Source organism: Nocardiopsis kunsanensis DSM 44524 (genome assembly GCF_000340965.1).
GTDB classification, from domain to species: Bacteria; Actinomycetota; Actinomycetes; order Streptosporangiales; family Streptosporangiaceae; genus Nocardiopsis; species Nocardiopsis kunsanensis.
On record NZ_ANAY01000039.1, the window covers coordinates 1 to 52,106 of the forward strand.

The 52,106-nt window shown below is 68.8% G+C and carries 50 protein-coding genes and 4 tRNA genes; 24 read left to right on the plus strand and 30 right to left on the minus strand.

Annotated elements, in window-relative coordinates; all coding sequences use genetic code 11:
- Positions 1–109: 109 nt before the first annotated feature.
- From D456_RS0120200 to D456_RS26075, 4 genes are all read right to left on the minus strand, one after another.
- Entirely contained in the window at positions 110–916 is an 807-nt protein-coding gene (locus tag D456_RS0120200) for an MBL fold metallo-hydrolase (RefSeq protein ID WP_017577996.1), read from the minus strand.
- 53 nt (positions 917–969) lie between these two features.
- Positions 970–1,782, minus strand: coding sequence for an NUDIX hydrolase (locus D456_RS0120205; protein ID WP_017577997.1), 813 nt, complete (start codon positions 1,780–1,782; stop codon positions 970–972).
- Between the two features lie 66 nt (positions 1,783–1,848).
- On the minus strand, positions 1,849–2,310 hold the full coding sequence (locus tag D456_RS0120210; protein WP_017577998.1) for a RidA family protein: 462 nt from the start codon (positions 2,308–2,310) through the stop codon (positions 1,849–1,851).
- Complete coding sequence (locus tag D456_RS26075; protein WP_017577999.1) at positions 2,310–2,483, minus strand: DUF4177 domain-containing protein; 174 nt, start codon at positions 2,481–2,483, stop codon at positions 2,310–2,312. The genes D456_RS0120210 and D456_RS26075 overlap by 1 nt, the downstream gene beginning before the upstream one ends.
- A 117-nt stretch (positions 2,484–2,600) precedes the next feature.
- Between D456_RS26075 and D456_RS0120220 the strand changes: the two genes are divergently transcribed.
- Together D456_RS0120220 and D456_RS24635 are read left to right on the plus strand one after the other, a co-directional pair.
- A complete protein-coding gene (locus D456_RS0120220) occupies positions 2,601–3,647 on the plus strand; it encodes an ArsA-related P-loop ATPase (protein ID WP_017578000.1) in 1,047 nt (348 codons plus the stop codon).
- A gap of 23 nt (positions 3,648–3,670) precedes the next feature.
- A complete protein-coding gene (locus tag D456_RS24635) occupies positions 3,671–4,819 on the plus strand; it encodes an ArsA family ATPase (RefSeq protein ID WP_193373857.1) in 1,149 nt (382 codons plus the stop codon).
- Positions 4,820–4,930: 111 nt separating this feature from the next.
- Here D456_RS24635 and D456_RS0120230 read toward each other — a convergent pair whose 3' ends face one another.
- Positions 4,931–5,233: a WhiB family transcriptional regulator gene (locus tag D456_RS0120230; protein ID WP_017578002.1), complete on the minus strand. Its 303-nt coding sequence runs from the start codon at positions 5,231–5,233 to the stop codon at positions 4,931–4,933.
- Between the two features lie 433 nt (positions 5,234–5,666).
- On the opposite strand from D456_RS0120230, the gene D456_RS0120235 reads away from it, so the two are divergent.
- The gene (locus D456_RS0120235) at positions 5,667–8,048 is read left to right on the plus strand and encodes a transglycosylase domain-containing protein (RefSeq protein ID WP_026116058.1); all 2,382 of its coding nucleotides are present in this window, start codon (positions 5,667–5,669) and stop codon (positions 8,046–8,048) included.
- A 66-nt stretch (positions 8,049–8,114) separates the two neighbouring features.
- On the opposite strand, the gene D456_RS0120240 is transcribed toward D456_RS0120235, so the two are convergent.
- Positions 8,115–8,570: a GatB/YqeY domain-containing protein gene (locus tag D456_RS0120240; protein ID WP_017578004.1), complete on the minus strand. Its 456-nt coding sequence runs from the start codon at positions 8,568–8,570 to the stop codon at positions 8,115–8,117.
- Between the two features lie 102 nt (positions 8,571–8,672).
- Here D456_RS0120240 and D456_RS0120245 point away from each other — a divergent pair, with 102 nt between their 5' ends.
- A complete protein-coding gene (locus D456_RS0120245; protein ID WP_017578005.1) occupies positions 8,673–9,590 on the plus strand; it encodes a metallophosphoesterase in 918 nt (305 codons plus the stop codon).
- A 90-nt stretch (positions 9,591–9,680) separates the two neighbouring features.
- Positions 9,681–9,754 (plus strand) — tRNA-Pro (locus D456_RS0120250).
- A 119-nt stretch (positions 9,755–9,873) separates the two neighbouring features.
- Here D456_RS0120250 and D456_RS0120255 read toward each other — a convergent pair.
- From D456_RS0120255 to D456_RS27150, 3 genes are all read right to left on the minus strand, one after another.
- Positions 9,874–10,395: a lytic polysaccharide monooxygenase auxiliary activity family 9 protein gene (locus D456_RS0120255; RefSeq protein ID WP_017578006.1), complete on the minus strand. Its 522-nt coding sequence runs from the start codon at positions 10,393–10,395 to the stop codon at positions 9,874–9,876.
- 425 nt (positions 10,396–10,820) lie between these two features.
- Entirely contained in the window at positions 10,821–13,832 is a 3,012-nt protein-coding gene (locus D456_RS0120260; RefSeq protein WP_193373854.1) for an AfsR/SARP family transcriptional regulator, read from the minus strand.
- 140 nt (positions 13,833–13,972) lie between these two features.
- A complete protein-coding gene (locus D456_RS27150; protein WP_017578008.1) occupies positions 13,973–14,122 on the minus strand; it encodes a hypothetical protein in 150 nt (49 codons plus the stop codon).
- Positions 14,123–14,678: 556 nt separating this feature from the next.
- On the opposite strand from D456_RS27150, the gene D456_RS0120270 reads away from it, so the two are divergent.
- The 3 genes from D456_RS0120270 (at position 14,679) to D456_RS0120280 (ending at position 16,974) form a co-directional block, all read left to right on the plus strand.
- Positions 14,679–15,185 carry an NUDIX hydrolase gene (locus tag D456_RS0120270; RefSeq protein WP_017578009.1) on the plus strand — a complete coding sequence of 169 codons (507 nt, stop codon included), beginning with the start codon at positions 14,679–14,681 and terminating at the stop codon, positions 15,183–15,185.
- Between the two features lie 173 nt (positions 15,186–15,358).
- A complete protein-coding gene (locus D456_RS0120275; protein WP_017578010.1) occupies positions 15,359–15,769 on the plus strand; it encodes a hypothetical protein in 411 nt (136 codons plus the stop codon).
- A gap of 356 nt (positions 15,770–16,125) precedes the next feature.
- On the plus strand, positions 16,126–16,974 hold the full coding sequence (locus D456_RS0120280) for a DUF2786 domain-containing protein (RefSeq protein ID WP_026116059.1): 849 nt from the start codon (positions 16,126–16,128) through the stop codon (positions 16,972–16,974).
- Between the two features lie 229 nt (positions 16,975–17,203).
- Here D456_RS0120280 and dnaN read toward each other — a convergent pair whose 3' ends face one another.
- Together dnaN and D456_RS0120290 are read right to left on the minus strand one after the other, a co-directional pair.
- Complete coding sequence (dnaN, locus tag D456_RS0120285; RefSeq protein WP_017578012.1) at positions 17,204–18,358, minus strand: DNA polymerase III subunit beta; 1,155 nt, start codon at positions 18,356–18,358, stop codon at positions 17,204–17,206.
- Positions 18,359–18,459: 101 nt separating this feature from the next.
- On the minus strand, positions 18,460–18,918 hold the full coding sequence (locus D456_RS0120290) for a DUF4442 domain-containing protein (RefSeq protein ID WP_017578013.1): 459 nt from the start codon (positions 18,916–18,918) through the stop codon (positions 18,460–18,462).
- A gap of 126 nt (positions 18,919–19,044) precedes the next feature.
- Here D456_RS0120290 and D456_RS0120295 point away from each other — a divergent pair.
- Both D456_RS0120295 and D456_RS0120300 read left to right on the plus strand, forming a co-directional pair.
- Positions 19,045–19,133, plus strand: a tRNA-Ser gene (locus tag D456_RS0120295).
- Between the two features lie 280 nt (positions 19,134–19,413).
- Entirely contained in the window at positions 19,414–20,412 is a 999-nt protein-coding gene (locus D456_RS0120300) for an FkbM family methyltransferase (RefSeq protein ID WP_017578014.1), read from the plus strand.
- Positions 20,413–20,416: 4 nt separating this feature from the next.
- Here D456_RS0120300 and D456_RS0120305 read toward each other — a convergent pair whose 3' ends face one another.
- The 3 genes from D456_RS0120305 to D456_RS26080 form a co-directional block, all read right to left on the minus strand.
- Positions 20,417–21,349 (minus strand): universal stress protein, encoded by a 933-nt coding sequence (locus D456_RS0120305; RefSeq protein ID WP_017578015.1) that lies wholly within the window; start codon positions 21,347–21,349, stop codon positions 20,417–20,419.
- A gap of 87 nt (positions 21,350–21,436) precedes the next feature.
- Entirely contained in the window at positions 21,437–22,351 is a 915-nt protein-coding gene (locus tag D456_RS0120310; RefSeq protein WP_017578016.1) for a universal stress protein, read from the minus strand.
- A 95-nt stretch (positions 22,352–22,446) separates the two neighbouring features.
- Positions 22,447–24,060 (minus strand): MinD/ParA family ATP-binding protein, encoded by a 1,614-nt coding sequence (locus tag D456_RS26080; protein ID WP_017578017.1) that lies wholly within the window; start codon positions 24,058–24,060, stop codon positions 22,447–22,449.
- Between the two features lie 192 nt (positions 24,061–24,252).
- On the opposite strand from D456_RS26080, the gene D456_RS0120320 reads away from it, so the two are divergent.
- Positions 24,253–25,227, plus strand: a complete 975-nt coding sequence (locus tag D456_RS0120320; protein ID WP_017578018.1) for an NAD(P)H-quinone oxidoreductase — start codon at positions 24,253–24,255, stop codon at positions 25,225–25,227.
- 25 nt (positions 25,228–25,252) lie between these two features.
- Positions 25,253–25,810 carry a bacterial proteasome activator family protein gene (locus tag D456_RS0120325; RefSeq protein ID WP_017578019.1) on the plus strand — a complete coding sequence of 186 codons (558 nt, stop codon included), beginning with the start codon at positions 25,253–25,255 and terminating at the stop codon, positions 25,808–25,810.
- 80 nt (positions 25,811–25,890) lie between these two features.
- Here D456_RS0120325 and serS read toward each other — a convergent pair whose 3' ends face one another.
- Positions 25,891–27,165: a serine--tRNA ligase gene (gene serS, locus D456_RS0120330; RefSeq protein WP_026116061.1), complete on the minus strand. Its 1,275-nt coding sequence runs from the start codon at positions 27,163–27,165 to the stop codon at positions 25,891–25,893.
- A 141-nt stretch (positions 27,166–27,306) separates the two neighbouring features.
- On the opposite strand from serS, the gene D456_RS27155 reads away from it, so the two are divergent.
- Positions 27,307–27,474, plus strand: coding sequence for a hypothetical protein (locus D456_RS27155; RefSeq protein WP_017578021.1), 168 nt, complete (start codon positions 27,307–27,309; stop codon positions 27,472–27,474).
- Between the two features lie 20 nt (positions 27,475–27,494).
- Here the strand turns inward: D456_RS27155 and pheA are convergent, their stop codons facing one another.
- From pheA to D456_RS0120370, 7 genes are all read right to left on the minus strand, one after another.
- Positions 27,495–28,442 carry a prephenate dehydratase gene (gene pheA, locus D456_RS0120340; protein WP_026116062.1) on the minus strand — a complete coding sequence of 316 codons (948 nt, stop codon included), beginning with the start codon at positions 28,440–28,442 and terminating at the stop codon, positions 27,495–27,497.
- 10 nt (positions 28,443–28,452) lie between these two features.
- Positions 28,453–28,980 (minus strand): DUF4446 family protein, encoded by a 528-nt coding sequence (locus D456_RS0120345; protein ID WP_017578023.1) that lies wholly within the window; start codon positions 28,978–28,980, stop codon positions 28,453–28,455.
- Between the two features lie 81 nt (positions 28,981–29,061).
- On the minus strand, positions 29,062–29,856 hold the full coding sequence (locus D456_RS0120350; RefSeq protein WP_017578024.1) for a glycosyltransferase family 2 protein: 795 nt from the start codon (positions 29,854–29,856) through the stop codon (positions 29,062–29,064).
- A gap of 10 nt (positions 29,857–29,866) precedes the next feature.
- Positions 29,867–30,217 carry an STAS domain-containing protein gene (locus D456_RS0120355; protein WP_193373855.1) on the minus strand — a complete coding sequence of 117 codons (351 nt, stop codon included), beginning with the start codon at positions 30,215–30,217 and terminating at the stop codon, positions 29,867–29,869.
- A 123-nt stretch (positions 30,218–30,340) separates the two neighbouring features.
- On the minus strand, positions 30,341–30,946 hold the full coding sequence (locus D456_RS0120360) for an ATP-binding protein (RefSeq protein ID WP_017578026.1): 606 nt from the start codon (positions 30,944–30,946) through the stop codon (positions 30,341–30,343).
- A gap of 235 nt (positions 30,947–31,181) precedes the next feature.
- Positions 31,182–33,041 (minus strand): PAS domain S-box protein, encoded by a 1,860-nt coding sequence (locus tag D456_RS24645; RefSeq protein WP_017578027.1) that lies wholly within the window; start codon positions 33,039–33,041, stop codon positions 31,182–31,184.
- A gap of 76 nt (positions 33,042–33,117) precedes the next feature.
- On the minus strand, positions 33,118–33,450 hold the full coding sequence (locus D456_RS0120370; protein ID WP_017578028.1) for a rhodanese-like domain-containing protein: 333 nt from the start codon (positions 33,448–33,450) through the stop codon (positions 33,118–33,120).
- A gap of 83 nt (positions 33,451–33,533) precedes the next feature.
- On the opposite strand from D456_RS0120370, the gene D456_RS0120375 reads away from it, so the two are divergent.
- Positions 33,534–34,040, plus strand: coding sequence for an SSI family serine proteinase inhibitor (locus D456_RS0120375; protein ID WP_017578029.1), 507 nt, complete (start codon positions 33,534–33,536; stop codon positions 34,038–34,040).
- Between the two features lie 216 nt (positions 34,041–34,256).
- On the opposite strand, the gene D456_RS0120380 is transcribed toward D456_RS0120375, so the two are convergent.
- A tRNA-Leu gene (locus D456_RS0120380) sits at positions 34,257–34,339 on the minus strand.
- Between the two features lie 238 nt (positions 34,340–34,577).
- On the opposite strand from D456_RS0120380, the gene D456_RS0120385 reads away from it, so the two are divergent.
- The 8 genes from D456_RS0120385 (at position 34,578) to D456_RS0120420 (ending at position 44,137) form a co-directional block, all read left to right on the plus strand.
- Positions 34,578–35,345 carry an FhaA domain-containing protein gene (locus tag D456_RS0120385; protein ID WP_449289282.1) on the plus strand — a complete coding sequence of 256 codons (768 nt, stop codon included), beginning with the start codon at positions 34,578–34,580 and terminating at the stop codon, positions 35,343–35,345.
- 295 nt (positions 35,346–35,640) lie between these two features.
- Positions 35,641–36,141 (plus strand): FHA domain-containing protein FhaB/FipA, encoded by a 501-nt coding sequence (locus D456_RS0120390; protein ID WP_169336005.1) that lies wholly within the window; start codon positions 35,641–35,643, stop codon positions 36,139–36,141.
- A complete protein-coding gene (locus D456_RS0120395; RefSeq protein ID WP_017578032.1) occupies positions 36,138–37,496 on the plus strand; it encodes a Stp1/IreP family PP2C-type Ser/Thr phosphatase in 1,359 nt (452 codons plus the stop codon). The genes D456_RS0120390 and D456_RS0120395 overlap by 4 nt, the downstream gene beginning before the upstream one ends.
- A gap of 4 nt (positions 37,497–37,500) precedes the next feature.
- Positions 37,501–38,925 (plus strand): FtsW/RodA/SpoVE family cell cycle protein, encoded by a 1,425-nt coding sequence (locus D456_RS0120400; protein ID WP_017578033.1) that lies wholly within the window; start codon positions 37,501–37,503, stop codon positions 38,923–38,925.
- Positions 38,922–40,379 (plus strand): peptidoglycan D,D-transpeptidase FtsI family protein, encoded by a 1,458-nt coding sequence (locus D456_RS0120405; protein ID WP_017578034.1) that lies wholly within the window; start codon positions 38,922–38,924, stop codon positions 40,377–40,379. Before D456_RS0120400 ends, D456_RS0120405 begins: the two co-directional genes overlap by 4 nt.
- Positions 40,376–41,809 carry a serine/threonine-protein kinase gene (locus D456_RS24650; protein WP_017578035.1) on the plus strand — a complete coding sequence of 478 codons (1,434 nt, stop codon included), beginning with the start codon at positions 40,376–40,378 and terminating at the stop codon, positions 41,807–41,809. Before D456_RS0120405 ends, D456_RS24650 begins: the two co-directional genes overlap by 4 nt.
- A gap of 114 nt (positions 41,810–41,923) precedes the next feature.
- Positions 41,924–43,753: a Stk1 family PASTA domain-containing Ser/Thr kinase gene (pknB, locus tag D456_RS0120415; RefSeq protein WP_017578036.1), complete on the plus strand. Its 1,830-nt coding sequence runs from the start codon at positions 41,924–41,926 to the stop codon at positions 43,751–43,753.
- Positions 43,754–43,882: 129 nt separating this feature from the next.
- Positions 43,883–44,137 (plus strand): cell division protein CrgA, encoded by a 255-nt coding sequence (locus D456_RS0120420; protein ID WP_017578037.1) that lies wholly within the window; start codon positions 43,883–43,885, stop codon positions 44,135–44,137.
- 118 nt (positions 44,138–44,255) lie between these two features.
- Here the strand turns inward: D456_RS0120420 and D456_RS0120425 are convergent, their stop codons facing one another.
- Together D456_RS0120425 and D456_RS0120430 are read right to left on the minus strand one after the other, a co-directional pair.
- The gene (locus D456_RS0120425) at positions 44,256–45,005 is read right to left on the minus strand and encodes a rhomboid family intramembrane serine protease (RefSeq protein ID WP_017578038.1); all 750 of its coding nucleotides are present in this window, start codon (positions 45,003–45,005) and stop codon (positions 44,256–44,258) included.
- A 159-nt stretch (positions 45,006–45,164) separates the two neighbouring features.
- A complete protein-coding gene (locus D456_RS0120430; protein ID WP_017578039.1) occupies positions 45,165–45,689 on the minus strand; it encodes a peptidylprolyl isomerase in 525 nt (174 codons plus the stop codon).
- Between the two features lie 298 nt (positions 45,690–45,987).
- Between D456_RS0120430 and D456_RS0120435 the strand changes: the two genes are divergently transcribed.
- Positions 45,988–46,551, plus strand: coding sequence for a hypothetical protein (locus tag D456_RS0120435; RefSeq protein WP_017578040.1), 564 nt, complete (start codon positions 45,988–45,990; stop codon positions 46,549–46,551).
- A gap of 78 nt (positions 46,552–46,629) precedes the next feature.
- Here D456_RS0120435 and D456_RS24655 read toward each other — a convergent pair whose 3' ends face one another.
- From D456_RS24655 to D456_RS0120460, 5 genes are all read right to left on the minus strand, one after another.
- A complete protein-coding gene (locus D456_RS24655) occupies positions 46,630–47,328 on the minus strand; it encodes a DUF1707 and DUF4870 domain-containing protein (protein WP_239643891.1) in 699 nt (232 codons plus the stop codon).
- A gap of 231 nt (positions 47,329–47,559) precedes the next feature.
- A complete protein-coding gene (locus D456_RS27830) occupies positions 47,560–47,892 on the minus strand; it encodes a WhiB family transcriptional regulator (protein WP_017578041.1) in 333 nt (110 codons plus the stop codon).
- Between the two features lie 1,104 nt (positions 47,893–48,996).
- Positions 48,997–49,069, minus strand: a tRNA-Ala gene (locus D456_RS0120450).
- 268 nt (positions 49,070–49,337) lie between these two features.
- Positions 49,338–49,460, minus strand: coding sequence for a DLW-39 family protein (locus tag D456_RS27635; RefSeq protein ID WP_017578042.1), 123 nt, complete (start codon positions 49,458–49,460; stop codon positions 49,338–49,340).
- Positions 49,461–49,643: 183 nt separating this feature from the next.
- Complete coding sequence (locus D456_RS0120460) at positions 49,644–50,477, minus strand: helix-turn-helix domain-containing protein (protein WP_083904646.1); 834 nt, start codon at positions 50,475–50,477, stop codon at positions 49,644–49,646.
- A gap of 448 nt (positions 50,478–50,925) precedes the next feature.
- Here D456_RS0120460 and D456_RS0120465 point away from each other — a divergent pair, with 448 nt between their 5' ends.
- Positions 50,926–51,234, plus strand: coding sequence for a hypothetical protein (locus tag D456_RS0120465; protein WP_017578044.1), 309 nt, complete (start codon positions 50,926–50,928; stop codon positions 51,232–51,234).
- Positions 51,235–52,106: the final 872 nt, after the last annotated feature.

A 52,106-nucleotide genomic window follows, 5' to 3' on the forward strand; every position in this document is an offset into this window, starting at 1 on the left:
CCGAGCCGCCGGGACGTACACCGTCCCGGGGGCTCGGGGCCCCCGGCCTTGTCAGGGGTCCGCGCGGACCGTCCCGCGGTTCACCGGACCGCCCACGCGCGGGACGGGATCAGTCCTCGATGCCCTCGGGCAGCTCGCCGAGCGCGACCAGGTACCGGATCTGGGCCCGCACCGAAGCCAGGGCCGCGAACCTGATCTCCTCGGACACGTCCGGGTAGACACGTGCGGCGACCTCGTCCGCGGTGGCCGCACCCGCTTCCACCGCGCCCCGGACCTGCTCCAGACGCGATTCCCGGTGGTCGATGTAGCGCTGCAGTGCGTGTGCGGGCTCGTTGAGGATGGGGCCGTGGCCGGGCAGCAGCGCACGCACACCGTGTTCCTCCACGATGTCTCGCAAGCGGTACAGCGACCGCATGTACGGGGCGAGGCCGTCGTCCCCGTCGATGACGGTCGTGCCGTACCCCAGGACGGTGTCACCCGTCAGGAGAGCACCGTCGGCCTCCAGGAGAAAACAGACGGAGTCGTCGGTGTGTCCCGGTGTGGCCACCACGCCGAGCTCCAGGCCTTCCACAGTGATCGTCCGGCCGTCCTGCAGGCCCTCCCCTGCCACACGCACCTCCGGGTCGACCGCGTGTACGGGCGCTCCGGTCAGCTCCGACAGGTAAGGCGCGCCGTCGGCGTGATCGGGATGGCGGTGGGTGAGCAACCCGGCCATGATCCGGGCTCCCTGTTCCTGGGCGGCACGGGCCACACGTTCGAGGTGGCGTTCGTCGTCGGGGCCGGGGTCGACGACCACGGCCCCGGATGATCCCGGTTCCCTCAGGATCCAGGTGTTGGTCCCGTCGAGTGTCATCGGGCTCGGGTTCGGGCACAGCACACAGCCGGCCCGTAGCGTGCCGGAACCGTCGATCCTCATCACACCTCGCTTCGCTCGCCCGGGCACGCGGGCCCGGGCTCGGCCGGGAGGGTCTACCTGAGCGCGAACTCGACGCCGCTGGGCAGGACGACCCAGACCTTTCCGTCCTTCTCCCGAATTTCCGGCTCGATGGGGACGATATCCCGTCGGGCTTCCCACACCCCGCGGAGGGTTCCCCGCTCGGCGACCTCGGTACAGCTGGCGACGGTCGGCGGCAGCATCGGCATGCGCCCGGCCCGCCACTCGTCCTGAACCGTGGCGGGATCGCACCACTGGGTCAGGTCGGCCTCCCCTCCCACGTCGCGGGGCTCCTGGCCCGGCGGGAGCTGGGCGATGAAGAAGAAGGTGTCGTAGCGGCGCTTCTCGGACTCGGGGGTGATCCACCGGGACCAGGCCCGCAACCACTCGGCTCGCAGCACCAGGCCGCGCCGGGACAGCACCTCGGTGAAGGACCGGGACCGGTCGATCAGCCCGAGGCGGTCGTTCTCCCAGTCCTCGGTGGTGGTGTCGACGGTGATGACGTCCGCACCGACCTGCTCGGGTTCGCTCGCGAGCAGGACACCGGTCTCCTCGAAGGTCTCGCGTACGGCGGCGCAGACCAGGGCCCGGGCCCCGGGCACGTCGGTTCCGAGCCTCCCGGCCCACTCCTCGGGGCCGGGACCGGTCCAGGGCAGGTTCCCGTCCGCGTCGCGCTCGTCGACCCCGCCCCCGGGGAACACGAAGGCCCCCGGCGCGAAACCCATGGATTCGACCCTGCGCATGAGCAGGACCTCCATGCCGTCGGCCGCTCCGTCCGCTGACGACGGACGCAGCAGCATGACGGTAGCGGCCGGACGGGCCGGGGCGACACCATGGTCCTCGGGCATCGACGCTCCCTCCTTCTGGTCGAAAAGTCGCGCCGGGCCCGAGGAACCCCTACGTGGAGGAACCGCTCAGCGGGCCTCGACGATCATCTCAACCTCGACCGGGGCGTTCAGCGGCAGGGCGGCCACACCGACAGCGCTGCGGGCGTGCACCCCCGCGTCGCCGAAGACCTTGCCGACCAGTTCGCTCGCACCGTTGATCACACCGGGCTGGCCGGTGAAGTCCGGGCTGCTCGCCACGAAACCGACGAGCTTGACGACCCGGGTCACACGGGCGAGGTCGCCCAGTTCGGCCCGCACCGCGGCGATGCCGTTGAGTGCGCACCGGGCGGCCAGTTCCTGTGCGGTCTCGGGGTCGATCTCGGCCCCGACCTTTCCGGTCGCGGGAAGCTCACCCTCGACGAAGGGAAGCTGTCCCGACACGTACACGTGGTCGCCGGTGCGCACCGTGGGCACATAGGCCGCGACGGGGGCGGCGAGATCGGGCAGTGCCAGCCCGAGCTCGGCGATACGCTCCTCGGGCGTGGCCATCAGACTTCCCTCTTCATGTAGGCGACGTACTGCTGGTTGCGGGGGTCGGTGCCCTCCGGCAGGGGGGCGGGGACGACGGAGACGAGCTCCCATCCGTCCTGACCCCAGTTGTCCAGGATCTGCTTGGTGGCATGCGACAGCAGCGCCACGGTCTGGTACTCCCACTTGGCCATACGGCTTCCCCCTCGGTTCTCCGTGCGGCCCTTCCGGACCGCTTCTCGACGCCGCTCACCCTACTTTCCCGACACCGATCGCGCTCCGTCGAACGGCCCCCGCATAGACTCCGTGGGGTGAGCGAGCGTGAGCACCGATCTCCCGGCCCCTGGGACGCATGTGCCGGCGCACGCCTGCACATCGTCACCGGTAAGGGCGGCACGGGGAAGACAACGGCTGCGGCGGCCCTCGCGACCGCGCTGGCCTCCGGCGGCGGCCGGGTCCTGCTCCTGGAGGTCGAGGGTCGCCAAGGCGTGGCATCGCTGCTCGAGCGCTCCCCCCTTCCTCACGAGGAACGTCCGGTGCTGTCAGCCGCGGGGGGCGGCACTGTGTCGGTGCTGGCCGCCGATCCCGAGTCCGCGCTCAAGGAGTACCTGGAACTCTTCTACGGCATACGCCGAGCGGGTCGGGCCCTGAGCCGCCTGGGAGCGGTGGACTTCGCCACCACGATCGCTCCCGGCCTGCGCGACGTACTGCTCACCGGCAAGGCCACCGAGGCGGTACGGCGCCGCAAGGGCCGTGGCGGCCGCACCTCCTCGGCGCCGGCCGGGTCCCCGTTCACCTACGACGCCGTGGTGATGGACGGCCCTCCCACGGGACGGATCGGACGGTTCCTCGACGTCAACTCCGAGGTCGCCGGCCTGGCGAAGGCCGGACCGGTCCACGACCACGCGGAGCGGGCCGCCAGGGTCATCCGGTCCGAAAGCACCCTGGTGCACTTCGTGGCCCTCCTGGAGGAGATGCCGGCACAGGAGACCCGCGACGGCATCGGTGAACTCTCCGCACTCGGCCTGAACACGGGGGCGGTGCTGATCAACATGGTGCGGCCGGAACTCCTCGACGACGCCGGGCTCGAGGCGGCCCGCACGAACACCCTGGACCGCGATGCCCTGACCGCCGGGCTCACCGCAGCGGGTATGTCCGATCCCGCCGGCCTGGCCACCGGGCTCGAGGACGAACTGCACGCCCATGCCGTCCGTGCCGGTCTCGAGGCCGGGGTCCGGGAGGGTTTGGCCTCCCTGGGCTCACCGGTCCTGGAACTGCCCCTCCTGGAACGCGCCACCGGGGAGCGGGCCGTCCAGCACCTGGCCCACGCGCTGACCGAACAGGGGGTGGGCCGGTGAGCCCCGCGCACCGGTCCGGTCCCATGGACGTGGACGCGCTCCTCGACGATCCCGCACGCCGCATCGTGGTCTGTTGCGGGTCGGGCGGGGTCGGCAAGACCACCACGGCCGCTGCGCTGGGGTTGCGCGCGGCCGAGCGCGGTCGGCGGACCGTGGTCATCACCGTCGATCCGGCCCGGCGGCTGGCACAGTCCATGGGGCTGGAGTCCCTCGACAACACGCCGCGCCGGGTGCTGCTGCCCGAGAACACCCCGGGTGAGCTGCACGCCATGATGCTCGACATGAAGCGCACGTTCGACCAGGTCGTGGAGGAGCACGCCGATCCCGCGCGGGCTCGGCAGATCCTGGACAACCCGTTCTACGAGACCCTCTCGACGGGTTTCTCCGGGACCCAGGAGTACATGGCCGTGGAACGGCTCGGACAACTGCGCGAGTCCGGCGAGTGGGACCTCATCGTGGTCGACACCCCGCCCAGCCGGTCGGCCCTGGACTTCCTGGACGCCCCCGAACGGTTGGGGCGCTTCCTGGACAGTAAGCTCATGCGTTTCCTGACGGAGCCGGCGGGTTCGGGGCCGCTGCGGTTGCTGGGCGCCGGTGTGAGCATGGTGACGTCGGTGATCGGCAAGCTGGTCGGGGCACAGTTCCTGAACGATCTGCGCTCGTTCACCTCGGCGTTCGAGGCGGTCTTCGGCGGGTTCCAGGAACGTGCCGAACGTACTTACCAGCTGTTGCAGGACCCGGGGACGGCGTTCGTGGTGGTGTCCGTGCCCGAACCCGACGCGATGCGGGAGGCAGCGTTCTTCGTACGCCGCCTGGCCTCGGACGGTATGCCGACGGCGGGTCTGGTACTCAACCGGACCCATCCCCTTCCGGAGGGCCCGGCGGCACGGCTGGGCCCCGAGGAGGCGGAGCAGGCCGCGCAGGCCCTGGCCCGGACCGGGAAGCACCCGTTGGCCGAGGCGGCGTTGCGGCTGCATGCCGAACGGGCGCACGTACGCGGGCGGGAACTGCTCCTGCTCGACAGGGTCCTCACCGCGCATCCGGATGTGCGGGTCTCGGAGGTGGCCGCTCTGGCCGGTGACGTCCACGACCTCACCGGACTGCGCCGGATCGGGGACCTTCTGGCGGGTGCGGGACCCGTCGGCGGGGATCCGGCCGCCGGAACGGGGTGACCATGGCCGGCCGCTCGCAGCGGTGGCCCACGGTCGGTATGCGCCACAGCGCTCGGGACCGCGCCGGGACCGGTGCCCGGCACCGCGGTGGGAACGGCGCTCAGCACCTGGTCAGTACTGGGCGGCGGCGTAACGCGCCGGGTCCTCGCCCTGTCGATCGGCCCGTTCCAGGAGATCGCCCCAATCCTCCACCTCGGGGTGTTTACGCAGGAGAGATCGGCGTTCCCGTTCGGTCATGCCGCCCCAGACCCCGAACTCGACCCGGTGTTCGAGGGCGTCGGTGAGGCACTCGATCCGTACCGGGCAACCCCGGCAGACGAGCTTGGCCGTGTTCTGTGCGGCTCCGCTGACGAACAGCGTGTCCGGGTCGAGTTCACGGCACAGGGCCCGGGTGATCCATTGGTCGGTCCGCATTTGCCCGCACTCCCAAATCTCGTGCTCGCGGGGTCCAAGAGGTATCCGCACTCTGGTTGAGTGGAGGGGGAGGCCCCATCGTCGTGTGGGGTGTTCGGCGTCCGGTTCTGCATCGCCCGCCCACCCCCATGGCCTCGAACGTACGGTTTCGTGACCCGTGCCGACAGAACCCACTCGACCCCCTTTGCATCCAACCGAATATGGCCCGTCCGGGCCATTGCGTGGGCGGCCGCCACCGGTGAGCAGGAGCGCGGCCATCGCGGGCGAGGAGCCCGGTGAGCAGGGGTCCGGTCCGGGATCGTGACAAGATGGACCCAGTGAACGAGGCGCGCGGCGGTGTGGGTAGTTGGTGTGATTCAGACCTTTTCATGGTGGAACACACCACTTCGGGCACGTACGGTCACTTAGTCTTGATGGGGTGGGTCAGGGGACATTGCTTCAGAGAATCAGCCAACTGGTAGTCGTCAGCGCCATAGCCGGCTTTCTGGTCGCCGCGCTTGCGCTCCCAGCCGTCGGCGGAATGGGGATCACCGCACGCAACATCGCGGGCGGCTTCCTGGACATGCCCAGCAATCTGGAGACGCCGCCTCCCCCGCAGCGCTCCACCATCTACGATGCCGACGGCAACGTCGTCGCCGAGATCTTCGACCAGAACCGTGAGCTCGTCGCGCTCGAAGACATCTCGGAAGAGATGGTCCACGCGATCCTCGCCATCGAGGACTCCAGCTTCTACGAACACGGCGGGCTCGACATCTCCGGGACCCTCCGCGCCGCCATCCGCACCATGGGCGGCGACACCGAGGGTGCTTCCTCCATCACCCAGCAGTACGTCAAGAACGTGCAGATCGAAGCGGCCACCTCTCAGGAGGAACTCGAGGAGGCCCGCGAGACGACCATCGCCCGCAAGATCCGGGAACTGCGCTACGCGATCGCCCTGGAACAGCGGATGACCAAGGACGAGATCCTCGAGGGCTACCTCAACATCGCCTACTTCAGCGACGGCGCCTACGGGGTGGAGTCGGCAGCACAGCACTACTTCCAGAAGCCCGCGAGCGAACTCGAGGTCCACGAGGCCGCCACCATCGCGGGACTGGTCCGGTACCCCTACCTCTACAATCCGCGTTTCTTCCCCGAGCAGAGCGTCGAACGCCGCAATGTCGTCATCGACCGCATGTCCTCTGTGGGCTACATCACCGAGTCCGAGGCCGAGGAAGCCAAGCAGGAGGAACTCGAAGTCGACCTGGAGACCCCGCCCAACGGCTGCGTCCCCAGCGACCAACCCTTCTTCTGCGACTACGTGGTGCAGGAGATCGAGAAGAACGAGCGCTACGGGCCCAACGAGACCGAGCGGGCACGCTGGCTGCGCACCGCCGGACTCGACATCCACACCACTCTGGACCCGCAGACGCAGGAAGCCGGCCAGGAGGCCGTGGACAAGTGGGTCCCCCGCGAGAACGAGTCCCGCAAGGTCGCTGCCCAGGTCATCCTCGAACCCGGGACCGGGCGCGTGCTCGGCATGATGCAGAGCCGCAACTTCGGACCGGACGAGGGCAACATCGGTGAGACCTCCATCAACTTCACCACCGGGTCCGACCGCGGTGGCAGCACCGGTTTCCAGGCCGGGTCGACGTTCAAGGCGATCACCCTCGCCGCCGCTCTCGACCAGGGAAAACCCTTCAGTACGAGCTTCAACTCGCCCGGATCCACGACCGTCAGCGGCCAACGTTCCTGCAACGGCGGGACCCTGCCGCCCTGGTCACTGAGCAACGCGGGCGAGAGCAACGGCGGCCACCACAACATGCTCTCGGGGACCCAGCAGTCCTCCAACACCTACTTCGCCCAGCTCCAGGCGAGCGTGGGGCTGTGCGAGACCATCGAGATGGCCGAGACCCTCGGCCTCCAGCGGGCCGACGGCACGAAGTTCACGGAGAACGAGAACACCCTCGCCAACAACAGCTTCACCCTCGGCAGTGAAGAGGTCGCACCGATCGACCTCGCCGGCGCCTACGCGACCTTCGCCTCCGGCGGCCAACTGTGCGAGCCCCAGCCCATCGACCGCATCGAGGACCGGCAGGCCGGCACCACCATCGAGATCGAGCCCGAGTGCGAGCAGGTCATCGACGAGGAGGTCGCCGACGGGGTCAGCTTCCTGCTGACGCAGACCTTCAAGAGCGGGGGCACCGCCAGCGGCCTGGGCATCGGCCGTCCGGCCGCCGGCAAGACCGGCTCCACCGACGGCACCGCGGCCGCCTGGTTCGCCGGCTTCACGCCGCAGATGGCCGGGTCCGTCTTCGTGGGCGACCCGCGCGGCCCGCAGCAGTACCCGCTGCGCAACGTCAGCTTCGGCGGACGCTCCTACGGCCAGGTCTACGGAGGTACCGTCCCCGGGCCGATCTGGCAGGAGACCTTCCAGGGCGCCCACGAGGGCCTCGAGGAGGAGAGCCTGGCCTCGCCGCCGTCGCAGTACGGTTCGACCTCCAGTGGGGGCGGTTCCGGCAGCAGCCCGGACGGGGACGCCAGCCCGACCAGTGACGACCAGAGCGTGCCCAACGTCGTCGGCCAGGACGAGTCCGAGGCCGTGGCCAACCTGGAGGGTGCCGGCTACCGGGTCAACGTCTCCGGTACCAGCGTCGCCTCCGCCCACCCCGGGGGCACCGTCGCCGCGGTCAACCCGGACCCCGGCACGACCCTGCCCGAGGGCGCGACCGTCAACGTGTTCCTGAGTGAGGGCGGTGGCGGGACCGCAGCGGGCCCGGGCGGCCTGCCCACGGTCCAGCCCGCCCTGCCCACGGACCCGCGCGAGGGGTCCTTCTAGAGGACAGCACACGAAACGCCCGGTCCCGGATCACTTCCGGTGCCGGGCGTTCGTCTTGCGTACTGGTCAGGAGGTGAGCTGCCGCTTGACCTCGGCGGCCACGCGGGAACCCTCGGCCCGGCCGGCCACGCGCGGGTTCACCACCTTCATGACCTGGCCCATCTCCTTGGGGCCCTGCGCTCCGGTCTCACCGATGGCCGAGGACACCAACTCGGCCAGTTCCTCATCGGTAAGCTGCTTGGGCAGGTAGTCCGAAATGACCTCGCTCTCGGCCCGTTCGGCCTCGGCCTGGTCGGCCCGACCGCCCTTCTCGAACGCCTCGGCCGCCTCACGGCGCTTCTTGGCCTCCCGGGTCAACAGCTTGGTGACCTCGGCGTCGTCGAGGTCGCGCTGGGAGGATCCCGCGGCCTCCTCCGTGGAGATGGCGGCCAACACCATGCGCAGGGTGCCGGTACGCACCTTGTCGCGCGCCTTGATGGCAGCGGTCAGGTCGTTCTTGAGGCGGTCCTTGAGTTCGGGCATGCCACAAATCCTACGGTGGCCGGGACAACGCCACCATCCGTTTCCCGTCCGGTACCCCACGGCCGGCGGAGGCCACACGATCGACGACGAAGGAGACCCCGGATGGGCGACGACCGACGACTCACACGCCGGATCGGCCGTGCGGCCGCCGTGACCGGTGCCGTCGGAGCGGCCGGGCTGGTCTATGCCTCGGTCATCGAGCGCAACTGGTTCCGGTTGCGCCGCTACGAGCTGCCCCTGCTCCCTCCGGGGAGCCCGCGCCTGCGTGTACTGCACTTGTCGGACGCGCACCTGACCCCCGGCCGGCGGATGCTCATCGAATGGATCCGGGGTCTGGAGACCCACGAACCCGATGTGGTGATCAACACAGGCGATTCTCTGGCCCATCCCGACGCCGTCGGTCCCTTCATCGACGCCCTCGGACCGCTGCTCGACCGGCCGGGCGCGTTCGTGTACGGCTCCAACGACCTGTTCTCCCCGCAGTTGAAGAATCCCGCGCGGTACTTGTGGCGGACCAGTAAGCACGACTACAGCAAGCGCCGTGTGCCCGACCTGCCCTGGCGTGACCTGGGTTCGGCAATGGCCTCCGCGGGCTGGCTGGATCTCAACAACCACAAGGGCCGCCTCGAAGCCAACGGGGTCTCTGTGGCACTCGCGGGGGTGCACGACTCCCACATCAAGCTCGACCGGTACGACGACGTGGCCGGCCCCGCCGACCCGGACGCCGACGTGCGTCTGGGTGTGCTGCACTCGCCCGAACCGGCCAACCTGTCCCGGTTCAGCGCGGACGGGTACCAACTGCTGATGGCCGGGCACACCCACGGCGGGCAACTGTGCCTGCCCTTCTACGGGACACTCGTGACCAACTGCGGTATCGACCGGGTGCGTGCCTGGGGGCTGCACCAGTACGAGAACTCCTGGCTGCACGTGTCCGGCGGCCTGGGAACCTCCCCGTACGCTCCCGTGCGGTTCTGCTGCCGCCCGGAGGCCTCGCTCCTGGACCTCGTTGCCCAGGCCTGAACCGTCCGGTGCGTCCGGGTCCGATCAGCGGCCCGGACGCGCCGATGTGCGAAGCACTCCTCATATCAGCTAGAATCGTGGGTGTTGCTTCGGGGTGTAGCGCAGCTTGGTAGCGCGCTTCGTTCGGGACGAAGAGGTCGTGGGTTCGAATCCCGCCACCCCGACGAGCACGAAGGGCCGGTTCCCACGGGACCGGCCCTTCGTCGTGTCCGGGCGGGAAGACCCGGGAGCGGGGGTACGGAGGGTCGGCGCCCCGCGGCACCGACCCTCCGCCGTGGCGGGATCAGAGTGCGCCGACGTTGACGTCGATGCAGGCGTAGAAGGCGTTGGCGGTGTCGGCGACGTTCCAGCGGGCCAGGATGGTCTGTTCACCGCTGTAGCCCGACAGGTCGATCTCGTGCGTGAAGTTGTCCGGCGGCTGGGCGCCCTGGTCGTCGAAGCTGTCGACGAGCGCACCGTCGATGAAGTACTCCCACTCGGCACTCGAGTGGTTCGCGGTGATGGTCCACTCCAGGTTCGCGGTGGTGCCCACCGGGGTGACGTCCCACCCGTAGTTGTCGTCGTCGAGTTCGGAATAGAGCTCGTTGCCGCCGGAGCAGCTCATCAGACCCTTGGGGCCCTCGACACTCTGCGGCTCCCACTGGATCGGGCCGCAGTCGACGACACCGGCGGCGCACTGGGCCTGGCGGCTCGGGGGATCGGAGACATAGCCGTGTGCGCTAGCGGTACCGGCAGGCATGAGGGCGAAGATGAGCGCGGTGGATCCGGCGACCGCGGCGGAGGAACGGAGAACTCGGTTCGTCATGTGCGAAGCCCTTCTCTTCGGGTCGCGGCCTCTGAGGGGTCTCGGGCCGCAGCGGGGGTGACCCGGGCCCGTCGGCCCAGGGCGGGTGGAGCGCCGACGCGGGGTCGGACAAGCACCCGCGTCGATGCGAACGGCGTCGTCCCGGCGCTTTTCGGGTGTCCCCGAAAAACGCCTTCCACCCGATGCGGAAAACAGTAAACACCCCTTATAGATGAGTCAAGGCTCTGCCGTTCCGCGTGCATGCGAGGGCACGCAGTGCCACCACCCGCAGCTCAGGGAGGCCATGCCCCGCCTCGCACTGGTATGTGCGAGACCGAGGCCCGGAGGGCGCCCCGAACTGGAAATACTATTAACAAATAGGGATCCGGTCTGCCGGAACCACGGCCACCTTGGGCCGCGGTCCTCACCCGGAAGACGGAGTTGCCTCACTCCACGCGCGAAGGGTCCCCGGCGCCCGAGGAACGGCGCGCGAGCTCCTTCCGGGCGAACTCGGCGTCGTCCAGATCCAGCTCGGTGAGGGTCCGTACTGCCGAGGTGAGCAGCTCACACGCACGTTCGTCGTCGACCACGGACGCGGGGAGCCCGCCGAGGGCGAGCGCGGCCTTGGCCGAGATGTACTGCTCGTCCCGCTCATCGGCCATCGCGAGCGCCTTGTTCAGGGCACGGGCCGCCTCGTCCGGGCGACCGGCGGCGCCGTAGGTGACCCCGAGGTCGGCGAGGATCTCCGCGTCCCCACTGTGGTCTCCCAAGGTGTCGGCCAGCTCGAGGGCAGCGGCATGTTCCTCCACCGCTCTCTCCCAATTGCCGGAGAGCCGGTGGGCCTTGCCCAGGGAGTTGTACACGTAGATCCGGTTGCCCGCCAGGGACAGCTTCGTCGACAGCTCGAGGGCCTCCCCCAGGTCGGCGAAGGCCCCCTCGATGTCACCCAGCGCCGCCCGCGCCTCCCCCATCACTCGACGGGTGTGCGCGGCCGTCTCCTCCAGGTCCGTGCCCGATGCGCGCTCCATGGCCTTCCCTGCGCAGTGGATGGCCTCCTCGTACTGGCCCAGGCTCTGGCGCAGCACGGCCAGGTTCCCCCACTGCAGGGACTCGATGTCGGTGTTTCCGACGGCCACCGCGTGTTCCAGCGCCTCTTCGATCGCCCCGGCCGACTCCGTGAACCGCCCGACCCGCTCGTAGACCATGCCCAGGTTCGCGTTGACACGCAGGATCCCCATGCTGTCGTCGAGCCCGACGAGGATCTCGTGTGCCTGCGACAACAGGTCCAGGGCCTCGGCGAACCGCCCGGTGATGTAGTGGGCGATACCGAGTCCGATGAACGTGACCGCACGCCCACGTCCGCTGCCCTGTTGCTCGCTGACCTGGAGTGCGCGCTGGTGCGAACTGACCAGGAGCGCCATGTGTCCCCGCAAGGCGTAGAACCGCCACACCAGGTCGGCCATGCGCCAGGCCTGGTCCCCGAAGTCGCCGGAAGCGAAGAACTCGATGGTTTCGGCGAGGTTCTCGTGGTGGAGGGAGAACCAGCGTTCGGCGTCCTCCCGGGTGGACAGATCGCTGCGGTAGGGGCGGTGCGTGGAACCTTCGTACCCCTCCTCCGCCCGCGGACCGAGCAGGTCGGTGCCCCTTCGAGCGGTGTCGAGGTAGTAGTGCGCCAAGGACAGGCGCGCCTTCTCGACGGTCTCCTCCCCGAGTACCGGTTCGGCCCGGGACCGGCAGAAGTCCGTGATGAGGTCGTGCAATCGGTAGACGTCACCCTGGGGTTCGGAGAGCAGGTACATGCCGACGAGCTCCTGGAGCATGTCGTCGGCCTCCTCCACGCTGGTGCCGAGCAGCGCCGCAGCACCGGTGAGGTCCACCGTGTCGCCGATCATCATCCCGAGGAGCAGGAAGGCGTGCCGCTGCTCGCTGTTGAGGCTCTGGTAGGAGAGATCGATCGCCGACTCGACGCTCTGCCCCTCCACCTGGAGTTCGCGCAGCCGGCGGTCGCGTTCGCCGAGCCGGCTCGCAACGTGTGCGAGCGACCACCGCGGACGACTGAGGATCCGACCGGCCACGACCCGCAGGGCCAGGGGGAGACCGCCGCACAGCCGGGCGATGGCGCGTGCACTGTCGGGCTCGTCCTCCACACGGGACTCCCCCAGCACCTTGGACAGCAGGTCCAACGAGGAGTCCTCGTCGAACATCCCGAGGGAGACGAACCGGGCCCCGTTGATCCCGCTGACGTCCTTGCGTGCGGTGATGACGGTCAGCGACCCCGGCGAAGGCAGCACGAGCGGGCTGGCCTGGGTGACGTTGAAGGCGTTGTCGAGGATCAGCAGCACCCGGCGGTCGGCCATCGTGGCACGCCAGAGTGCGGAGCGTTCGTCCAGGGACTCGGGAACGGCCTCCGGTGCCACACCCACTGCCCTCAACAGGGCCCCGAGCGCGGACGAGGCGCTGAGCGGGCCGCGGTCGGTGTTGTAGCCGTACAGATCGATGAAGAGCTGCCCGTCGGGGTAGTGCTCGGCGGCTCCGTGCCCGAAGTGGACGGCCGTGGTGGTCTTGCCCTCGCCACCGCTGCCGGTGATCACACAGACCTGGGCACGGTCCCCGCCGCCGTCCACGAGATCGCGCATACGGGCCAGTGGCTGCTCGCGGCCGGTGAAGTCGGGCAGGTCGCGGGGCAGGTCGTTGCGGACGACGTAGGTGTCGGAGGCCGTTGCGGGTTCGTCCGGTACCGCACGTCGGACGCTCGGCACCTCCTCCCGCAGGATGCGCGCGTGCAGGTCCATGACCTCGGCACCGGGGTCCACGCCCAGTTCCTCGGCCAGGCCGGAACGGAACTCCTCGTAGGCGGTGAGCGCCTTGGCCCGGTCGTTGTCGTGCCACAGGGCGGTGATGAGCAGGTGGTGGAGGCGTTCGCGGAAGGGTTCGCCGCGAGTGAGCGGGGTCAGGCGTGCGACGACGTCGCCGGCGCGGCCGAGTTCGAGGGCGTGTTCGGCCCACGCGGTGACGGCGGACCAGTACTCCTCCAGAAGCGGGGTGACCACGGAGTAGGCCAGGTGTTCGGACCCCACCCCGGAGAACGGGGCCCCGCGCCAGCACCGCAGGGACTGTTCGAGCAGTCCGGCAGCTTCGTGCGCGGGGGCGTCCGCGGCGCGTTCGCGCAGGCGTCGGAATCGGTGCAGGTCGACGCTCTCGGGGTCGAAGTCGAGGACGTAACCACCGGCGGTGGTGGCGATGGTGTCCGGCAGCAGCCGCCTGAGGTGGGAGATCTGGACCTGGATGACCGACCGTGCGGTGCGCGGTGGATCATCACTCCAGAGGTAGCCGATGAGCTGGTCGAAGGTCACTTCCCGGCCGAGATGGACCAGGAGCGCGCCGAGCACACAACGCTGACGCGGTCCGCCCACTGTGACCGGGCGCCCCTCGTTCCAGACGGTTATGGGACCGAGCACACTGAATTCCACAACGGGTCAGCCTAGCAAGGTGAATTGGCGCAAAGGAGAAATGCGCACAAGAAAAGCGGCCCCGAGCATCCCCCTCCGAAACGATACTCGGGGCCGCGACCCGTGGCCGTGGACGGCCCTGCGGTCCACTACTCCGTCGAAGGGGTCTCCTCCGAGGGGTGCTCCTCCGGAGCGTCCTTGCCGGGCTCGGGCTCCTCCAGAGGACGCATCTTCGCGGCCGGCCGGACGTCGGCCACGAGACGCTCGAACTCCTCGTCCACGGTGAGCATCTTCGGCACTCTGACCCCTCTTCTCACAGCACTCGCGTAGATGCGCAATGTAGCTCTACGCCGTCGATCGATCATCAACATCGGCCCCGTCTCCGGGATGGCGTGGCCACCCGCGGTGCCTCCGCCTTCACGAACACCGCGGGTGGCATGTGCCCAGTGAACTCCGCGTGGTGCGAGCCCCGCGAGCCGTCCTCTCGCGGGCACCGTCCGCGTCGAACACCTTCGACACTAGAGAGATCGTCTTACAGGAAGCTTTCAGTCCACTTTCAGGGGGCAGTGGATCGCATTTCTCACGGACGGTCGCGTGATGAGCACCCTATGCCCGCTCCGGATTCGACGAAACTCTGCACCAGACATCTTGGACTTCCCCGATGATCCCCTCTCGGGACGTCCGTCCTTTACGGTCACGCAACTACTATCAAACTGGCCTATCCGATATCCATTAACAGAACCGAACCGGCGAACCGCTCCGATCGCCCTCCACCACAGGGCATGATCGTGGCAGGGATGTCGTTGTGCGGAGGACCGGGGCACGAGACATCGGACGCGAAGGAGGACTGCCCGTATGCAGGACGGTGACGGTAACGGCTGGGTGCGCCTGTCCGACGGCTCCTACCGATGGGGGCTCTACGGCGCGGCCGGCCTGCTGCTCCACGCCCCCGATTCCCAGGGGGCCGGGCACGTGCTGCTGCAGCACCGTGCCGGATGGACCCACATGGGCGGCACCTGGGGCATCCCGGGTGGGGCGCGCAACCGCGACGAGACCCCCCTGGAAGCGGCTGTGCGTGAGTTCCGCGAGGAGGTCGCCGGCAACCTGTCCGAGTACACGGTCCTGGGCACCTACGAGCACGACCTCAGGCAGTGGCGCTACGACACGTTCCTGCTCGGACTGGCCTCGATGGTCCCGTTCCGGGCCGGCAACTCCGAGAGCAACGAGATCCGTTGGGTCCCGGTGGAGGAGGCCGAGGCCCTCCCCCTGATGCCGGCGTTCCGGTCCGCCTGGCAGGATCTGCGCTCCGGCCTCGGGGCCTTCCCGATGAGCGACACCGTTCCGGGCCCGGGCACTTCCTGAGCCGCTCGATCGTTGTCATCGTGCCGCCCCGTGACCTCGGGACCGGCTTCGAAGCTTCCACTCGGGGGAAAGTCAGGGGCGGGCCCTGATGCGCCCAGAGCCAGGACGTTGCATGCTGAAAGGGACGACCCGGTCAAGAGCGGGCGTCACGCGATTCGACTGGAGCGGTAGTCATGACGCTGGAGCGTGGTAGCGCATTCACCCCGGTGGCCTCGGCGACGATGGTCTGGCCGTGGGGCCTGTCCCTCCTGGGCGGCGCTGCGGGTGGCGCCCTGTTCTTCCTGTTCAATCTCGGCGCCGGGGCCCTGGCTTCCGGCCTCGGCGCGGCTGTGATCTTCTTCGCGCTCTTCGGCGGTGTGGGCGGGGTGGTCAGCAAGAAGAGCGACCGCCGCGGGCGTCGCTGGGCCGCCTCCTACCCATTCCGGTACGCGGCCGTTCCGGCCGTCGTCGGCGGCGCGGGCTACGGCCTCGTGCAGATGCTGAGCGCCTCCGTCCTGGGTGGTCTCTTCGGAGGCCTGTTCGTCGCCGCTGCCATCTGGATCACCGTGGGCCTCATCGCGACCCTGGTCGGCGAGAAGAAGTAACGGTGTCGACGCGGCCCTCAGCCCCGGAGCCGCTCGGCCCGGGAACCACCGGGCGGGATCGGCCGTGTCGCCCCGCGACGAACGCCCCGCTGCGGCGGGGCGTTCTCCATGCCCGGACCGCCCCGGAGTGGACCTACGCGGGGGATCCGAGCCTGCGTCGTCCCGGGCGGGTGAAACGCCTAAGCTCTGTTCGATGGGCGCCTTCCGTCGCGTAGCAGGTCGAGTGCCCGCCGAGCAGCACCTAAGCTCGACAGGTCCACCGAATGTTCACGCACGCGACGTTCGGGGACAAGGCCGTCCGCACGCAAGCCCACGGGAGACGACCGGCGCCGATGACTGAAGCTGCCCGTCAGAAGATGGTCGAGCGGGTCCGAGGGCTCCTCCGCATGGCGGAGGACTCCTCGGTCACCGATGCCGAGAGCCAGGCCTTCACCGCCAAGGCCGCCGAGCTCATGACCCGCCACGCGATCCAGGAGGCCGAGGCCCGCGCCGAGCGGGGCGAGGAACCGGACGCGATCAGCCGCATGAACCACGTGGTCAGCGGCGTGGGGGGCCATGGCAAGGCCCGAGTGCGGGCACTGGCCGATATCGCGGCCGCCTATGGCTGCCAGTCGGCAGTACGCGGCAACACCTCCGACACCACCGAGCGCACCATCATCCTGGTGGGCACGGTGGACGCCCTGGAAGCCCTGCAACTGCTGTTCCCGTCGATCTCCAACCAGATGGAGGCCTCGGCGAAGTTCATGAGTTCCACACACGTGGCCAACATCAGGGAACTGCGCAATTACACGCGCTCGGCTCTGGAGACCGAACGCAAGCGTTACTACCGCTCGTTCGTGCGTGCCTACGGCCAGGCCGTCGCAGAACGGATCCGCGAGTTCCGTACACGCATGCAGGAGAACGCCGGGGAACCGCAGACCGATTCGGGCTCGGAGGACCCGGATTCCCGGGAACAGTCCTCCCGAGGCACGGACCTGGTCCTTCGAGAGGACGTGCACCGGGTTCAGGAGGAGTTCCAGAAACAGTTCCCGCAGTTGCGCAAGCACCGTCCCGAGCGCACGCACAGCGCTGCCGGGTACCGCGCCGGCTACCGGCGGGGGCGGCAGGCGGAGCTGGGCCTGGAGACGTCCGTGGAGAGCGGTGAGGAGAACTCCTCGTCCCTTCCCGAGGGCGCCGAAAAGGCCGGCCAGGGTTCCACGAGCTGACGTGGAGGGCGAACACAGGATGCCTGCACAGAAGTTTTCCACAGGCTGTGCACGAAGCACGCCAGGAGGCACTTCTGCACGTCATGCCGGGATTTCTAGGACAGATGCTGCCTGAATCGGCCCTTTCCAGGGATGATGACCCTGAGTTGTCCACAGGCTCGAAGGGCAGCCTGTGGATAACTTTGTGGACAAGTGGGAGCCGTCGGCTGCAAGAACAGAAAAGGGGAGTTCAGGACACCCGCAACGGTTGCACCAGGTACCGGAAGGCGGGTTCCTGGCCCTCCTCCTCAGAGAGGTCGGTGAACACCGCGGGTTTGGTCGGCTCGGTGAAGTTGAGCCGGGCCCGTTCCGTCTCCACCCCGGCCAGCCCGTCCATGAGGTAGTCGGGACGGAAAGCCAGCCGCAGGGGGTCGCCCTCGTACTCGACCTCGATCGCCTCGACCGCCTGGGCGTCCGCACCCGAACCCGCCTCGAGCACGACCTCGCCCTCGCTGAAGGCCAACCGCAGCGGCGTCGCGCGGTCCGCCACCAGGGCCACACGCTTGACCGCCTCCAGCAGCGGGGCGACGGTCACATGGGCCCTCGCGGAGAAGTCCGCGGGGAACCACGACCGGTACTTGATGAAGTCGCTGTCGATGAGGCGGGTGGTGGTGCGCCGCTGACCGCTCTCGAAACCGATCATGCCCTCGCCCGGGGACAGGCTCACCCCCTCTCCGACGGTGACCGTGGACAGGGCGATATCGACGTTCTCGCCGGTGACGAGTCCGCGCACGGTGTCGGAGAGCGTACGGGCGGGCACGAGCGCGGCCACGTCGATCCCCGTGTCGGCAGGAAGCCACCACAGCTCGCGCACGGCGATGCGGTAACGGTCGGTGGCGACCACTCTCAGACTGTCGCCGGTGAAGTCGAGGTAGGCACCGGTGAGCACGGGCAGGGTGTCGTCACGGCTGGCCGCCGGGGTGACCTGGCGTACCGCCTGGGTCAGGGCCCGGGCAGGGACCGCGCCGATACGCGGGGGCATCCCGGGCAGGCTCGGGTAGTCCTCCAACGGCATGGTGATGAGCGTGAATCGGGCGGTGCCTCCGGTGATGAGGATGCGCGAGCCCCGGCTCTCGATGTCGACCGCGCCCTCGGGGAGGTTGCGCACGATCTCGGCCATGAGGCGCCCCGGAACCAGGGCACTGCCGCCCTCGGCCGTTTCGGCACGGACGGAGGCACGGGTGGAAACCTCGTAGTCGAAGCCGGACAGGTGCAGGGACCCAGTGTCCTCGGCGGCCTCCATGCGCATGCCGGCGAGTACGGGCACGGAGGGTCGTGCGGGCAGCGCCCGAGCGGTCCATGCGACCGCGTCGGCGAAAGCGTCGCGGTCCAGTCGCAGTCTCACTACGGGGCCTCCTCGTCAATGGTTCCGTGTGGCGACACGGTAACCGGAGGCCCCGACAGAAACAGGCAGGTGCGCCCGGCCGGTTCCGGCCGGGCCGGGGCTCACTCGGTGCTGGGACGCAGGGTCCAGAGGATGCTCATCCGGCCGGTGACCGTACCGTCGTCGGTGCGGAGCTCGACCTCCACGGAGAACTCGGGGCGCTTGCCCTCGTCGAGTTCGGCGACGACCTCGTCGTGGTCCCGGGCCAGTTCCGCGTCGGCGGTCACAGCGCCCATGGCGAGCCCGAGGTAGTGGATCTCCGCGTTGACGACCAGGGGGACGGCGCGCTCGAACTGGTCGCTGAAGGCACCGATGACGATCGCCCCGGAGGCGGACTCCGCCAAGGTGAACATCGCACCCGCGTGGGGGCCGCCGATGTGATTGTGGTGGTCGGTGTTGTCGGGCAGACGCATCACGGCACGGCCGTGGTCGATCTCGGTGAAGGCCACGCCCAACGTGCGCGCGAAGGGCACCGCGGCGAGGAAGCCGGACTTGACCGCATCCGCTTTCTCGGCGTTCATCTGTGTCATGCCGCTGATGTTACTTGTGAGTAACCCCCGGCACCACTCCACCGTCCGTGTGTTCCCGTACCGCATACACACACACCTGTGGGCTACCATGACTGACGGAGAGGCGGTTCTCCCCTCGGAGGGTTCGCATAGCGGCCGAGTGCAGTGCTCTTGAAAAGCACCAAGTCCTTGACGGGGCTTCGTGGGTTCGAATCCCACACCCTCCGCAGAACCGGAACCCTCGCAGGTCGAGGGACCGAACCACGAGGGCCGGTGGCCCCGGGGCGACCGGGGTCACCGGCCCTCGTCGGGTCCGGAGGGCCTCGGGTGCGCCGTGGCGGGCCCGCGGATCCGCAGTGACCGGGCGGTGACAAGCCGATGAGCGTCACCGGAAGCCTCCGTACCAGGGCTGTGTCACCGGACCACTGCAGGGCACAGTGGTACCAACGGTGCTCAGACGAGACCGCACATCCCCCGCAGTGCAGAACCCAGACCTCGGGAGCGCCTGTGGTGGTGAACCGGATCCGCGATCTCCTACGACGACACCCGGCGGCCCGGCAAGCAGTACGGGAGGTCCGCGGCCGGCTCCCACGGTGCCTCAGCGGGCTCGCCTCCGACCCGGTGCCGTCCCGACGCCGTTTCGACCTGGCCCTCCCCCGGCTCGAGGACGGTTCGCGTGACGGTCCGGACTCACTCGCCTTCAACGCACCGGGCGAGCTCTGGCTACCTCGGAAACTCGATCAGGGCGGGCTCGCCGGTTTCGAACCAGAGACACTCGCCTGCTTTCTCGCCGCCCTGGACCACGCCCGTCCGGGTGCGGTCCTGGACGTGGGCGCGAACGTGGGGGTGTACGCGCTGCTCGCCGCCGCTCGATGCCGCCGCCCCGTCCACGCCTTCGAGCCCACCCCGCACATCGCCGGGGCCGCGAGGGACCTGGCCGAGGCCAACCGGCTCCCGGTCGAGGTGGCCGAACTCGCTGTGGGCGACCGCACAGGAAAGGCGGTGTTCACGCTCTCCTCCACCTCGGACGCGTCGAACTCGTTGGCCGCCGGGTTCCGCCCCGAGGCCGGCCGGCTCGAGGTGCGGGTGGAGACCTTGTCCCGCTGGTGCGAGCACACCGGCACGGTCCCGGCCGTCGTCAAGATCGACACGGAGACCACAGAACCCGACGTCATCTCCGGAGCCGTCGACGTCCTGCGCGAGTCCCGGCCCTGGGTGTTCTGCGAGGTCCTGCCGGGCCGCGGGGTCGAGGAACGCCTCATGGAGCTGCTGCGCCCGCTCGAGTACACGTGGCACCAGCTCGGGGAGGAACTGCCTTGCCCCGCACGCACCGTCATCGACGGCCGGATATCCGGGCCCGAACAGCGCATGTGGCTCTTCGCCCCCGAGGAACCCCCGGCCACGTTGTGGACACACGCCCGTGCGTGGCGCCGTGCCCTGAGCAGCTGCGTCCCCGGCCCCGGGCACACGACGGCACCCGCCGCCGACGGGGACCGTACCGGGTGAGTCCTCAGTCCTCGTCCTCGTCACCGTGCTTGGGCAGCACGATGACGGGGACGCGCGAGCGGTGCAGGATGCCCTGGCTCACCGAGCCGAGCAACAGGCCCCGCACCGTGCCCCGCCCCCGGGACCCCACGACGATCGCGTCGGCGTTCTCAGCAGCGCGCAGAACCGCGTCGACCGGGTTGGACTGGGTACGCACGGCGCTGACCTCGATGTTGACGTCGTCGCGGCCCTCGAGTGCATCGGCGAGCAGGTCGGAGACCAGCTCCTCGGACTGTTTCTCGAACACGTTCTCCTGGGGCTGGAAACCGGCGGCGGTCATCGCGACCGGGTCGTAGGGATAGGGGACCTCCCAACTGTTGACCATGACGAGGTCGCCCTCGTTCTCGGCGGCCAGGTCCACCGCGAGGCCCAACGCCCGGCGCGCGTTGTAGGAACCGTCGACGCCGACGACGATGCGGTCGAGAGAGGTCGTGGCCGGGTGTCCCCCGCCCTCGTGCGGCACCACCACGACCGGGCAGGGCGCTTGGGCCGCGACGCGCACGCTCACCGATCCCACGAACAACGCGGCGATCGAACCGAGTCCGCGGCTGCCGAGGACGATGAGGTCGTGCGGGTGGCTCTGCCGGATCAGCGCCAGGGGTGCTTCCTCCATGGCGGTGATGGTCTCGGTCTCGAGATCGGACTGCTGTTCGGTCGCGTGCCTGCGTGCCTCGGCGAGAACACTGGTGGCCTGACCACTGATCTCGTCGGTCGGCTGGAACCGGGTGGGGCCGCCGTAGGACGAGACGACCAACGGCATGCCCAAGGAGTGCACGATGCGCAGCACGACCCCACGGCGTACGGCCTCGGCGGCTGCCCACTCCAGGGCTGCACGGGAATGGTCGGACCCGTCGACACCGACGACGACCTTGGGTGTGTATTCACGGTTCTCGGCCATGTTCTCCCCCTCAGAGACTGCCCCGTTGTTTTCAAGTGGAACACATCGGCACGGGAAGGGCGCCGGACGAACGTCCCTCTTCCGAGGTCATCCGGCCTCCTCCGCGTGCGGCGGAAGGACCGCGACCGGTATCCGGGCGCGGTGCAGCACCCCTTGGCTGACCGAACCCATGACGAGCCCCGCCGTCCCACCCCGTCCGCGGGAGCCGACGACGACGAGGTCGGCCTCCTCGCCCTCGTCGAGCAGGGCGGTGACGGGGTCGTCCTGTACCCGTACGGCACTGATGTCGAGTTCCTCGGTGTGTTCGTCGGCGACCTCCGCGAGCACGCCGGCCACGATCTCCTCCGACTGGCGGTCGAAGACCTCTTCGTGCAACGTCCGCGAATCCGCAGCCAGGGAGGCGGCGTCCTCGGGCAGGGGCACCTCCCAGCTGTTGACCACGACGACGGAGGAACCGGTGGAGCGGGCTTCCGCGAGAGCGAAGCGCAGGGCGCGACGGGAGGAGTCGGACCCGTCCACCCCCACCACGATGCGGTCCCGGTGTTCCCGGGGACCCTCACCCTCCGGTACGACCACGACCGGGCAGGGCGCCTCAGCGGAGGTCCGCACACTCACAGATCCGTGCACGAGGGCACGCACCGATCCGAGTCCGCGTGTCCCGACGGCAATGACGTCGTGGCCCCGTGCCTCGTTGAGCAGGACGGCCGGCGCGTTCTCGGGGGCGAGCACCACCGCCACCGGGAGGTCGGGGTGGGACTCGGCGACGGACGCGGCGCTCTCGGCGAGCACCCGCTGCCCGGCCTCGCGCACCTCCTCCGAGGCTGTGTAGCGCTCGGGCGGCGCATAGGCCGCCATGACCAACGGCATGCCCATACCGTACACGATGCGCAGCTGAACCCCGCGCCGAGCGGCATCGTCGGCGGCCCAGAACAGCGCGGCCCGTGCGTGCGCTGATCCGTCCACACCGACGATCACCGCGGTCGGTCGCTCCTGTGCGTTCATCCTCCACCCCCTCACTCTCATTGTCCGGCAAGCGGCCCCGGAAAACGGGGAGGCGCCAGTGCTGTACTCGTGCCCCTCCGGTGCACGCGTCCGGGTCATCCCCGACGTGCGAAGGACTCCCCGACAGAGGCGGCCAGCTGCAGGTAGGCGTCCTTGGTGACTGGGGAGAGCTGGTCGAGGTCGACCTCGGCGCCCTCCTCCAAGTGCCCGTCCCAGGGGACCCGGACCACACCTCGGCAACGGCCGGCGAAATGTTGTTCGAGGCGGTCGAGGTCGACGCTGCTCTTGCTGTTGGAACGCACCATCGACAGCACCACGACGGCCCCGCGTACCAGTCCGACGTGGCCGTGGGCCTCGAGCCAGTCGAGGGTTGCGCTGGCGCTGCGGGCGCCGTCCACCGAGGCGGAGCTGACGAGCACGACCTGGTCTGCGAGCCCGAGCACACCGCCCATGGCCGAATGCAGCAGTCCGGTACCGCAGTCGGTGAGGCAGATCGAGTAGAAGTGCTCGACGATCCGGGAGACCTCGCGGTAGTCCTCCTCGCTGAAGGCTTCCGACACCGCGGGGTCCCGGTCCGAGGCGAGGATCTCCAGCCGGCTGGGCGACTGCGAGGTGAACCCTCGGATGTCTGCGTAGCGGGAGACGAGGTGGCGTTCGTTGAGCAGGTCGCGGATGGTCGCCGCGGTCTCCAGACGCACCTTGTCGGAGAGCGTTCCGCGGTCGGGGTTGGCGTCCACGGCCAGGACCCGGTCTCCCCGGAGGGAGGCCAGGGTGGCCCCCAGCGCGACGGTGGTCGTGGTCTTGCCGACCCCTCCCTTGAGACTGAGCACGGCCACCCTGTGGTGTCCGGACGCCACCGGGGTGCAGGCGCGCCCCACGAGTTCCCGTTGACGCAGGACCTTGCTGGACTCACCGGGGTTGACGAGCCCGAAGGTCGCGTTGTGCACGGCCCGGCGCCATCCTCCGCTGGGCCCCTGTCTGCGGTTGCGTACGAGGGTCGCGGCCTGGAGGGACTCGGCGGTCTCCCCGTCACCCCGGTCGGTCGCCGGCTCCGGCCCTCCACGGTCGCCCGGAGCGGCCGGCCCGGGTTCGGGCGGCGCTACCGGCTCGGCGGGCCGGATACCGGCGGAAGGGGGCCTGGGTGGTGCCCACCGCGAACCGCTCTCCGTGCCCGGTCGGACGGGCGCGGATCCGGTGGTTCCGGACGGCCCCGTGCCGGGTTCGTGCGGAGCGGGATGCGACGGGGCGTCCGTCGGGGGCTCGGCGGTGTCGAGCGGCGGCAGTTGCTCCGGCTCGGGGACCTCGGGGTCGGAGTTCGGACGCCGCGGGGCGAGCGGATCGGCCTCGGGCTCCGCCGCTGTTTCGGGACGGCGCGGCCGGGGGCGTGATCCCGGAACGAGACGTACGGTGTTGCCTCGTACCTCCTCCGCCTCCTCGTGCTCGTCGTCCTCCTCGGCGGGCTCGGCCCCCTCCCCCCGAAAAGGCGAAGCGGGCCCGGGCCCGGTCAACGGGGGCCGGGGTTCCTCGGGCCGGCGGGCGTAGGGCGGCGGGGGCGGCGGCGCCCCCTCGAAACCGCCGAACCACTGCTCCCTGGGGGAAGGGGCCGACGGCTGCGCACCCGGGACGTCCTCGGCGAAGGGTTCTTCGGCCTCGTCCCGTCCGGGGGACTCGGCGTCCGCGCCCGGCCCGTACTGTTCGTGCTGTGCCACCGGAGCTCTCCTGCGTTGAGGGGTCGTAAGCGGTCGGACCCGAGAGACGCTCGGGCCCGGCCGTGGGGTTCACTCGGTCTCCCTCATACCCGTCACCGGTGGCGCAAGCATCACGCCGTGCGCTCCGACCGGTCCTCGGTCCCGGGCCGTCCGTCCTCGAACTCGTCCGGCCTCCTCGGTACTGTCGAAGCCATGTACGCGATCACCGTCACCGAACCCGGCGGCCCCGAGGCCCTCACCTGGTCCGAAGTCCCCGATCCCGCCCTCTCCGAGGGAGAGGTCCTGGTGGACGTGGCCGCCACCGCCGTCAACCGCGCCGACGTCGCCCAGCGTGAGGGCCGTTACCCGCCGCCCGCAGGCGCCTCGCAGTACCCGGGCCTGGAATGTTCGGGCACCGTGGCAGCCCTGGGGCCGGGGACCGAGGACTCGGGCTGGTCGGTCGGTGACCGGGTGTGCGCGCTGCTGGCGGGCGGCGGATACGCGGAGAAGGTCGCGGTGCCGGTCGGCCAGCTGTTGCCGGTGCCCTCGGGCATCGGGCTGGAGGAGGCGGCGAGCCTGCCCGAGGTGGCCTGCACGGTCTGGTCGAACCTGGTGATGGTCGGGCACCTGCGCGCGGGTGAGACCGTACTGATCCACGGCGGGGGCAGCGGGATCGGCACGTTCGCGATCCAGTTCGCCCGGGCCATGGGGGCGCGGGTCGCGGTCACCGCCGGCAGCGAGGAGAAGCTGGCGGCCTGCCGTGAGCTCGGAGCGCAGATCACCGTCAACTACCGCTCCGAGGACTTCACCGAGCGTATGCGTGAGGAGGGCGGAGCCGACCTGGTCCTCGACATCATGGGCGGCGCCTACCTCGACAAGAACCTGCGTGCCCTGCGCACCGGCGGCCGGGTCACGGTCATCGCACTCATGGGGGGTCGCAGCGCGGAACTGGATCTCGGCCGTATACTCGCCAAGAGGCTCTCCGTGCATGCGACCGCGCTGCGTTCCCGGCCCGTCGACGAGAAGGCGACGATCGTCGCGGGAGTACTGGAGCACGTCTGGCCGTTGATCGAAGACAGGAAGATCCGGCCCGTCGTCGACCGTTCGCTGCCGATGCACGAGGCGCCCGATGCGCACCGCGCCATGGAGGCGAGTGAGCACACTGGCAAGATCCTCCTCACACGCTGACGGTGTTCGGACCAGAAGGGACCCCATGAGCAACGAGGACCACGAACAGGAGCGCCCCGAGGTTCTGGTGATGGGAGACCAGCCACAGGGCGAGGAAGGGGGCGGGGGTCCCTCCCAGGAGCCGCGCGCCCTGGCCGACATGGTGGAGCAGCCGGCGAAGGTCATGCGGATCGGCAGCATGATCCGCCAGCTCCTGGACGAGGTGAAGGCCGCACCTCTGGACGATGCCAGCCGTGCGCGCCTGAAGGAGATCCACGAGTCATCCATCGAGGAACTGGAGGACGGCCTGGCCCCCGAGCTCATCGAGGAGCTGGAGCGGCTCACGCTGCCTTTCACGCAGGGCTCCTCACCCAGCGACGCCGAGCTGCGTATCGCCCAGGCCCAGCTGGTGGGCTGGCTCGAGGGGCTGTTCCACGGCATCCAGACGACGCTGTTCGCCCAGCAGATGGCTGCCCGGGCCCAGCTGGAGAACATGCGCAAGGCCCTGCCGCAGGGGATGGCCGCGGACATGCAGCAGGCCGGGGACCCGGGCGGTCCGGCTGACCGGAGCAGTGACGGGCGGCTGGGCGGCCCCTACCTCTGAACACACCCCACACGACCGGGCCCGCCGTGGGACGTCCCACGGCGGGCCCGGTCGTTTCCGGAGGCTGTGCGCCCCGGCCCCTACTTGCCCTTGGCGGGGCGGACGGGCTCCAGGACGTCACGGCCCACGTAGGGACGCAGCGCCTCGGGTACCACGACCGAACCGTCCTCGCGCTGGTGGTTCTCCAGGATCGCGACGATCCACCGGGTCGTGGCGAGGGTCCCGTTGAGGGTCGATGCGAAGCGCGGCTTGCCGTCCTCGTCGCGGTAGCGGACGTTGAGCCGCCGGGCCTGGAACTGGGTGCAGTTGGAGGTCGACGTCAGTTCACGGTAGGTACCCTGCGTGGGGACCCAGGCCTCGCAGTCGTACTTGCGGGCCGCGCTCGTTCCCAGGTCGCCGCCGGCGATGTCGACGACACGGTAGGGCAGCTCGAGCTTGTCGAGCATGTCGCGCTCCCAGGCGAGCAGCCGCTGGTGCTCCTCGTGCGCACGGTCCGGGTGGGCGTAGACGAACATCTCCACCTTGTTGAACTGGTGCACACGGATGATGCCGCGGGTGTCCTTGCCGTACGAGCCGGCCTCGCGACGGAAACAGGACGACCAGCCGATGTAGCGGTTGGGCAGGGAGTCGGCGGGCAGGATCTCCCCGGCGTGGTACCCGGCGAGCGGGACCTCGGACGTACCGACCAGGTACAGGTCGTCGTCCTCCAGGTGGTAGATCTCGTCGGAGTGCTCACCGAGGAACCCGGTGCCCTCCATGGTCTCCGGCTTGACCAGAACCGGCGGGACCATCGGCGTGAACCCCTCGGTGACGGCCTGGTTCATCGCCATGTTGAGCAGCCCGAGCTCGAGCTGGGCCCCCACTCCGGTGAGGAAGTAGAACCGCGCACCGGAGACCTTGGCGCCGCGCTCGGTGTCGATGGCCCCGAGCATCTCGCCGAGCTCGAGGTGGTCCCGGGGCGTGAAGTCGAACTCGCGGGGCTCACCGACGGTCTCCATGACCCGGAAGTCGTCGACGCCGCCTTCGGGAGCACCTTCCACGAGGTTGGGGACCTTCGCCAGGAGTGCGTCGAGCTCGTCCCCGATCCGGCCGGCCTCGGCCTCGGCCTCTTTGACCTGGGCGGCCAGGGTCTTGGCCTTGGCCAGGAGCTCTTCGCGCTCTTCCGGGGAGGCCTTGGACACCGACTTCCCGACACTCTTCTGCTCGGCCCGCTGGGTCTCGAACCGCGTGAGGGCGGAACGGCGGTCGGAGTCGAGTTCCAGCAGCCGGTCCGCGACGGAGGGGTCCTCCCCACGGGCACGCTGCGAGGCTCGGAGTCGTTCGGGGTCGTCTCGAAGTGCACGAAGGTCGATCACGTCTTGCAGGTTACCGCCCGCTCCCCGCCGGGCCGACATCTTTCCGGGAGTCCCGTCATGACCGCCCCTTCGCCCCGTCCCCTCGGGTGAGGGAACGCGCCGGGACCCCCGCGACGCGACCGGAGGCGAAGGAGGGACGTCTTGAAACCGCTGAACACGATGACCGCCGACGAACTGGCCGAGGCGTTGGACCGGCTGACCGACCGGTGTTCGCAGGACGAGGCGCTCCGGCTGGCGCTGCACCGGGAGATGTGCCGGGCGGCGGAGGAGGAATGGTTCTTCGAGGAGCCCGAGAGCTCGGTGCCTTGAGCGCGGGACCGGGCGGTGCCTCAGTCGACCTGCCCGGCCCGCACACGTGCCAGCCAACGCTCGGCCTCGGCGAAGTCGGCCTCGGTCGCGGGCCGGGGCCGCAGACGCGGTTCGAGTTCGGTGGGGCGTGCGCTGCGCGGATAACTGCCGAGGAAACGCACGTCGCGACAGACTCGGCGCAGCCCCATGAGCGCCTCGCCGACCCTGGAATCGGCGACGTGGCCCTCGGCGTCGATGCAGAAGCAGTAGTCACCGAGGGCGTCCCCGGTGGGGCGCGACTCCAGTCGGGTGAGGTTGACCCCGCGCACGGTGAACTGGTCGAGCACGTCACCGAGCGCACCGGGGCGGTCCTGCGCGATGAAGGCCACGAGCGAGGTCAGGTCGGCCCCGGTGGGTTCGGGCAGTGTTCCGGGACGGGTGAGGTAGATGAACCTGGTCGCGGCGTCGGAACGGTCGCCGATCCCCGAGGCCAGAGCGTGCAGACCGTAGCGCTCTCCGGCGATGACCGCACAGATCGCGGCGTCGTAGGGGGCGCCGGGTTCGGCGACGGCTCGGGCCGCGGCGGCCGTGGACGAGACCGTGTGGGTCTCGGCGTCGGGCAGGTTCCCCGCCAACCACCGGCGGCACTGGGCCAGAGCGTGCGGGTGGGTGGCCACACGTTTGACGTCGGCCTGCTCGCTGCCGGGACGCACGAAGAGCGCGAACTCCACGGGCACGGCGGTCTCGCCGGTGATGACGAGCGGGTCCCCGTTGACGAGTTCGGCGATGGTGGCGGTGACGCTGCCCTCGACGGAGTTCTCCAGCGGGACGACACCGCCGTCGACGCCACCCGAGCGCACGGCGTCGAAGACGGCCGCGACACCCTCGCACGGCACACGCGCCTCCTCCGGGGCGTCGGGGTGCAGGGCGCGCAGGGCGGCCTCGGTGAACGTGCCCTCGGGGCCGAGGTAGGCGTATCGCTTGGCCATGTTCTTCAGGTTACTCACCCTCCCCCGTGCGGTGGCCCCCACCTGCGCTCCGGTCGGCGTGGGAGAGAACGGTGACGGGGCCCGCGTCCCGTCCCCCCGCGTCCTGCCCCGGCCGTTCCGTGCGGGCGGCGCGACCGGTGTTCCCGGCGGGCCCGTACCCGAGCCGGGCCGAGCGGAGCGCCCGGTCCTCCTCGGGGCTGAGCCGGATCCGGGCCCGGCCGGCGAGCACGGCCTTGGCGTAGGTACGCGCCTGGGTGTGTCCGTTGATGCACGTCAGCACGATCCCGTCCCCCCGGCTGTCGAGCAGGGCCAGGGAGAACGAGTGCGAGCCCGACCTCTCCTCGAGGGCGTCGTAGTGCACCACACCCACGTCTCGGACCGCACGGGGGTCGATGCCGGAGGAACGTACCTCGAGGCCACGATTGAGCAGGGCGCGGTTCTCGCCCTCCAGGGCGCGGACCCTGACGGACACGAGCGCCACGAACACCGATGCGGCCAGCGCCGTGACCAGGCTGAGGAAAACCAGGAATACAACCACGGCGCGAGCGTAGCGTCACGGAGAGCATTCTCGTGGCAGCTCCGGGCCATCGCATCCGGTTCGTGACCCGGCCGGGGAAGGTCAGCGCGGTGCACCGGCCCGGATCAGCCCGGTGCGGGACAGGGCCCGCCGTGCGACAGGGCCGGCCCCGCGCACGGCCAACGCACGGGCCACGTCGGTGAACTGGCGGGCACGGTGCGCCTGTGCCCGCAGGTCGGTGCCGATGGCACGGTGCTCCAGCGGTACCTCGACCTCGATCAGGCTCAGGTTCGCCCGCAGGACGTCGATGGACAGCCCGGTCTCCGCGCCGAAGCCCCGGGCCAGTGGGCGAGCGGTCTCGAAGGCCGCACGGGTCAGGCAGCGTTGCCCGTTGAGCGGTTGCTCCGGTTCCCACCCGGTGGCGCGACGCACTCCTCCGCGGGCCAGACGCACGACGAAGCCGTGTCCGCCGAGGCGGGCACGGGTGGCGGGGAAGAGCGCGATGGACATGTCGGCCCGTTCCTCGACGACCGGTTCGATCAGCGGGGCGGCGTCCGCGGCACTCCTGCCGAGGTCCGCGTCGAGGAAGAGCAGGTGGCGTGGCGGGGAACCGGAGCGGTTCTGGTGCACCTCGATCCGGGAGAGGGCCTCGGCGCCGGTCTCCATGGCCGCGCCCTTGCCCCGGTTGTGCTGGTGGCGCACGAGGCGGGCACCGGCTTCACGCGCAAGGGCCCCGGTTCGGTCGGTCGACCCGTCGTCGACGACGAGGACCAGATCCACACCGGGCAGGGACCGGGCGGCCTCGACGGTCGAGCCGACCCTGAGTTCCTCGTCCTTGGCCGGGATGATCACAGCGACCCCGGGGCGGTCCGGGCCGCCGTCGGCCCCGCATCCCACGCCAGCGCGGTCAGATACCGGGGCCGGCGGAGGCGGAGAACACTCCGAGGTCCTGATGGATGGTGAAGACCTCGTCCAGCCCGGTGACCTCCAGCACCTTGGTGACCGCGGGCTTGGGCGCGACGAGTTCCAGGTCGCCGTCCTTGTCGCGAGAGCGCTTCATCGCCGACAGCAGCACACTGATGCCGGTCGAGTCGCAGAATTCGACTCTCGACATGTCGATGACCAGACGCCGTGCCCCACCCTCCAGGGCTCCGACGAGTTCGTCGCGCAACTGGGGTGCCGTGTACAGGTCGACCTCACCGCCCACAGTTACCACTGCGGCGTCGTCCTGAGATCGGCTCGATATCTTCAACTCCACAGTCGTGACTGTAGCGTCCACGTCGAGCACCGGCCACTCCGTCGGCGGCGTTTCCCTCCTTCGCCGCTGATCTGCGAACACGCACCGCAGACCCGGTATCGGATGCGCTGCCCGGGTGGGGCCTCAGAGAACGGCGCTCCGGACGGGCGAATCGCCGGGCACACCCATCGGGAACTCGACGACGGGGTCCCCGCCGGAGATGTCGGTGTGCAGGCCCTCGACCGCCTCGGCGACGACGGCGGCACGGTCGGGGGCGAAGTCGTCGCCGGCGACCTCCATGACTGCCCACACCGTGGTGGTGTCGGAGTCCATCTCGGTGCCCCAGCGCCCGGCGAGAGCCTGGACGATACCCAGGCCGCGGCCCCCGAGGCCGGAGACCGAGGGTCGGGCGACACGGGGCATGGTGCTGGATCCTCCGTCCCGCACCGAGAGCTCCACCCACCCGGAGGAGTCCTGTCCCTGGCCGAACTCGGCCCGCCAGGAGACACCGACGCTGCCCTCCCGGGGAGCGGGCAACGGGGTTGCGTGGCGCAACGCATTACTGACGAGTTCGCTGAGGACGAGAGCGGCGTCGTCGAGACGTTCCTCGCCGAGCCCCAGACCGGCGAGGTCGTCCTGGAGCAGCTTGCGTGCTCCAGTGACGCTGGAGGGGACGTAGGGAAGGGTGACGTTCCGCTCGACCTGGTGCGGGCACTCCCCGTCGTCGGGTGAGGTTCTGTCTCCTGCCACGGCTTTTGTCCCTGAGTGTTCGTACTGTAGCGAGCAGGGTGGAAGTCACCGATGTGTAGCACCGGTTCCACCAGGGGTGGAAATGCCCCGATCCCGCAGGTCGAAAACGTGGAACCGGAGCAGTTCAGGACCCCTCGCCGACGCCCGAGACCTCGGAACGCTTACTCAGCAAGGCTTCAGTGCTTTTTGAGATTTTTGTTGTTTCATGCACTGATCGGGACAACTGTGATTCGTGTTACTCACCACCCGCGAGCAGGGGAAGCGTGAGCCGGACCCGGGTTCCGTGGTCCAACCCCTCGGCGGTGACGTCCCCGCCCTGCTCCCGGGCGAGTTGGCGCACAATGTAGAGCCCGATGCCGATTCCGCCGAACTTGCGGCGATTGCCCCGCACCCCCGACTGGACGAAGCGGTCGAAAACCCTCTCCTCGTCACCGGGCCGCAGCCCCATCCCCTCGTCCTCGATGGTCACCACGGCCTCCTCCCCCTCGGCGCGCACACTGACGTGCACGGTCCCCCCTTCGGGGGAGAACTTGAGCGCGTTGTCCAGGAGCTGATCCATGATCATGCCGGTTGCCAGAGGATCCCCGACCGCCGACGGCAGAAGAGCACCGGCCTCCATGAGCACGTCGTGGTGTTCGGAGAGCGGGCGGAAGGCCGTGACGGCCTGATGGAGTAGTTCACACAGGTCGAAGGGGGCACGCTTGACGTCGAGATCGCCACGGGAGACCTCCGAACCCAGGCTCAGCCGTTCCACCAGCGCGACCAGGGAACGCGACCGCTCGACGATGGTCCCGACCGCCTCGCGTCGGGCCCCCGGGTCGAGATGGTTCCACCGGGTGCGGAGGGTGGAGGCCAGACCGTGGATCACGGTGATGGGGGTACGCAGCTCGTGGCCGGTCGTGGCCAGGAACAACTCCTGGTCGTCCTCCATGTGCTTCTGCGCGGTGATGTCGCGGAAGTCCACGACCCACTCGTGGGTGCGCGGGATCCGCGCCATGAGGATCTCCAACCACCGCCCGTCGTCCAGCTTGTGCTTGATGGGTTCACCGTGGCGCGCGGGCATGGGGAAAGGAGGGTGGCGACCGGTCATCGTCTCCGCGCTGTACCCGGTGAGTTCCACCGCCGAACGGTTCCACTTGCGCACACGCCCGTCGAAGTCGAGGACGGCGATGCCGTCGGCGCTGGAGTCGGCCACGACCTGCTCGTGCAGGCGCTGGCGGTCGGTCTCCTCGTAGGCCAGGGCGTTGCCGATGGCCACACCGGCGTGTGCGGCCAGGAGTTCGAGCAGTTCCAGCTCCACGTGCCCCACCTTGCGCCGACTGTAGAGCGCGTAGAGCGCACCGTAGGGGCGGCCGTGCACGTTGGACACGCACAGCGCGATGGTGTGCAGGCCGGGAAGGTCGGCCCAGATGAGGTCCTGCAGGCCCCGGGTGTCCTCGTTGGCCAGGAGCACGGACTTGCCACTGCGCAGGAGCTCACCGAACAGGCTGCTCTCCAGGGGCGCGCTGGACCCGTGCAGGTTCTCCGACAGTTCACTGAGGCTGACCAGCTCGACACGGTCCTCGTTGAGCAGGACGAACCCGCCGGCGTCGGCCCCGGTGAGCTCGGTGATGCTGCCGGACAGGCGGTCCAGCACCGACTGGAGGCTGAGGTCGGCGTTGATGTCCACGACCATGTCGGTGAGGCGGCGCACCAGGCGGGCGCGTTCCATCGCCGCGGAGTGGACCTCGGTCTCACTCTCACGCGGGCAGAGCGTGAGCACCCACCCGTGCCACTGACCGGTACTCCGATCGTGCGCGGGAGCGGTACTGACCCGCACGTTCACCATCCCGCGTTCTTTGTGCAGGCGGCGTGTGACGATCGAGAGCGGGGTCCCGGCCCGGGCCTGTTCGAGGACGGCTCCGTGCTCGGTCCTGAGCTCGCCGGGAACGATCGGCAGCTCCCGGCCCAGGACCTCCTCCCGGGACCATCCGAGCATGCGCTCGGCCGCCGGGTTCCAATGGGTCACCCGGGACGCGCCGTCGATCACGATCACGGCGTCGCCCGCAGAGGCCACGACGTCGTCGGCGCTGAGGGGATCGCGCTCGGAACTCACGCGGTCATGGTGCCACTCGGGGACGCCCGAGTGGCAGGCCTTTGCGTAATCGACAGGAATCGGCCACCGAAAACGGTCAGATCACCCGCGGCTCGTCCCCGCTACCGGACTCCATGGGGCGCTGGGAAACGGCCCAGTCCTGCATCCCCCCGGCCACGTTGACCGCGTCCCATCCGGCCTGGTTGAGGGCCGTGGCAGCCTGAGCGGAACGCCCACCGGAACGGCAGACCACGTAGACCTTCTGGTCCTGCGGCACCTCCACGGCCCGGTCGCCGAGCGTGCCGAGCGGGATGTGGAACGCGCCGGGCGCGTGGCCGGCATCCCACTCGTCGTTCTCCCGGACGTCGAGCAGATAGGCGTTGGCCGGGACCTCGGAGGCCGGGACCTCGGGAATCTCGCTACCGAACATGTTCTTGTCCCCCTGTGTTCTGTGTCGACAGAAAAAACTGAGCCCGAGGGAACCGTATCGCCGAGCGTGCACGTCCAAGACACATGCGTATGCACACCATCGCGACCGCGCTGCCGACCCGCCTCGCCGCTCTCGCAGCCCTCGGCCTGCTTCTCACGGCCTGCGGCAACGAGTCATCCGAGGTGGCTACGCCCGCCCCCGATCAGAACGGTGACGACGCCGGGGACGGAGCCGGCGGAGAGGCGTCCGGTGACGCCGAGGTCGAACTGACCATCGAACGTTCCCTGAGCGACGACGAGTCCCTGGAACCCGCGGAGGGTTTCGAGGAGGGCACCTACACCCTCACGTGTGCGCCCACGGGCGGGGACCACCCCGATCCCGAGGCCGCCTGCGAACAGATCGAGGAGGCCGGCGAGGAACCGTTCACCCTCGACACCAGCGACATGGCATGCACGATGCAGATCGGTGGGCCCGAGGAGGCCCATGTGACCGGCCAGGTGCACGGAACCGAGATCGACACCGAGTTCCATCAGCGCAACGGCTGTGAGATCGAGCGTTTCGAAGAGCTCGAAACCGTACTCAACCCCTGACGAACGACTGTCCCGCGGGGACCGGGCCTCAGGGCTCGGTCCCCTTTCCTTGTCCCGGGCCCCGACAATCCGGGGTTTCGGTCCGGCCCAGCACACGGGAGGACTGCTCCGGATCCCGAATGTCCGGTTCCTCCAGGGAACCACGCAACTCAGAAGGCCCGGCACAAGAAAATCCCGCGGGGTGTACGGTCTGGGACCGACCCCGCGGGATCTGTGTGGGCGAGGAGGGATTTGAACCCTCACGTCCTCTCGGACACACGGACCTGAACCGTGCGCGTCTACCGTTCCGCCACCCGCCCGGGTGACAACAATCATGTTGTTTCCGCCGGCGTCCGGGCCTGTGCGGCCTGTTCGCCCTTGCGACGTGATCAAGGCTAGCACGGTCTGAAGGTGCCTCGCACATTCGTCCACGACCACGCCCCACCTGCCACTCGCGACCGGGGGGCAGCGATCCGGGGGTGCGGCTGAGAGCAGGGGGACCCGAGCGCGGTTACGATCGTTTACACATACGGAGTGGAGTACAAAGGGAGGTACCTCGTGGGAGTGCTCCAACGCTTCGAGCGCAGGCTTGAGGGCATGATCGAAGGCACCTTCGCGATGGCCTTCAAGTCGGAGCTCCAACCGGTCGAGGTGGCGAGCGCCGTCCAGCGGGAGATGGACGAACGCGCGGCGATCGTCGCCCAGGGCCGGACCCTTGTCCCGAACGACTTCATCGTGGAGCTCTCGGACAGCGACAAGGAGCGCCTGGAGGTCTACGCGGACAGCCTCGGCCAAGAGCTGTCGAAACTGGCACGCGACTACGCGACCGAACAGGGTTACTCCTTCGTCGGTCCGGTCCGTGTCCACTTCAGGTCCGACGAGGGGCTCAAGACCGGACGGTTCCGCATCCGGTCCGGTGTCGTCCGGGGCAGCATGATCGACAAGGACGGCGAAGTCCGCCAGCCGGTCGGCGACCCCGGCCCGGGCAGCGGTCAGCAGCAGTCCGGCCGGCCGCGTCTGCTCATTTCCCCCGGTGGGGCCACCGCCGAGGGCAGCATCGCCAGTCACGGGATGCAGCAATCCTTCGAGCTGACCACACCCGTCACCCTTCTGGGCCGTGGCACCGACTGCGACCTGCGGCTGGTGGACAACGGGGTTTCCCGGCACCACGTCGAGATCCGTCTCGACGGCGACGAGGCGATCCTCGTCGACAAGGGTTCGACCAACGGCACCTTCGTCAACGGACAGCAGGTGGGACAGGTCCGCCTGGTGGACGGCAGCAGGGTCAGCCTGGGCCGTACGACGATGACGTTCCGCAGGGACTGACCTCTACCGGGCTCGGCGACGACCGTCAGATCCGCGGATTCGCAACCAACTGCGTTCCCTCGGCGTCTGACAGGTCGAGCCCCGGGGTCGGGTGGGACTTCGGACCTGCTGTCGGATATCCCTCCGGGCGGGTAGTCTCCGCCAAGACCCGACCCATCGGGCACACTGTCCGTCACCGGCACAGGTGGGGCAGGTACCTCGACCACTCACCGAACCGAAGGTGGGGCAAGAAGCGGTGGCGGCGCGAAGGCCCGTCATCACAGCCGGACCACGACAGGGGCTGAAGAGCAGTTCGATGTCCAACTTGACACTCATATTGATCAAGGTCGCGTACCTCGTGGTGCTTTGGCTGTTCGTCCTCATGGCGGTCGGCGTCATCAACACCGACCTGTTCGGTCAGAAGAAAAAGAAGAAGGGCAAGAAGAAGCCCCGCCCCGCGGCCCGCTCCGCCCCTCGCCGGAGTGCGTCCTCCCAATCGCCGCGGCCCTCTCGTGCGCGGCGCAACGAGCCCACGGTGCTGGCCGTGACCCAGGGATCCCTCACCGGGACCACCGTCGACCTGGGCTCCCACCCCATCCTCATCGGGCGCGCGCCCGACTCGACGCTCGTCATCACCGATGACTACGCCTCGGGGCGCCACGCACGCGTCTACCCCGACAACGGCCGCTGGTTCGTGGAAGACCTCAACTCGACGAACGGCACCTACCTCGGCCAGCAGAAGCTGAATCGCCCCCAGCCCATCACGGTGGGTCAGCCCATCCGTATCGGCAAAACCGTTCTGGAACTGCGCAAATGACCATCGCTCTCCGATACGCGGCGTACTCCGACGTAGGATGCCTCCGCGAAGGCAACGAAGACTCCGGCTACGCTGGCCAGCACCTCCTCGCGGTCGCCGACGGCATGGGCGGTTACGCCGGCGGTGAAGTGGCGAGCTCCATCGCCATCTCGACGATCCGCCGCCTCGACACCGACGATCCCCGTTCCGACGAGATGGTCGAAGTCCTCCAGAACGCCGTTGTGCAGGCCAATGCCTCGCTCTCACAGCGGATCATGGAGGAGCCCCAGCTGGAGAACATGGGGACCACGCTCACAGCCATGCTGTGGGCCGGGGGCCGTGTCGCTCTCCTCCACATCGGTGACTCCCGCGCCTACTTGCTGCGCGACCAGGTCTTCAAACAGATCACCCACGACCACACTCTGGTGCAGACCCTCGTCGACGAGGGCAAGATCACCGAGGAGGAGGTCGCCACCCACCCCCAGCGCTCACTGATCCTGCGTGCCCTCGACGGAAAGAGCCCCGTCGACCCCGACGTGTCGATCAACGAGGCCGAAGTCGGCGATCGCTACCTCCTCTGCTCCGACGGACTGTCCGGGGTGGTCAGCCAGAAGACCATCCGCGAGACCCTCGAGGCCGAGGACGACCCGCACTCCGCCGCGCGCAGACTCATCGACCTCGCGATCCGCGGGGGCGGCCCGGACAACATCACCGCGGTCGTCGCCGATGTCGTCGAGGCCGACGCCGAGCTCACCGGGGTCAACCACACCAGCCAGGTGGTGGGCGCAGCGGATCAGCGCCGCGAAGGTGTCGACGAGGGCAGCGACACCCCTGCCAGACGCGCGCGCGAGCTGCGCAACAACAGTGGTGACACCGCCGAGATGGATCCGGTCGAGGACGAGGACCCCGACTACGGGGAGCCCTACGACGACCGGCGCGGCAGCGGTGAGGAGAACGAGTACCGCCGTCGCCGCTGGTGGCCGCTGGTGCTCGTCTTCCTGATCGTGGTCGCCCTGGTCGCCGGTGCCGGTTACTACTTCGGCAACCGGTACGTCCAGGACCAGTACTTCGTCGGCCTCTCAGCGGACGGTGACACCGTCAGCGTCTACCAGGGCATCGACACCAACATCGCCGGGATCGACCTCTCCGAGGAGATCGAGTCCAGCGACATCCGTGTCGACGCTCTGCGCACCGCGGACCGCGACGCCGTCAACGGCACCGTGCCCTTCGAGAGCAAGCAGGAAGCGGTCGACCACCTCGACACGCTCCGCGAGAGCGTCGCCGAGACCGAGAACGCCGGCGTGCCCGACACCTCCCCCAGCACGGACACCGACACCAGCGGCACCGACAAGGGTGCTGCCGAGGGATCGGGGTGACCCCATGAGCACAGCGGCCACCGAGGCACCGGCCTCCTCCGAGGCACCCACCGACCTGCCTCCGGTCAAACGGCGCAACGCCGAACTCGCACTCATCTGCGTGACCATCGTGATCACGATGTCGGCGATCGCCGTCGCCGGACTCAACCTCAACGGGCAGCTCCCCGGCGCCATGTGGGGATACGGCCTCCTCTTCGGTGCCATGGCCCTGGCCACCCACCTTGCGTTGCGTTGGATCGCGCCGTACGCCGACCCGCTGATCCTGCCGTGCGCGCTGTTCCTCAACGGGATCGGCGTGGCCATGATCTGGCGCCTGGACGCCGCCGACTCCGGGGAGATCGAGCACGCCGGCATCGGCATGCAGCTCGTCTGGACGGCCGTGGGCATGATCCTGTGCATCGCCCTGCTGTTCTTCCTCAAGGAACCCCGGATCCTGCAGCGCTACACCTACATCAGTGCGCTGGTCGCGATCGTGCTCATCGCCCTGCCGATGCTTCCCGTCATCGGTATCTCCGAGTACGGTGCCCGCCGGTGGATCGGGCTCGCCGGTTTCACGGTCCAACCCTCGGAGTTCGCCAAGATCGTCCTGGTGATCTTCCTGTCGTCGTACCTGGTCACCAAACGCCAGGTGCTGTCGTTGGCGGCCAAGGAGATCAAGATCGGCCGGTTCAAGATCATGGACCTGCCCCGCGCCCGCGACTTCATGCCGATGGTGGTGGGCTGGGTCATGGCGATCGGGCTGCTGGTCGTCACCAAGGACCTCGGTTCGTCGCTGCTGCTGTTCGGCACGTTCCTGGCCATGCTGTACGTGGCCACCCAGCGTTCGTCCTGGGTCATCATCGGCCTCAGCGTGTTCGTGCTGGCCGCGGCGCTGGCCTTCCAGCTCTTCTGGCACTTCGAACAGCGCGTCAACATCTGGTTCAACGCCTTCGACAGGGAGGTCTACGACGCGGTCGGCGGCAGCGCCCAGCTCGTGCAGGGCCAGATCGGTATGGCCTACGGCGGCCTGTTCGGCACCGGCCTGGGCGGTGGCGGCGCCCACAACATCTTCGCGGCCGACAGCGACTTCATCATGGCCTCGCTGGCCGAGGAGCTGGGGTTGACGGGACTCATGGCGATCCTCGTCGTCGTCTTCCTGCTCGTACAGCGGGGCATGCGCATCGCGCTGGCCTCACGTGAGCTGTTCATCAAGATGTTGGCGAGCGGTCTGTCCTTCGTCGTCTGCTTCCAGGTCTTCGTCGTGCTCGGTGGCCTGCTGCGCCTCATCCCCCTGACCGGTATGACAACGCCGTTCCTGGCCGCGGGTGGTTCTGCGCTCATGGCGAGCTGGCTGATGATCGGCCTGTTGCTGCGCATGAGCGACAACGCGCGCCGCCCCGCACCCAAGGCGATCCAGGACGAGGGGGCCACACAGGTGATCCGACGATGAACACACCCATCCGACGCCTCGCCGTCTTCTCCATGATCCTGTTCGGCGCCCTGATGCTCCAGACAACCTGGATCCAGGGGTTCCAGGCGGAATCGATCCGCGAGGACCCGCTGAACAACCGCCAGTACAGCGAACGCCTCAGTGAGCAGCGCGGACCGATCCAGGTCGCGGGTGAACCGGTGGCCTACTCCGAGGACGTCTCCGAGGAGGACGACCAGGCCCGCTACCAACGCATGTACAACGGCGGGACCCTGTACACGCCCATGGTGGGGTCCTTCCGCAGTTACGGGGCCTCGGGTGTCGAGGAGGCGGAGAACTCCCTCTTGGACGGGTCCGACGACCGGCTCGCCGCCCGCAACCTGCGTGACATCCTCACCGGGCACGACCCGGGCGGTGCACGTGTGGAGCTCACCCTCGACCCGGAGGTGCAGCAGGCCGGATACGAGGGGCTCGCCAACGGGGGCAAGAACGGTGCGGCCGTGGCCCTTGACCCGAGCACCGGGGCGATCCTGGCGGGGGTCTCCTACCCCTCCTACGACGCCAACGACGTGGTGAGCATCGACGAGCCGCAGGCTGCCGTCGACAACTACGTCGAGCTCGAACAGGACGGCGACAAGCCGCTGCTCAACCGGGCCCTCAACGAGCGGTATCCCCCGGGGTCGACCTTCAAGGTCGTCACTGCGGCCGCCGCCATCGAGCACCTGGAAGCCACCCCCGACAGCACCATGGACGCCCCCGACACCTTGGACCTCGGGCGCCCTCTGCCCAACGCCACGCCCGGCGGCACCTGCAACAACGGCGACCCCGACACCCTGGAGCACTCGATCCAGATCTCCTGCAACACCTCGATGGCCAACTGGGCGATCGAGGTGGGCGGCAACCGGCTCAGTGAGCAGGCGACCGACTTCGGGTTCAACCGGGAGGAGACGCTGAAGACCCCGCTGGAGGTCACCCCGAGCCTGGCGCCGGCGGAGGAGGACCCCAACATTCTCGGCCGGTCCGGGATCGGCCAGGGCAACGTCGAGGCCACACCGCTGCAGATGGCGATGGTCTCCGCGGGGATCGCCAACTCCGGCGATGTCATGAAGCCCTACGTGGTGGACCGGATCCAGGAGCCGAACGGGGAGTCCACGCTCTCCTCCACGGACCCGCAGACCTACACCACGGCCACCAGCGCCAGCACCGCCCAGAGCCTGACGGACATGATGGTGCTCGTCACCGGACAGGGCGGTTCCGGAACCAACGCAGCCATCTCCGGCATGGACGTCGCCGGCAAGACCGGTACCGCCGAGACCGGGGGCGAGCAGGGCACGCACAACTGGTTCATCGGTTTTGCGCCCGCCGACGACCCCGAGATCGCGGTCGCGGTCGTGATCGAGCACGGTGGTGGCAGTGGTAACGAGAACGCTGCTCCGATCGCGCGTCAGATGATGGAGGCAGTGGTTCAGGAGTGAGCGCCAACGAGCCGTCTTCACGCAACGGTCCCCCGGACCCGGCCGGGACCCTGTTGAGCAACCGCTACCGACTCGAGGAACAGGTCGGTTCCGGCGGTATGGGAACGGTGTGGAAAGCCACCGACACCCTGCTCAACAGACCGGTCGCCGTGAAGCTTCTGCACCCGGCCCAGCTGGCGGAGCCCACCGCCCGGGAACGCTTCCGCACCGAGGGACGCATCACCGCCGGCCTCTCACACCCGGGCATCGCCCAGGTCTACGACTACGGCGAGGAGGAAGGGCGTGCCTTCCTCATCATGGAACTGGTCGTGGGCGATCCGCTCTCCCAGATCCTGCGTGAACGGGGCCATCTGACCCCGGACCGGACCCTGGACTTCGTGTGCCAGGCGGCCAAGGCTCTCGCGGCCGCGCACGCGCGCGGTGTGGTGCACCGCGACATCAAACCGGGCAACCTGTTGGTGACCGAGGACGACCAGCTCAAGCTCACCGACTTCGGTATCGCACGCGGTGACATGTCGGTCACCCTGACACAGACCGGCATGGTCATGGGGACCGCCCAGTACATCTCACCGGAGCAGGCGTCGGGACGGCCGGCCACCTCCGCGTCCGACCTGTACGCGCTCGGGGTCGTTGCCTACGAGTGCCTGGCCGGAGAGCCGCCTTTCACCGGTGACAGCCCCGTGGCCCTGGCACTGGCGCACACACGGGAGGAACCGCCGGAGCTGCCCGCGCAGGTCCCCGTGGAGGTCGGCGGCCTGGTCTCCTCCCTGTTGCAGAAGGCCCCCGACGACCGCCCGTCCTCCGCCAGTGAGGTGGCTCATGCGGCCGCGGTGATCCGTTCCAACGCCGGTACGGGTCCGCCGACACCGTCCACCGGGTTCCAGGGCATGGCCCAGACCGCCGTCGTGTCAGCCGTTCCCGAGGGGGAGGCCACCACGGTCTCCGAGAATGACACTCCACCGGACGTTCCTCCAGGCCAGGACGGTGTCTCGGATACGGTGGTCCGGGGTCGCCGGATCCGGCTCCCCGTGGTTCTCGCGGCCGTCGCGGCGACCGTTCTCATCGTGTCCGCCGTGGTGGCCGGCTTCCTTTTCGGGGGCGATGGGCAGGAGACCGGTGTCTCGCGGGAGCCCGTCGACACCCAGGAACAGGTCGACACTCCCTCTCCCACTCCGTCACCGGAGCCGGAGGAAGAGGATTCCGCCGACTTCGGCCCTGTCGATCCCGAGCCGCCACCGCAGAACGACTGGCCGACCACACAGGAGCCCAGCGGGCCTCCGTCGACCCCCGCACCCGACGAAGGCACAGAGCAGCCGACCGATCCGCCCGAGGAGGACGACGGGCAGGAGGAGGCCCCGCCCGAGGAGGAACCCACCCCCGATGAGGAGGGACCCGACCCCGAGGAACCGGAGCCGTCGCCTCCGGGTTAGGGGAAACCAGTGCCGATGACCGACAACAGAGTGACGTGGCAATGGGCGAGAGACGCTCAGGGTAGGAGGCGGTCCGCGGCCGACCGCCGGAAGACACGAGGATAAGTACACGACATGTCCCAGCCCCGGCTTCTCGGAGGCCGCTACCAGATCGACGAGGTCGTCGGCCGTGGCGGCATGGCCGAGGTAAACCTCGCACGCGACCTACGCCTCGACCGGCACGTCGCGATCAAGACCCTACGACACGACCTGGCCAAGGACCACATCTTCCAGGCCCGGTTCCGCCGTGAGGCACAGTCTGCGGCTTCCCTGAACCATCCGGCGATCATCGCGGTCTACGACACCGGCGAGGACATGATCGACGGGGTCTCGATCCCGTACATCGTCATGGAGTACGTGGACGGGCGAACGCTCAAGGAGCTCCTGGACGACGACCGGCGGCTGCTGCCCGAACGTTCCGCGGAACTGGTCGACGGGATCCTGAACGCGCTGGAGTACAGCCACGACAACGGGATCGTGCACCGCGACATCAAGCCCGCCAACGTCATGCTCACGCGCAACGCCGACGTCAAGGTCATGGACTTCGGCATCGCACGCTCCATGGGCGACGACCAGGCCACTATGACCCAGGCCTCCCAAGTCATCGGGACCGCCCAGTACCTGTCGCCGGAGCAGGCGCGCGGGGAACGCGTCGACCCCCGCAGCGACATCTACTCGACCGGGTGCGTGCTCTACGAGCTGCTCACCGGGCATCCGCCGTTCACCGGCGACTCCCCGGTCTCCATCGCCTACCAGCACGTCCGTGAGGACCCGGTCCCACCGAGCGAGTCGGACGCCCAGGTCCCGCAGTGGCTGGAGGACATCACGCTGCGTGCGATGACCAAGGACCGCGAGGAGCGCTACCAGAACGCCGCGGAGATGCGCGCCGACATCCAGCGCGGCCTGCAAGGTATGCCCACCCAGGCCGGCACGATGATGATGGGCGCAACCGCTGCGGGAGAGACCACGACGCTGCCTCCGGCCGACTACAGCGACGACTACGACGATCGGTACTACGACGACCGCCGCAACGGCGGAGGAGGCAAGAAGGCCCTCTGGGTCCTGCTCGCCCTCGGCGTGATCGGCGCACTCGTCCTGCTGTTCTGGCTGTTCAACCGGGAAGGGCCCGGGACCGAGGAAGCGGCTCTCCCCGACGTGGTCGGTGACACCGAGGAGGAAGCCCGCTCGACCCTGGGTGAGGAGGGCTTCGAGGAGATCACCTCCGAGGAGCAGACCGACGAGGACGCCGAACCAGGCACGGTTCTGGAGACCGACCCGGAGGCGGGCCAGGAGATCCCCGTGACCGATCAGGTCACTCTCGTGATCTCCGGCGGTCCGGGCGAGACCGAGATCCCGTCGGTGGAGGGCCAGAGCGAGGCCGACGCGATGAGCACCCTCAACGATGCGGGCTTCGAGAACGTCACGACCGAAGAGACCGCGAGCGGCGATGTCCCGCAGGGCAACGCCGTCGGTACCACCCCGGCCGCAGGCCGGACGGCCTCCCCGGAGGACGAGATCACCCTGCAGGTCTCCTCGGGGCCGGAGCAGGTGGACATCCCCAACCTCGAGGGCCAGACCCAGGAGGACGCGGTCTCGACCCTGGAAGGTCTGGGGCTACAAGCTCAGGTCGAGGAGCAGGAGAGCGCCGAGAGCCCCGAAGGCACGGTCCTCTCGCACGCTCCCGACGCTGGTCAGGCGGTACCCGCGGGCTCCACCGTCACACTCGTGATCGCGCTCGCACCCGCTGAGGACGAGCCCACCGACGACCCGACCGACGGTCCCACCGACGACCCGACCGACGACGGTCCGGGGATCCCGGGTCCGCCCGGTGATTCTCCGGGGCCGCCCGGTGATTCCCCCGGCCCGCCCGGTGAGGACGAGCTGTCCCGTCCCCTGCAGGACTGACACCTGCCGCCGCGGGGACGCCGCTGTCACCGGAAGTGCGGCCGCACAGGGCCGGTGACGGCGGCGCCCCGCTGGGCGTAGACTGTGCAGATAATTTCCGAACCGCCCCACCTCTTTGGAGCAGCGACCGTGCCCAAGTCCCGCAACGATCGCAAGAAGAAGGCTGTATACACGCCGCCTCCTTCCAAGGAGAAGCCCAAGGTCAGTCCGCGCTGGCTGGTACCCGTCATGCTGGGCGCCTTCGTCCTGGGCATCCTGTGGATCGGTGTGTACTACATCGCGGGTGCGCAGATCCCGTACATGCAGGACTTGCACAACTGGAACCTGCTCATCGGGTTCAGCGGCATCATCCTGGCGGTCATCCTGTCGACGCGCTGGCACTGAGCCCCCGACGCTCCTGAGCGCGCCCGTCCCCGCGGGTAGAACGCCGGAGCCCCTCGCACAGAACGAAGGCCCGGGAGAGGACCACGTCCCCTCCCGGGCCTTCGGCGTGTGTCCGGGATCAGGCCAGACCCAGGGCCGGCCACACGAGTACGGGTCCCCCGATGAGCAGGGCGGCGAGCAGAACGGCGTAGGCAGCGGCCATCAACGTGTGCACGAGGCTTCGCCTACGGTGGTCGGCCTCCCCCCTTGGTAGCAGCGCGAAGACCGCGCCGATCGCGAACCCGGCGACCAGACCGCCGATGTGCGCGGTCCAGGAAATGTTGGGGACCAGGAACGTGATCCCCAGGTTGACCACCAGCAGAACCAGGATCATCCGCGTGTCCAGGCCCAGGCGGCGCCCGGTCACGAACACCGCGCCGAACAGCGCGAAGATCGCTCCCGAGGCCCCGATGGAGAGCTGGCCGGGTGCGGCCAACAGGCTCAACGCCGAACCGGACAACGCGCCCAGCACCCAGAGGGTGAGGAAACGGCCGTGGCCCAGCCACCGTTCCAGCGCACTGCCGAGCAGGAAGAGTGCGTACCCGTTGAACAACAGGTGGAGGATCCCCCCGTGCAGGAACGCCGATGTGATGATCCGGTACCACTCGCCGTACACGTGGACGACGAAACCGTGCATCCCGAAGTCGGCGGCGATCTGCGGCATCACCTGCTGCAGGACGAAACCGACCGCGATGAGCCCCAGAAGGGTCCACGTCACGTACGGCTTGCCGATGACCTTGCCACCGAAGACGGTCCGGGCCTGTCGTACGGTGCGGTTCCCCTCCGCGACGCACTCCCGGCAGTGGAAACCCACGGACGCCTCGACCATGCAGTCGGGGCAGATGGGTCGCCCGCACCGGGTGCAGCTGACACCGGTCTCCCGGTCGGTGTGCCGGTAACAGGTACGGGGCGTCGGCGTCCCTCCTGTGTGTGAAGCACCGGTCGGCGGTGGGGGCTCACTCATGGCCGGCCTCTCACTCCCGTGGTCCTATCGAGTGATCTCGACGCTGTTGATCACCACGTCCTCGCGGGGACGGTCCTGGGAGTCGGTGGCGACCGTCGAGATGGTGTTGACGATCTCGGTTCCCTCCACGACCTCACCGAAGATGGTGTGGCGGCCGTCGAGCCAGTAGGGCTTGTCCACGGTGATGAAGAACTGCGAGCCGTTGGTGTCGGGCCCGGCGTTGGCCATGGCCAGGAGGAAGGGACGGTCGAAGCGCAGGTTCGGGTGGATCTCGTCCTTGAACGTGTACCCGGGGCCGCCGCGGCCGGAGCCGAGCGGGTCGCCGCCCTGGACCATGAAACCGTCGATGACACGGTGGAAGATGGTGCCCTCGTAGAGGCTGCTGTTGGAGGGCTTGCCCGTCGTGGGGTCCATCCACTGCTTGGAGCCGTCGGCCAGGCCGATGAAGTTGGCGACCGTCTCGGGCGCCTCCTCCTCGAACAGCTTGACGACGATGGTTCCCTTGGAGGTGTTCAGCCGCGCGGTGGGCTGACCCTTGGAGTCCGACACCTGCGTGCCTTTCGGTCGAGTTCGCGTACGTGCTCACGTTACCCGTACAGCACCCGCGGTTCGCCGAAACCCGGTGACCTGTGGACAACGCCGACCCGACCGGCACCGACCAGGGGGGTGTTCCGTGCGATCTCAAATTATGACCCGCGGTGTTGAAGCACAGATCACAGACGGAGAGGACGTAAGTTGAGATAACACCCGGGTCACAGGGAAGGACGACGGCGAGCCGCTCGTACGGAACTGTCCGCAGTCCACGGGTGGAGGCCGTTAACGATCTCGAAAGAAGGAGCTGACGAACGTGCCCATCACCACGAAGCGTCGCAAGGCACAGAAGGAGGCCGAGGTGGCCGTCGTGCGCCTCCAGGACCTCGCCCGCGAGCAGGCCGAACGGCTCGGCCCCTACGCCGGCCAGGCGCGTGACCAGGCCTCTCGGAAGCTCCTCCAGGCCCGTGGCTGGACGGCCCCCCGGCTGGAGACGGCCGCCCACCGGGTCGAGGACACCGTTGCCCCGCGTGTGGCCGAGCTCCTCACCACTGCCGCGCACCGGGTCGATCCCAAGCCTTCCCGCCGAGGCCTGCGCGCCCTGCGGCAGGACCGCAAGGTCTCCCGCACCCTGCTGATCGGCGGTGCTGCCGTCGTCGGCGGTGTCCTGGTCTACTCGCTGGTGCGCATGCGTCAGGCGTCCCAGGACGCCGAGTGGCAGGAACACCTGGACCAGGCACGCGACCAGGTCCGCGAGACACGCGAGAACCTGGGGACGAACGTCTCCGAGGCCAACGGCAAGGCCACCAAGAACAGCTCCAAGGAGACGGCCCGGGCCGGGACCGGCTCGGACAAGGGCGGTTCCACCAAGTCCTCCTAGGACGAGTCCGGTGGGCCTAGAGCCCACCCCGTCCCCCGACGGATGCGGGCCGGTGGCGGGGCCGTGGGCTCCGGCCCCTCACTTGTCCTTGAGGAGGCGGAAGAACATCGGGTAGTGCCAGTTCTTCCCCATCAGGCTCGCGATCCCCGCCACCGCCGGCATGACCAGCCACCCGGTCAGGCAGTAGAGGAGCACTGCCACCGGTACCGCCAGGAGCACACCCAGCAGAACCGCAGGTGCACCTGTCATGGCGACGGACCCCAGGGCCCAGAAGAGCGCGACCGGCGTGATGAGGAGCGTGCTGGCCGTCCCGGCGATGACACAGAAGAGCTGGAAGTTGAGCGCTTCCATCGCTTGGCGCCGCACGTACCACGACATGTTGTCGCTGACGACGACGAGCAGCAGCGGGACCACGAACGGCAGGTAGTAGTGGCTGGCGTGGCCCGCCGCCGACACGACCCGTTGGACCGGGCTGGTCTCCTGGCCCTCCTCGCCCCCGGATGCGGCCCGGCCGTCGCTCTGCGGGAACCGGACCGGGCCGAGGTCCATGGTGAGGTGTTCGAGCTCCGACGGATACTTGGCGCCCATCGCCGCATCGACGCGCTGCTCGAACTCGTTCTCGTCGAGTTGCCCCTTGCTGTAGGCCTCCTGGAGCAGCTCCGCGACGGCGTCCCGGTCGGCGTGCGAGAGACGCGTCTCCGGGCTTCCGCCGCCGTACGGCCGGGGCCGGTTCGTGTGGCCTCGATGTTCGTCCACCGCCACGTCACTCTCCCTCACGACAGCAGGAACGTGACCCGTCGGGCCCGTCCCTTCCATGGTGCGTCACACAGGTGTCGCTCGGGTATCCGGGCCGCCCCTGACTCTTCCCTGACCGTCCGGGCCGGGGTCGCACGGGATCGGACGTGCTCGTGGGCCGTGGTCCTCTTCCACGGGCCCGTCGGGGGCGCCGGACCCACGTTCGGGACCCCTCCCTGGGCCTGAGGCCCATACGGGGTCCGGCGCCCGTGGTCACTTCCGGGCGGTGACCGGGTCGGTGGAGCGCCTCGCGGCCTCGCGGCGCTCCTGTTCACGCTCGTAGCGGCGCTCGGCGCTGGTGAGCAGGTCGTACCAGCTCGAGACGTCCTTACGGCGCCGCAACAGCGCCCTGCGCTCGCGTTCGGTCATGCCTCCCCAGACACCGAACTCGATGCGGTTGTCGAGCGCCTCGGCGAGGCACTCGGTACGTACGGGGCACCCGCGGCAGATCAGCTTGGCACGGTTCTGCGCAGCGCCCTGGACGAACAGGGCGTCCGGGTCGATCTCACGGCACTTCGCCCGGATCGCCATCTTCTCGTTCCACATGTCGCCCCACTCCCAAGATCAGCATGTGTGGTGATCGGATTTCCCGGCTCCGGCCGGAGCCGGAGCGGCCGAGGAACAGCGGGCCGGTCCGAGGACGATGGTCTTCTGTGCAGCGCGGGGGGCCGCGCTTCACGTCTTCGGGGGTTGATCGTTTTCGGCACGCTGTGTTCCTCGTTGTCGCTGGTGTCGAAACTACGGATCGTCCCAGTTCACCAACAGTCCCCAAGAGGCCTATTTCTCATATGGCCCAGTAGGACCATCGCACCGCGAGCGAGTGTCATCATACACATACGGAGGGTAATGTCACGCGGCATGGGCGCTTCACGAAAGCGCCGAGAAAGGACCCTCTCCCACGTTTCCCCGACAACCTTGATGACCTGCGATTTCACGCCACCCCAGGGGCCACAGGACACCCCCGGCCCGGGTGTCCTGGTAGGACTCTCCGTCATCCGTCTGGCCCGAATGGACTAGTTCGCCTCTTCCGGCCGATCACATCCTCATCCCGGGCCACCATGGGTCGGCTCTGCACCCGCCATCGAAAATACTCATTGGTAACTACGGATCGAGGCATCTAATACTGATTAGTAACCCTGGGATCGACATTTTGCGGTGAAGGTCCCTATTCATGCCGTCCTTCCACCCAGAAACCACAGCGGAGAGCAGAACAGGACACCGCAGCGGGGTTGCCGACGCCTGCGCGAGCGGTCCCGCACCGGGCACGGAGGGGCCATGGCCCGTTCGAGGGGGCCGACACAGCACCGCCACGGTCTGGTCCTCCGTGCCCTGTCGGCTGTCGGCCCGGCCCGGGCTCTGCTCGGCCCGTGCACGCCGGGACCGGCACGGAACTCCGGTGTGCCGTCCAGAAGGCCGTCAGAGGCCCCGGGAGCGCTCGGAGACCGACAGGGCAACCCCGAGGCCGGGGAAGGGGGACGGCTCCCGCCCAGATCGCTCATGCGGGGGTGTGCGAGCTCCCGGGGGCAGCCGCGTGCAGAAAGGAAGCGTCCGCCGGCGACCGGAGCGGACCCGTCCGGGGTTCGGACACAAAGAACGGGGACCCCCGTTCGGAGGTCCCCGTCCCTACATCTGTTCTGCTGCTTGCCGCAGTGGAGCCAAGGGGAGTCGAACCCCTGACCTCTGGTATGCAAAACCAGCGCTCTGCCAGCTGAGCTATGGCCCCTGGATCCGAGTACGGTCCCGGTCACCACAAAGCATACCTTCATCAGAAGGCCGCTCGGGTCACCTGGGCCGGATCGGATACCGCGGAGCCACGTCCGCGGTCGGACGCAGCACAAAGCCGTGGGTCGCACCGCGGGGTCCTCAGCCCACCCACGCCTTCGTGTCGCCGTCGGGCGTTCCGGGGCGGCACGTGGCGTGTGCCTGCCCTCGGTTGCCCGGCGGAACCGTCATGACGGCATCGTGGACGCCGTCCTGGCGTGTTCGTCCGCTCAGCCCTCGCTGGCCGCCGTGGCCTCGGTCCAGAGGTCCAGCTCGGCACGGTCGGCCTGGATCTTGCGGTAAACGGCGAAAGCACCGAGGGCCACCAGCGCCAGAACGATGATCTTCTTCACTGTCTGCACCCTTTCTTTGGTCCGGTTCGTACAGGGAGCCGATTCCGGTGATCGGCCCTCCACAGAGAACTTTATGAGGTTGTCACCAAGCAGACTAGCAAGCCATCCCGGGCACTCCCTGCCACGGTGGACCGTTTCACACCGACGTTCGACATCCGACCTGGACAGGGATGGGCGGGAACTTCAGGTCAGCAGGGCCATTCGCCGCAGGATACCCACCGTCGCCTCCGGTGTGGCGGCGGTGCGGCTGAGCGCGTCCAAGACCTTCCTGCACGAACGGACTCCCTCCTCCGATTCGACGACGGCCCCGCCAGGGGGCGCCTCGACGTAGGCCAGGGCTGCTTCGTCCTCGTCGAACTCGAGCACCGAGAAGGGACCGGAGTAGCCGGGGTGGGGGCCGGCGGAGGTCGGCAGGAGCTGGATCGTCACCGTGTCGTACTCGGTCGCCAGTTCCACGAGCCTGCCGGCCTGGGCACGCAGCAGCTCCAGATCGCCGGAGACCCGTTGGAGGGCGTCCTCCTCCAGAACTGCCTGGTAACTCCCGAGCCCGCCGTCCTCGAACACCTCTTGCCGCTTGAGATGGGAGGCGACCATCCGTTCGACGCCGTCCTCCCCGTGCCCGAGGGACCGGGCGACCCGGGCGGTGTAGTCGGGGACCTGGAGCAGGTCGGGCACGAAGATACCCGCGTAGGTCTGCACCGCCACGGCCCCCGCCTCGTTGCCGACGTAGGCGGAGGAGAGTACGTCCTCGTACTCGGTCCACCACGGCCGCAGACGCGATTCCCGGACCAGTGTCAGCACGGCCTCCCGCTGCCCGCCGGTGACCCCGTACAGGCGCAGCAGGGCGGAGATCTCCATGACCGAGGGCCATTTCCGGATCCCGGTCTCGATGTGGCCGAGTTTGGCCGGTGACCACTCGAGTTCCTCCGCCACGTCACTGAGGGTCATTCCGGCCTGCACCCGACGGCGGCGGAGTTCCGAGGAGAGGCGCCGTCGGCGAACCGTGGGGCTGGTCATATCACTGATCCAATGACACAGGGTGGTGAGGGTGTACCACTAGCGAAACACGACACCTAGCTTCTAGCAATGCGTTTCTAGAAAACACCGCACCTTTCCGCCCCGATCCCTCAGGAGAGGTCCGATCACCCCAACCCTCAAGGCCAGAAAACTTCTCCTTTGTCGCATCAGGTCACAGCAGGTCCAGAAGCGCAGTCACAGGAAACCCAGAACTTCAGCCCAGTTTTCCTGCCCCACATGCGCCCCCCTGGCCACAATCGTGGGGCAGGGTGTGTAGAGCGGGCCGGGACCCAGGCGGAGCTCCGAACCGGCGGCAGAGCACACCCTGCAGCCCCGTTTGATTCGCAAATGCCTCTTGTGTCTCATACTGATACCAGCGGGAAGAAACCACGTACGATGCTTGAGGTGCCCGCCGCGGCGGGCGTACCCGCACACGTAGAGGAAACCAATGAGCTACCCCATCGACGACTCCGAGCAACTCATCGCGAACGCCGAGGCCCGGATGCCACCGAGCACCCGGTCACGCCTCATCGCGAAACTCCGCATGGGGAAGCACGTCGACGACGCCGCGGCCGAACTCGAGATCAGCCCTAAGCAGGTCTTCTCGACCGCACGCATCCTGGCGCCCTTCGGTGAGCAGCTCGACGCGACACTCACCGAACAGCGCGACCCGAGCCTTCCGCACGGGACTGTGACCGGCTACAACAAACGCTGCCGTTGCCCCGAGTGCCGCAGCGCCCTTCGCCAACGCGTCTGACCCCGGGCAGAGAGGCGTACCCGGGCTGAACCGGGTCGGCCGACCTGCCGCGCCCGGAACGGAACCCGGGCGCGGCAGAGCCTCGTGCCGGGGTCGACCTGCACCGGGCCAAGGCAACTACCTGAAACAGGGCAGAAAGTCCATGATTCGTCCGGATCCGGACACACTCGTCCTCGATCGGCCCGATCACCTGCAGGAACGCGGATTTAACCCGGCGTTGTGCACCCCGAACGATCACAGGAGGCTTACAGCCGATCCGTTTGGGGAATCCGCAGGACATGAGCGAGCATGTTGACTGGTCGGCCATGAGCGAAGAGGACTTCTTTGCGCTGCTGCGGCAGCTCATCGAGAACCCGGAGATCGACGAGGACTGACACACCTCGAGCCGCCCCTACCGGCGAACACAGACACACCTCCGGAGCCCCGGAACAGCGGACACGCAGTGCACCCCGAGATCGGGACCGTGTTGCGCCACGCCTTTCGAGGTCGGACGCTCCTCGGCGCCCTGCTGTCGGCACCGCGGGCTCCTGGGTGCTGGAGCACAGCAGATGCGGGCCGCCCCCGCAAACACTCCAGTGGATGAAGCGTCCGGGACACCGAGGCAGAACTGCCGCCCCGGACGAGGCCGGAACCCCGAACGGGGCCGGCAAGCTGAATGACCTGCGCAGCGCCGGTCTCGAGAGGCCCGGCAACAGCACCCTTCTGTGCCAACGGTGGCGCCTGCCGGCGACGGGACCGTACCGGCGGACGCACCCCGCGCCCGCCCGTCCACGGACGTTGCTCCACCTCTCGGAGTACATTTTCCTTGAACTGTTTCACATGTTCACAAGACACACAAAAAAGAAGAGGGGCCACCCACAACAGGCAACCCC

Excerpts from the sequence above, each read along its gene's own strand:
- D456_RS0120275 (WP_017578010.1), top strand. The coding sequence starts at position 15,359 with ATGACGCTGGAGCGTGGTAGCGCATTCACCCCGGTGGCCTCGGCGACG.
- D456_RS0120240 (WP_017578004.1), bottom strand. The coding sequence starts at position 8,570 with ATGCCCGAACTCAAGGACCGCCTCAAGAACGACCTGACCGCTGCCATC.
- D456_RS26075 (WP_017577999.1), bottom strand. The coding sequence starts at position 2,483 with ATGGCCAAGTGGGAGTACCAGACCGTGGCGCTGCTGTCGCATGCCACC.
- D456_RS0120230 (WP_017578002.1), bottom strand. The coding sequence starts at position 5,233 with ATGCGGACCGACCAATGGATCACCCGGGCCCTGTGCCGTGAACTCGAC.
- D456_RS0120425 (WP_017578038.1), bottom strand. The coding sequence starts at position 45,005 with ATGGTCGAGGCGTCCGTGGGTTTCCACTGCCGGGAGTGCGTCGCGGAG.
- D456_RS0120370 (WP_017578028.1), bottom strand. The coding sequence starts at position 33,450 with ATGTTCGGTAGCGAGATTCCCGAGGTCCCGGCCTCCGAGGTCCCGGCC.
- D456_RS0120210 (WP_017577998.1), bottom strand. The coding sequence starts at position 2,310 with ATGGCCACGCCCGAGGAGCGTATCGCCGAGCTCGGGCTGGCACTGCCC.
- D456_RS0120270 (WP_017578009.1), top strand. The coding sequence starts at position 14,679 with ATGCAGGACGGTGACGGTAACGGCTGGGTGCGCCTGTCCGACGGCTCC.
- D456_RS0120465 (WP_017578044.1), top strand. The coding sequence starts at position 50,926 with ATGAGCTACCCCATCGACGACTCCGAGCAACTCATCGCGAACGCCGAG.
- D456_RS0120280 (WP_026116059.1), top strand. The coding sequence starts at position 16,126 with ATGGTCGAGCGGGTCCGAGGGCTCCTCCGCATGGCGGAGGACTCCTCG.
- D456_RS0120390 (WP_169336005.1), top strand. The coding sequence starts at position 35,641 with ATGTCCAACTTGACACTCATATTGATCAAGGTCGCGTACCTCGTGGTG.
- D456_RS0120400 (WP_017578033.1), top strand. The coding sequence starts at position 37,501 with ATGAGCACAGCGGCCACCGAGGCACCGGCCTCCTCCGAGGCACCCACC.
- D456_RS0120205 (WP_017577997.1), bottom strand. The coding sequence starts at position 1,782 with ATGCCCGAGGACCATGGTGTCGCCCCGGCCCGTCCGGCCGCTACCGTC.
- D456_RS0120320 (WP_017578018.1), top strand. The coding sequence starts at position 24,253 with ATGTACGCGATCACCGTCACCGAACCCGGCGGCCCCGAGGCCCTCACC.
- pheA (WP_026116062.1), bottom strand. The coding sequence starts at position 28,442 with ATGGCCAAGCGATACGCCTACCTCGGCCCCGAGGGCACGTTCACCGAG.
- D456_RS0120290 (WP_017578013.1), bottom strand. The coding sequence starts at position 18,918 with ATGAACGCCGAGAAAGCGGATGCGGTCAAGTCCGGCTTCCTCGCCGCG.
- D456_RS0120395 (WP_017578032.1), top strand. The coding sequence starts at position 36,138 with ATGACCATCGCTCTCCGATACGCGGCGTACTCCGACGTAGGATGCCTC.
- D456_RS0120255 (WP_017578006.1), bottom strand. The coding sequence starts at position 10,395 with ATGACGAACCGAGTTCTCCGTTCCTCCGCCGCGGTCGCCGGATCCACC.
- D456_RS0120375 (WP_017578029.1), top strand. The coding sequence starts at position 33,534 with ATGCGTATGCACACCATCGCGACCGCGCTGCCGACCCGCCTCGCCGCT.
- pknB (WP_017578036.1), top strand. The coding sequence starts at position 41,924 with ATGTCCCAGCCCCGGCTTCTCGGAGGCCGCTACCAGATCGACGAGGTC.
- D456_RS0120460 (WP_083904646.1), bottom strand. The coding sequence starts at position 50,477 with ATGACCAGCCCCACGGTTCGCCGACGGCGCCTCTCCTCGGAACTCCGC.
- D456_RS27830 (WP_017578041.1), bottom strand. The coding sequence starts at position 47,892 with ATGTGGAACGAGAAGATGGCGATCCGGGCGAAGTGCCGTGAGATCGAC.
- D456_RS0120200 (WP_017577996.1), bottom strand. The coding sequence starts at position 916 with ATGAGGATCGACGGTTCCGGCACGCTACGGGCCGGCTGTGTGCTGTGC.
- D456_RS0120245 (WP_017578005.1), top strand. The coding sequence starts at position 8,673 with ATGGGCGACGACCGACGACTCACACGCCGGATCGGCCGTGCGGCCGCC.
- D456_RS0120325 (WP_017578019.1), top strand. The coding sequence starts at position 25,253 with ATGAGCAACGAGGACCACGAACAGGAGCGCCCCGAGGTTCTGGTGATG.
- D456_RS24635 (WP_193373857.1), top strand. The coding sequence starts at position 3,671 with ATGGACGTGGACGCGCTCCTCGACGATCCCGCACGCCGCATCGTGGTC.
- D456_RS0120405 (WP_017578034.1), top strand. The coding sequence starts at position 38,922 with ATGAACACACCCATCCGACGCCTCGCCGTCTTCTCCATGATCCTGTTC.
- D456_RS0120305 (WP_017578015.1), bottom strand. The coding sequence starts at position 21,349 with ATGGCCGAGAACCGTGAATACACACCCAAGGTCGTCGTCGGTGTCGAC.
- D456_RS0120310 (WP_017578016.1), bottom strand. The coding sequence starts at position 22,351 with ATGAACGCACAGGAGCGACCGACCGCGGTGATCGTCGGTGTGGACGGA.